General features: G+C 72.3%; 56 protein-coding genes and 1 pseudogene (2 of these 57 cut by a window edge). 34 read left to right on the top strand and 23 right to left on the bottom strand.

Going from position 1 to position 56710, the window contains the following annotated elements; all coding sequences use genetic code 11:
• From ABEA24_RS22635 to ABEA24_RS22610, 6 genes are all read left to right on the top strand, one after another.
• Positions 1–816, top strand: partial view of an ATP-binding protein gene (locus tag ABEA24_RS22635; RefSeq protein WP_345432980.1) — the 3' portion only. It extends 2397 nt beyond the left edge of the window; only the last 816 of its 3213 coding nucleotides appear in the window; its start codon lies off the left edge, out of view; it ends in the stop codon at positions 814–816.
• A 149-nt stretch (positions 817–965) separates the two neighbouring features.
• Positions 966–1436, top strand: coding sequence for a Clp protease N-terminal domain-containing protein (locus tag ABEA24_RS22630; protein WP_345432979.1), 471 nt, complete (start codon positions 966–968; stop codon positions 1434–1436).
• Positions 1433–2257 carry an ABC transporter ATP-binding protein gene (locus ABEA24_RS22625; RefSeq protein ID WP_345432978.1) on the top strand — a complete coding sequence of 275 codons (825 nt, stop codon included), beginning with the start codon at positions 1433–1435 and terminating at the stop codon, positions 2255–2257. Before ABEA24_RS22630 ends, ABEA24_RS22625 begins: the two co-directional genes overlap by 4 nt.
• Complete coding sequence (locus ABEA24_RS22620; protein WP_345432977.1) at positions 2254–2766, top strand: ABC transporter permease; 513 nt, start codon at positions 2254–2256, stop codon at positions 2764–2766. The genes ABEA24_RS22625 and ABEA24_RS22620 overlap by 4 nt, the downstream gene beginning before the upstream one ends.
• Positions 2767–3022: 256 nt before the next feature.
• A complete protein-coding gene (locus ABEA24_RS22615) occupies positions 3023–3931 on the top strand; it encodes a hypothetical protein (RefSeq protein ID WP_345432976.1) in 909 nt (302 codons plus the stop codon).
• 72 nt (positions 3932–4003) lie between these two features.
• Positions 4004–4789 carry a hypothetical protein gene (locus ABEA24_RS22610; RefSeq protein WP_345432975.1) on the top strand — a complete coding sequence of 262 codons (786 nt, stop codon included), beginning with the start codon at positions 4004–4006 and terminating at the stop codon, positions 4787–4789.
• Here ABEA24_RS22610 and ABEA24_RS22605 read toward each other — a convergent pair.
• Positions 4775–5830: a glycoside hydrolase family 113 protein gene (locus tag ABEA24_RS22605; protein WP_345432974.1), complete on the bottom strand. Its 1056-nt coding sequence runs from the start codon at positions 5828–5830 to the stop codon at positions 4775–4777. The genes ABEA24_RS22610 and ABEA24_RS22605 overlap by 15 nt on opposite strands.
• Positions 5831–5924: 94 nt before the next feature.
• Here ABEA24_RS22605 and ABEA24_RS22600 point away from each other — a divergent pair, with 94 nt between their 5' ends.
• Positions 5925–6548 carry a TetR/AcrR family transcriptional regulator gene (locus ABEA24_RS22600; protein ID WP_345432973.1) on the top strand — a complete coding sequence of 208 codons (624 nt, stop codon included), beginning with the start codon at positions 5925–5927 and terminating at the stop codon, positions 6546–6548.
• Between the two features lie 48 nt (positions 6549–6596).
• Here ABEA24_RS22600 and ABEA24_RS22595 read toward each other — a convergent pair whose 3' ends face one another.
• Positions 6597–7298 carry a helix-turn-helix transcriptional regulator gene (locus ABEA24_RS22595; protein ID WP_345432972.1) on the bottom strand — a complete coding sequence of 234 codons (702 nt, stop codon included), beginning with the start codon at positions 7296–7298 and terminating at the stop codon, positions 6597–6599.
• Between the two features lie 160 nt (positions 7299–7458).
• Positions 7459–8370, bottom strand: coding sequence for a glutaminase (locus ABEA24_RS22590; protein WP_345432971.1), 912 nt, complete (start codon positions 8368–8370; stop codon positions 7459–7461).
• A 173-nt stretch (positions 8371–8543) separates the two neighbouring features.
• Here ABEA24_RS22590 and ABEA24_RS22585 point away from each other — a divergent pair, with 173 nt between their 5' ends.
• On the top strand, positions 8544–8936 hold the full coding sequence (locus ABEA24_RS22585) for a hypothetical protein (protein ID WP_345432970.1): 393 nt from the start codon (positions 8544–8546) through the stop codon (positions 8934–8936).
• Here the strand turns inward: ABEA24_RS22585 and ABEA24_RS22580 are convergent.
• From ABEA24_RS22580 to ABEA24_RS22565, 4 genes are all read right to left on the bottom strand, one after another.
• The gene (locus ABEA24_RS22580) at positions 8924–9934 is read right to left on the bottom strand and encodes a cation diffusion facilitator family transporter (protein ID WP_345432969.1); all 1011 of its coding nucleotides are present in this window, start codon (positions 9932–9934) and stop codon (positions 8924–8926) included. The genes ABEA24_RS22585 and ABEA24_RS22580 overlap by 13 nt on opposite strands.
• Before the next feature lie 40 nt (positions 9935–9974).
• On the bottom strand, positions 9975–10598 hold the full coding sequence (locus tag ABEA24_RS22575) for an ACT domain-containing protein (RefSeq protein ID WP_345432968.1): 624 nt from the start codon (positions 10596–10598) through the stop codon (positions 9975–9977).
• A 294-nt stretch (positions 10599–10892) separates the two neighbouring features.
• Positions 10893–12308, bottom strand: coding sequence for a sensor histidine kinase (locus ABEA24_RS22570; RefSeq protein WP_345432967.1), 1416 nt, complete (start codon positions 12306–12308; stop codon positions 10893–10895).
• Complete coding sequence (locus ABEA24_RS22565) at positions 12301–12978, bottom strand: response regulator transcription factor (RefSeq protein WP_345432966.1); 678 nt, start codon at positions 12976–12978, stop codon at positions 12301–12303. The genes ABEA24_RS22570 and ABEA24_RS22565 overlap by 8 nt, the downstream gene beginning before the upstream one ends.
• A 172-nt stretch (positions 12979–13150) precedes the next feature.
• Between ABEA24_RS22565 and ABEA24_RS22560 the strand changes: the two genes are divergently transcribed.
• Genes ABEA24_RS22560 through ABEA24_RS22550 form a run of 3 tightly spaced genes read left to right on the top strand, consistent with a single transcriptional unit; the run spans position 13151 to position 16447 of the window.
• The gene (locus tag ABEA24_RS22560) at positions 13151–14281 is read left to right on the top strand and encodes a LolA family protein (protein ID WP_345432964.1); all 1131 of its coding nucleotides are present in this window, start codon (positions 13151–13153) and stop codon (positions 14279–14281) included.
• Entirely contained in the window at positions 14278–15264 is a 987-nt protein-coding gene (locus tag ABEA24_RS22555; RefSeq protein ID WP_345432963.1) for an ABC transporter ATP-binding protein, read from the top strand. Before ABEA24_RS22560 ends, ABEA24_RS22555 begins: the two co-directional genes overlap by 4 nt.
• Positions 15251–16447 carry an ABC transporter permease gene (locus tag ABEA24_RS22550; protein WP_345432962.1) on the top strand — a complete coding sequence of 399 codons (1197 nt, stop codon included), beginning with the start codon at positions 15251–15253 and terminating at the stop codon, positions 16445–16447. The genes ABEA24_RS22555 and ABEA24_RS22550 overlap by 14 nt, the downstream gene beginning before the upstream one ends.
• Here ABEA24_RS22550 and ABEA24_RS22545 read toward each other — a convergent pair.
• On the bottom strand, positions 16437–17459 hold the full coding sequence (locus ABEA24_RS22545) for a PHP domain-containing protein (protein ID WP_345432961.1): 1023 nt from the start codon (positions 17457–17459) through the stop codon (positions 16437–16439). The genes ABEA24_RS22550 and ABEA24_RS22545 overlap by 11 nt on opposite strands.
• A 100-nt stretch (positions 17460–17559) precedes the next feature.
• Here ABEA24_RS22545 and ABEA24_RS22540 point away from each other — a divergent pair, with 100 nt between their 5' ends.
• From ABEA24_RS22540 to ABEA24_RS22490, 11 genes are all read left to right on the top strand, one after another.
• Positions 17560–18822 carry a sensor histidine kinase gene (locus ABEA24_RS22540; protein WP_345432960.1) on the top strand — a complete coding sequence of 421 codons (1263 nt, stop codon included), beginning with the start codon at positions 17560–17562 and terminating at the stop codon, positions 18820–18822.
• A gap of 39 nt (positions 18823–18861) precedes the next feature.
• Positions 18862–19521 carry a response regulator gene (locus tag ABEA24_RS22535; protein WP_345432959.1) on the top strand — a complete coding sequence of 220 codons (660 nt, stop codon included), beginning with the start codon at positions 18862–18864 and terminating at the stop codon, positions 19519–19521.
• A gap of 330 nt (positions 19522–19851) precedes the next feature.
• Complete coding sequence (locus tag ABEA24_RS22530) at positions 19852–20763, top strand: alpha/beta hydrolase (protein ID WP_345432958.1); 912 nt, start codon at positions 19852–19854, stop codon at positions 20761–20763.
• The gene (locus tag ABEA24_RS22525) at positions 20753–22270 is read left to right on the top strand and encodes an acyltransferase family protein (protein WP_345432957.1); all 1518 of its coding nucleotides are present in this window, start codon (positions 20753–20755) and stop codon (positions 22268–22270) included. The genes ABEA24_RS22530 and ABEA24_RS22525 overlap by 11 nt, the downstream gene beginning before the upstream one ends.
• Before the next feature lie 159 nt (positions 22271–22429).
• A complete protein-coding gene (locus tag ABEA24_RS22520) occupies positions 22430–23551 on the top strand; it encodes a PucR family transcriptional regulator (protein ID WP_345433326.1) in 1122 nt (373 codons plus the stop codon).
• Positions 23552–23654: 103 nt separating this feature from the next.
• Positions 23655–24590 carry an ACP S-malonyltransferase gene (locus ABEA24_RS22515; RefSeq protein WP_345433325.1) on the top strand — a complete coding sequence of 312 codons (936 nt, stop codon included), beginning with the start codon at positions 23655–23657 and terminating at the stop codon, positions 24588–24590.
• On the top strand, positions 24587–25552 hold the full coding sequence (locus tag ABEA24_RS22510) for a beta-ketoacyl-ACP synthase III (RefSeq protein WP_345432956.1): 966 nt from the start codon (positions 24587–24589) through the stop codon (positions 25550–25552). Before ABEA24_RS22515 ends, ABEA24_RS22510 begins: the two co-directional genes overlap by 4 nt.
• Before the next feature lie 67 nt (positions 25553–25619).
• Complete coding sequence (locus ABEA24_RS22505; protein ID WP_345432955.1) at positions 25620–25874, top strand: acyl carrier protein; 255 nt, start codon at positions 25620–25622, stop codon at positions 25872–25874.
• Positions 25875–25903: 29 nt separating this feature from the next.
• A complete protein-coding gene (gene fabF, locus ABEA24_RS22500; RefSeq protein WP_345432954.1) occupies positions 25904–27157 on the top strand; it encodes a beta-ketoacyl-ACP synthase II in 1254 nt (417 codons plus the stop codon).
• Entirely contained in the window at positions 27154–28593 is a 1440-nt protein-coding gene (locus ABEA24_RS22495; RefSeq protein ID WP_425551220.1) for an acyl-CoA carboxylase subunit beta, read from the top strand. Before fabF ends, ABEA24_RS22495 begins: the two co-directional genes overlap by 4 nt.
• Before the next feature lie 280 nt (positions 28594–28873).
• The gene (locus ABEA24_RS22490) at positions 28874–29551 is read left to right on the top strand and encodes a VOC family protein (RefSeq protein WP_345432953.1); all 678 of its coding nucleotides are present in this window, start codon (positions 28874–28876) and stop codon (positions 29549–29551) included.
• Positions 29552–29698: 147 nt separating this feature from the next.
• Here ABEA24_RS22490 and ABEA24_RS22485 read toward each other — a convergent pair.
• Together ABEA24_RS22485 and ABEA24_RS22480 are read right to left on the bottom strand one after the other, a co-directional pair.
• Positions 29699–29788, bottom strand: a pseudogene (locus ABEA24_RS22485) (DUF3145 family protein); the annotation flags it as partial.
• 2 nt (positions 29789–29790) lie between these two features.
• The gene (locus ABEA24_RS22480; protein WP_345432952.1) at positions 29791–30396 is read right to left on the bottom strand and encodes a TetR/AcrR family transcriptional regulator; all 606 of its coding nucleotides are present in this window, start codon (positions 30394–30396) and stop codon (positions 29791–29793) included.
• Between the two features lie 97 nt (positions 30397–30493).
• Between ABEA24_RS22480 and ABEA24_RS22475 the strand changes: the two genes are divergently transcribed.
• Positions 30494–31696 (top strand): MFS transporter, encoded by a 1203-nt coding sequence (locus tag ABEA24_RS22475; protein ID WP_345432951.1) that lies wholly within the window; start codon positions 30494–30496, stop codon positions 31694–31696.
• 112 nt (positions 31697–31808) lie between these two features.
• Here ABEA24_RS22475 and ABEA24_RS22470 read toward each other — a convergent pair whose 3' ends face one another.
• Both ABEA24_RS22470 and ABEA24_RS22465 read right to left on the bottom strand, forming a co-directional pair.
• On the bottom strand, positions 31809–32309 hold the full coding sequence (locus ABEA24_RS22470; protein ID WP_345432950.1) for an LLM class flavin-dependent oxidoreductase: 501 nt from the start codon (positions 32307–32309) through the stop codon (positions 31809–31811).
• Positions 32310–32540: 231 nt separating this feature from the next.
• Positions 32541–33035 (bottom strand): DUF3145 domain-containing protein, encoded by a 495-nt coding sequence (locus tag ABEA24_RS22465; protein ID WP_345432949.1) that lies wholly within the window; start codon positions 33033–33035, stop codon positions 32541–32543.
• A gap of 225 nt (positions 33036–33260) precedes the next feature.
• On the opposite strand from ABEA24_RS22465, the gene ABEA24_RS22460 reads away from it, so the two are divergent.
• On the top strand, positions 33261–33620 hold the full coding sequence (locus ABEA24_RS22460; RefSeq protein WP_345432948.1) for an FxLYD domain-containing protein: 360 nt from the start codon (positions 33261–33263) through the stop codon (positions 33618–33620).
• On the opposite strand, the gene lnt is transcribed toward ABEA24_RS22460, so the two are convergent.
• Positions 33580–35091, bottom strand: a complete 1512-nt coding sequence (lnt, locus tag ABEA24_RS22455) for an apolipoprotein N-acyltransferase (protein WP_345432947.1) — start codon at positions 35089–35091, stop codon at positions 33580–33582. The genes ABEA24_RS22460 and lnt overlap by 41 nt on opposite strands.
• Before the next feature lie 633 nt (positions 35092–35724).
• On the opposite strand from lnt, the gene ABEA24_RS22450 reads away from it, so the two are divergent.
• On the top strand, positions 35725–36888 hold the full coding sequence (locus tag ABEA24_RS22450) for a S8 family peptidase (protein ID WP_345432946.1): 1164 nt from the start codon (positions 35725–35727) through the stop codon (positions 36886–36888).
• Positions 36889–36963: 75 nt separating this feature from the next.
• On the opposite strand, the gene ABEA24_RS22445 is transcribed toward ABEA24_RS22450, so the two are convergent.
• Positions 36964–37665 carry a hypothetical protein gene (locus ABEA24_RS22445; RefSeq protein WP_345432945.1) on the bottom strand — a complete coding sequence of 234 codons (702 nt, stop codon included), beginning with the start codon at positions 37663–37665 and terminating at the stop codon, positions 36964–36966.
• A gap of 241 nt (positions 37666–37906) precedes the next feature.
• Between ABEA24_RS22445 and ABEA24_RS22440 the strand changes: the two genes are divergently transcribed.
• The 4 genes from ABEA24_RS22440 to ABEA24_RS22425 all read left to right on the top strand — a co-directional run bounded on the left by ABEA24_RS22440 (position 37907) and on the right by ABEA24_RS22425 (position 42198).
• Positions 37907–38665, top strand: a complete 759-nt coding sequence (locus ABEA24_RS22440; protein WP_345432944.1) for a GH12 family glycosyl hydrolase domain-containing protein — start codon at positions 37907–37909, stop codon at positions 38663–38665.
• 101 nt (positions 38666–38766) lie between these two features.
• Positions 38767–39297, top strand: a complete 531-nt coding sequence (locus ABEA24_RS22435) for an RNA polymerase sigma factor (RefSeq protein WP_345432943.1) — start codon at positions 38767–38769, stop codon at positions 39295–39297.
• Positions 39294–39710 carry a hypothetical protein gene (locus ABEA24_RS22430; protein WP_345432942.1) on the top strand — a complete coding sequence of 139 codons (417 nt, stop codon included), beginning with the start codon at positions 39294–39296 and terminating at the stop codon, positions 39708–39710. The genes ABEA24_RS22435 and ABEA24_RS22430 overlap by 4 nt, the downstream gene beginning before the upstream one ends.
• A complete protein-coding gene (locus tag ABEA24_RS22425) occupies positions 39703–42198 on the top strand; it encodes a CHAT domain-containing protein (RefSeq protein ID WP_345432941.1) in 2496 nt (831 codons plus the stop codon). The genes ABEA24_RS22430 and ABEA24_RS22425 overlap by 8 nt, the downstream gene beginning before the upstream one ends.
• 557 nt (positions 42199–42755) lie before the next feature.
• Here ABEA24_RS22425 and ABEA24_RS22420 read toward each other — a convergent pair.
• Positions 42756–43301, bottom strand: coding sequence for a hypothetical protein (locus ABEA24_RS22420; RefSeq protein WP_345432940.1), 546 nt, complete (start codon positions 43299–43301; stop codon positions 42756–42758).
• Positions 43302–43396: 95 nt separating this feature from the next.
• Between ABEA24_RS22420 and ABEA24_RS22415 the strand changes: the two genes are divergently transcribed.
• From ABEA24_RS22415 to ABEA24_RS22400, 4 genes are all read left to right on the top strand, one after another.
• Entirely contained in the window at positions 43397–43957 is a 561-nt protein-coding gene (locus tag ABEA24_RS22415; RefSeq protein ID WP_345432939.1) for a TetR/AcrR family transcriptional regulator, read from the top strand.
• 420 nt (positions 43958–44377) lie between these two features.
• The gene (locus ABEA24_RS22410; RefSeq protein ID WP_345432938.1) at positions 44378–45247 is read left to right on the top strand and encodes a trypsin-like serine peptidase; all 870 of its coding nucleotides are present in this window, start codon (positions 44378–44380) and stop codon (positions 45245–45247) included.
• Positions 45248–45385, top strand: a complete 138-nt coding sequence (locus tag ABEA24_RS22405; protein WP_345432937.1) for a hypothetical protein — start codon at positions 45248–45250, stop codon at positions 45383–45385. It abuts the gene before it with no gap.
• Positions 45382–45747 carry a DUF2203 domain-containing protein gene (locus ABEA24_RS22400; RefSeq protein ID WP_345432936.1) on the top strand — a complete coding sequence of 122 codons (366 nt, stop codon included), beginning with the start codon at positions 45382–45384 and terminating at the stop codon, positions 45745–45747. Before ABEA24_RS22405 ends, ABEA24_RS22400 begins: the two co-directional genes overlap by 4 nt.
• A 4-nt stretch (positions 45748–45751) precedes the next feature.
• Here the strand turns inward: ABEA24_RS22400 and ABEA24_RS22395 are convergent, their stop codons facing one another.
• From ABEA24_RS22395 to ABEA24_RS22370, 6 genes are all read right to left on the bottom strand, one after another.
• A complete protein-coding gene (locus ABEA24_RS22395) occupies positions 45752–46075 on the bottom strand; it encodes a hypothetical protein (protein ID WP_345432935.1) in 324 nt (107 codons plus the stop codon).
• 81 nt (positions 46076–46156) lie between these two features.
• The gene (locus ABEA24_RS22390; RefSeq protein ID WP_345432934.1) at positions 46157–46966 is read right to left on the bottom strand and encodes a helix-turn-helix domain-containing protein; all 810 of its coding nucleotides are present in this window, start codon (positions 46964–46966) and stop codon (positions 46157–46159) included.
• Between the two features lie 184 nt (positions 46967–47150).
• Entirely contained in the window at positions 47151–47984 is an 834-nt protein-coding gene (locus tag ABEA24_RS22385; RefSeq protein ID WP_345432933.1) for a sulfurtransferase, read from the bottom strand.
• 50 nt (positions 47985–48034) lie between these two features.
• Positions 48035–49147, bottom strand: coding sequence for an alkaline phosphatase family protein (locus ABEA24_RS22380; protein ID WP_345432932.1), 1113 nt, complete (start codon positions 49145–49147; stop codon positions 48035–48037).
• Positions 49144–49734, bottom strand: a complete 591-nt coding sequence (locus ABEA24_RS22375) for a DUF5998 family protein (protein WP_345432931.1) — start codon at positions 49732–49734, stop codon at positions 49144–49146. Before ABEA24_RS22375 ends, ABEA24_RS22380 begins: the two co-directional genes overlap by 4 nt.
• 538 nt (positions 49735–50272) lie before the next feature.
• Complete coding sequence (locus ABEA24_RS22370) at positions 50273–53071, bottom strand: bifunctional acetate--CoA ligase family protein/GNAT family N-acetyltransferase (RefSeq protein WP_345432930.1); 2799 nt, start codon at positions 53069–53071, stop codon at positions 50273–50275.
• Positions 53072–53213: 142 nt separating this feature from the next.
• Here ABEA24_RS22370 and ABEA24_RS22365 point away from each other — a divergent pair, with 142 nt between their 5' ends.
• The gene (locus ABEA24_RS22365) at positions 53214–54107 is read left to right on the top strand and encodes a carbohydrate kinase family protein (protein WP_345432929.1); all 894 of its coding nucleotides are present in this window, start codon (positions 53214–53216) and stop codon (positions 54105–54107) included.
• Between the two features lie 84 nt (positions 54108–54191).
• Here ABEA24_RS22365 and ABEA24_RS22360 read toward each other — a convergent pair whose 3' ends face one another.
• Together ABEA24_RS22360 and ABEA24_RS22355 are read right to left on the bottom strand one after the other, a co-directional pair.
• Positions 54192–55235: a LysR family transcriptional regulator gene (locus ABEA24_RS22360; RefSeq protein WP_345432928.1), complete on the bottom strand. Its 1044-nt coding sequence runs from the start codon at positions 55233–55235 to the stop codon at positions 54192–54194.
• 673 nt (positions 55236–55908) lie between these two features.
• On the bottom strand, positions 55909–56710 hold the 3' portion of the coding sequence (locus tag ABEA24_RS22355) for a RecQ family ATP-dependent DNA helicase (protein ID WP_345432927.1). It continues 1313 nt past the right edge of the window; only the last 802 of its 2115 coding nucleotides appear in the window; its start codon lies beyond the right edge, outside the window — the gene reads right to left on this strand; its stop codon occupies positions 55909–55911.

Here is a 56710-nt window from a genome sequence, read left to right as displayed (position 1 = left end):
CTCGAGATCCTGGCCGAAGTCCACGGCGACGCCCAGTTCTGCCGGGAGCTCGTGGAGATCGGCACCGAGCACGACCTGCCGGTCTACCGCGTCACCGGGCTGCTCAACCATGCCACCGTCGCCGCCGCCGCCAACGACCCGGTGACCATGCACCAGGTGACCACCGAGGCCCTGGAACTCGCGCGCACCTACCGAATGCGCGAGGCGATCGCCGTCACCGAGATCACGCTGGCGGCCCTGGCGCTCATCGAAGGCCGATTCGCCGACGCCGAACTCCTCTACATCAAGGCCGACGAGGGCATGCGGCGCGCCGGATCGGTGCACACGGGCTTTCTCCAACTCGCCCTGGCGACGATCTGGCTGAACGACGGCACGCTCGGTGCGCACCTGGACGACGTTCGCGCCCTCCACGCCGCGCTCGGCCCCATGACCTCCGACCTGCTCGCGCTCGCCCTCCACGCCAACGGCCTGGACGCCGAAGCCCGCGAGGTCAGCGCGTCACCCAGCCCGATCCGCCCCGACTTCTTCTTCACCTTCCTCACAACGTTGCGCGCGATGGCCATCGTCGCCTTGAACGACCGCGCCGCCGCCGAGGAGATCTACACGACGCTGCTTCCGCACCGCAACGACCCCCCGGCGGGCGCGACGAGCCTGGCGGTGGCGCTGCGCCCGGTCGCCCACACCCTCGGCGAACTGGCCGCCCTCCTCGGCCGCGACCACGAGGCCGCCGCCCACTTCACCCAGGCCGCCACCATCGCCGACCAATGGAACGCACCCCACTGGGCCGCCGAGGCCCGGTTGCGAACGACCACCTAGCCTCTGCCGCGATTGATGGTTGCCGTCGCTGACACGGCGTGCCATCGGTGGTCTGGCGGTGCCGGCGGGCGCGGAATAGACGCCAGTACGCATCGGCGGCACGCCAGACGGCTCATCGCCGCCGGTGTCGACCTGCCCAGGAGACGCTGATGTCGCACGAATTCGGGATGTACATCCACTCGGTCATGGAGCGGGCCGCACACGAAGCCCAAGAGGCCGGATCCGCCACGATCGAGGCCGAGCATCTGCTGCTCGCGATCGCCGCCGAGCACGAGAGCACCACGCAGCGGCTCCTCGACGAGGCCGGACTTGACCACCCGGCGATCAGCGACGCGCTGGAGCAGGAGTTGAAGCACAGCCTGAGCACGGCCGGCGTGACCGTGGGCGACCTTCCGAGGCCGAGCCGCTCGCCCAAGCGCCCCTCGCGGATCGGCGCCACCGGCAAGCTCGTCCTCGACCGCGGCATGGCCACGGTCGCTTCCAAGAAGGACCTGCGGCCCGCGCACCTCCTGCTGGGCGTCCTGCAGCTCAACGTCGGCACCGTGCCGCGCGCGCTCGCCCTCGCCGGTGTCGACCAGGCCGACCTCGCGGAACGCGTACGACAGGTGGTGAGCCGATGAAAGCCGTCACCGTCGATGGGCTCCGCATGCGGTACGGCGCCAACGACGTTCTGAACGACGTGACGTTCCAGGTCGACAGCGGCAAGGTGCTGGCCCTGCTCGGCCCCAACGGTGCGGGCAAGACCACCACGATCGAGATCCTCGAAGGGTTCCGGCGGCGGTCGGCCGGCAGGGTGAGCGTGCTCGGCGTCGACCCGGCGCACGGCGACGAGCGCTGGCGGGCCCGGATCGGCATCGTCCTGCAGTCCTGGCGCGACCACGCCAAATGGCGCGTACGGGAACTCCTCACGCACCAGGGCTCGTACTATGCCGGGCTCGCGTGGGACATCGACGACCTGCTCGCCGCGGTCGGCCTGACCGAGCACGCGGACAAGCAGCTCAGGATGCTCTCCGGCGGGCAGCGGCGCCGGCTGGACGTCGTGATCGGCCTGGTCGGGCGGCCCGAGATGCTGTTCCTCGACGAACCCACCGCCGGGTTCGACCCGGAGGCCCGCCGAGACTTCCACGAGCTGATCCACGGCATCACCGGCGAGACGACGATCATGCTCACCACCCACGACCTGCCCGAGGCGGAGAAACTCGCCGACCGCATCCTGATCCTGAGCGAGGGCCGGATCGTCGCCGACGGCACCGCCGAGGAACTCGCGGGCGAGGACGTCGTGCGCTGGACCCTCGACGGGCGGCGTCACGAGCGATCGACGCAGGACTCGACGCGGTTCGTGTTCGACCTGTTCAAGCGGTACGGCGACGCCGTCTCCGGCCTCGAGGTACGCCCGGCATCGCTCGAGGACACCTATCTCACTCTGGTGGAGAACGCATGACCCCGGCACTCCGTGCGGGCCTCTCCCGCGGCCTGATCGAACTCCGTCAGTCCTTCAGCGGCTCCGATCTGATCGCGCAGGTCTTCTGGCCCGCGGTGACGCTCGTGGCCGTCTTCTTCCTGCGGAACCACGAATTCAACGGCGTCAAGCTCGGCCCGCTCATCCTGCCGAGCGTCCTGGGGATGTTCGTCGCGTTCGGCATGCTCCTGGTGATGCAGTACCTCACCGCGGAGCGCGAGGACGGCACCCTCCTGCGCGCGAAGGCCACGCCGTACGGCATCCGCGCATACTTCACCGGCAAGCTCGTCACCGTCTCCGGGACCGTCCTGGCGTACCTCGCGATCCTCCTCATCCCCGGACTCTTCCTCGTCCACGGGATGAAATTCCCTGACCCGACGCTGGTCGGGGTACTGATCCTGGGGTTCGTGGCGACCCAGTCCATTGGCGCCGCGCTCGGCTCGCTGATCTCCAGTCCCCGCGCGGGCCGGCGCGCGTTCGGCGCCGCCTGACTCACTCCGCTCCCGGAAGCCGGCCACCCGGGTCGGCGATGTCCACGGCATCGGCCATCGCCCGATATCCGGCATGGAGTAGCCGGGCAGGGCGTCGACCGTGCCCGAAGCCGCCGCCTCCCAGGCGCCGACCCAGCCGTAATCCGTCGCGGGGGCCCGGCCGATGCCAGCCCGTGCGTCGGCCGAGCCGGCGGGGATGAGGGCGACCGCCGTCGCCAGTGCCGTCGCGAGGAGCGGGCCTGCTATTACTGGCCGGATGAGTGATCTGGAATGGAAGATCAGACCTTTCTCGGGCATCAGTGGGTTCGGGCTGGACGTCCGCTTCGGCGCGCGGCGCGACGAGGTCGGCGCCGGTTTCGCCGAGCGGTTCGGCGACGAGCTCGGCGAGGTCCGGCTCTTCCGCAAGGCTTCCTGGGACGTCGGGGTCTGCGAGCACTACGTGCAGGGGGACCTCATCGTCTTCTTCGACGATCAGGATCGGCTGCACTACATTGAATCGGGCTCCGTCGCACCTGTCCTTTTCGACGGGATCGCGCTGACCGGCCGCCCGTACGACGACGTCGTGGCGGACCTGACCGCCCGCGGACACCGCGTGGTGGGCACCGACGTGGGGCACGCGGTGCCCGAGGCCGGCTTCGCCCTGACCGAGGGCGGAGAGGACGAGGTCGACTCGGTGGGAGTGTTCCCCGGAGACCCCGTGAGCGAGCCCGGCATGTCCGACGAACCCGAGGTCGAGCCCGTACAGGAGCACCGGCTGGTCTCCGGCCAGGGCACCGAGATGGTACGGCTCGGGCAGTCGCGTCAGGAGCTTCGGGCCCTGCTGGGTCCGGCGCTGCAGAGCGTTCCTCCCTACGGGGGTGCGGCGCAGGACTGGTACTTCGACCACGGCCTGATCCTCACCTTCGACGAGGCCTCCCGGCTCACCACGATCGTGATCAGCTATGTGGGCGTCGAGGGCACCGCCTGGTTCCAGGACGTGCAGCTCCTCGGCCGCGGCTATGCCGAGGTGACCGCCGACCTCGCGGCGCGAGGCGTCCGGGTGGAGCCGGAGGCGCTCGGCGGACGGGTGCCCGAACACGGCTTCTCCCTGTCGTTGGTGGGCCTGCAGAATCCGGCCATGCCGATCGCCGCCGTCGTCTTCAGCGCGGATCGGCCGAGTCGCTGAGAGCGGCCGCCCGGCCTTCGGCGACAGGGGCGCGGCCGTGGCCTGGTTCGGGCGGATGGATGCTGTCACCATGTGACCTGCTCGGCGTGGATACAGATCATCGCGGAGGAGCGGTTGCCCGGTCTGGCGGAGCTGGCGTACAGCACGGTCGGTGGCGTCGCCGGAGCGGCGGCGACGAGCTATCTGACCAGGCATCATGAGCGGCGGCAGCTACGTGCCGGCGTCATGGAAGGGCTGCACACGATCGCGGCGGTGACCGCCGGGGTCCACGACGTCGAGATCGGCTGGGCACCGGTCCATCGGGCGGTGGGCGGGCGCTCGCACCTGACGAGCGGACTCGGCCTGAGAGCGACGCTCGACGGCGGCGTCGACGCCGAGCTCGCGCTCCGCGAGGCGTTCGCCGGGTTCGGCGTGGCGGCGCTGGCCGCCGGTATCCCGCGCCGCGTCATGGACTTCGCCGCCGGTTCCCATGAACGCGCCTTCGAGTGCGAGGTGATCAGGATCATCGACCGCCGTGTCGGCGGCGTGCTGGGAGACTCGGTCGATGAGCTGATGCGTGTCGCCGAGGAGTACCGGCGGGCGGCGACCGGGCTGTTGCTCCACACCCTGTGGCATCCCTGGCGGGCACGGTTGAACACCCGTGCCCGCATCCGCGCCCTCCGTACCGATGTGGCGGCGCTCCACGAACTCCAGGAGACCGCGAGGGCACGCCTGGTCGAAGCGGACCACGTCGCGCTGCTCTTCGCGCGTCTCGACCCGGGCGAGCGGCGCTGGGAGACCTGGAAGATCTCCCCGGATGGAGGGACGGCCGCGCCGCCGGCCCCGTCCACGGAGCCGGATCCATCATCCAGCAGATGACCGGTACCCGTGGCCGGGAGCCGTCCTGGCGCCGTAGTGCTCGGCGAGTGCGGTGAACGCGAGCTTGGGCTCCCACGGCAGGTCGGGGTAGGTCCGGCCGAGACGGTCCTCGAAGACCTGCACGACGCCGTACGAGGCCAGGTCCAGGTCCCGTCGAGGGTCGCTCCGGTGCGGCAGGTGGTACGACGCGAAGGTGCACACCAACGCGGTGTCCACGCCTTCGGCTTCGAAGATCTCCAGCAGATCGCGCAGGCAGGCGGCCTGTTCGGACTCATCGCGGACGTAGTCGCCGTCGAGGCGGACCGGGGTGGCGCCGTCCCATTCGACGATGTCCCCGCCCTGTGCGCCCTTGTCGGCCGCGCCCCGATAGGCGGTGCAGCCGAACTCGGTGATCGCGACCGGCTTTCCCCCTGCGACGAGCGCGCGGACGCCCTCGCGGAACCGGCCCGCGACCTCGAGCGTGCGATAGAGGTCGACCGACACGATGTCGAACGGCGTCCAGTCGACGCGCTCGAACGGGATGGAGGCGTAGGTGACCTTGCCGCCGAACCGTCGGCGGACCACGTCCACCGCCCGGCCGAGGAAGTCGTTGACGCGCTCGGGGAGCGCCGCGAGCATCTCCCGCCGCTTCGCGTCCGGTGCGGTCAGCAGGGCGTCGATCCGGTCGGTGCAGACGTCGCCGGGCAGGAAGCCCTTGGTGAAGAGGCTAAGCTCCGCGCCGGTGACGAACACGATCTCGGCGCCGCGCCGGCGGAGCCGCTCGGCACGTTCGGCGCAGTCGGCGAGGAGGTCGAGCAGCTCGCCGGTGGTCAGGTCGCAGGTGAACGGCGAGAACCAGACCTCCAGCCCGAGATCGGCGGCGTGAGTGGCGGCGATCTCGAGCCGCTCCGGGTCGCCGCCCGTGACGCGGACGGTGTCGCAGTGCAGGTCGTGGCGGATGACGCTCATCTCACGCCACACGACCTCGGGGTCGAAGGATTCGCGGGTGCTCACCCCCAGGTTGATGAACCCGGTGTCGTAGCCGATGCCGTAGCGCCGCATTGGTGCATCCTTCCGTGCGGGGGCTTTTAGGGTACGTACCGTACCTTAATATCCCACGCTAAGGTACGGGTGGTACCGGGACGGAGAGGAACGCATGACCGGCGACCCCACACGCCCAGCGGCATCCGGCCCATCGAGGCGGCGCGGCGCAGTCCTGGAAGAGGCCATCCTGCGCGCGGCGGCCGACGAACTCCTCGAGTCCGGCTATCCCGGACTGACCATGGACCGGGTCGCCAAGCGGGCGGGGACCAACAAGAACGCCATCTACCGCCGCTGGCCGAACCGCGCGGCGCTCGGCGTCGCCGCGTACCGCCGGCTGGTCACGGCCCGGACACAGCCCCCCGACACCGGCGAGTTGCGCGAAGACGCGCTGACACTGCTCCGCCGCATCAACTGCGACCTGTCCTCACCCGAGGGCGAGATCCTCCGCAGCCTGCTGTCGAGCGTCGGCGATGAGCCGGAACTGCTGGCGGAGCTGCAGGAACAGGCCGGAGACGGCGGCTCGGCCGCCTGGCTCACGATTCTCGAGCGCGCCGTGGCGCGCGGTGAGGCGCCCCCCGAGGCCATCCACCCGCGGGTCGCCACCGCGGCCCTCACCCTGCTGCGCAACGAATACGTCACCCGGGGACTCGGTAGCGTTCCCGACAGCGTCCTCGTCGAGATCGTCGACGAGGTCTATCTCCCCCTGATCCGCGGGCGCGGCCCGGCGGAAGGCTGACCTCGGGACACCGGCGCTCGGCGAACACCTCCTCGGCGTGCGTGCCGGTCAGTCGAGTCGGAGGGCGCCTGCCATGAGGTCGGCGATCCGGGGATCCGCGTGGGAGTAGTCGCGGGGCGGCGCGATCTCGTCCAGCAGCGCGGCCTGCCGGATGCGGTCGATCCGGAAGATCCGCGGAGCGTCGCGGAGCCGGCACCAGCCGATCAGATGCCAGTCGCGCGCGCCGGCGACGAACGCGACCGGCTCCACCTCGCGGCGCGTCTCCGTGCCGCCGCGGCCGGCGTAGACCAGCCGTACGACCTTGCGGGTGGCGACCGCCTCCTCGACGACGGCCGCGACGGGCACCGCAGACGTGCCGTCGGCGGGTATCAGGCCGCGGATGCTCGCGGCGAGCCGGCGGTCCTCCGCACCGTCCGCCGCCGACATGGCCGCCACGATCTTCAGCAGGGCGGTACGGCCAGAGTGGGCGAAGGGGGACGCGCCGTCGCGGCCCACGGCCGTCGCGAGCGCGACGGCCTCGGCCGGGGAGAGCACGACCGGCGGCAGCGTCCCGACCGTGTCGAAGAAGTAGCCGTCTCCCGTCGCGTCAGGCTTGATCGGGGCACCGGCCTCGCGCAGCTCCTCGATGTCCCGCTCGATGGTCGGGGCGTCGACGTCGAAGCGCCGGGCGAGTTCGCGGAGGCCGTACGGCCGGGGTGCGCACGCACGGAGCTCGTCGACGAGGGCGAACAAGCGGTCCGTACGGGTCACGAACCGACCGTAGATCACGAGTCCGGCATTTCAAGCTGACGCGCCGGTTGGGTCACGGTATCGCCAAAGTTCCACCTGGATCGGCACCCGTCGCGGCGCGACCGTTCTCCGCGTACGCCTGCCGGCCGCCGGGCGCCGACGGTCTCCGCGCTCCGTACCGTCAGAACACCGACCAGCCGGTCAAGGTCGTGAAACGGTCGAGGGCCGCGACACCGGCCACCGAGTTGCCGTGCGCGTCGAGTCCGGGGCTCCACACGCACACGGCGCAGCGGCCGGGGACGATCGCGAGGATGCCGCCGCCCACGCCACTCTTGCCGGGCAGGCCGACGCGGTAGGCGAAATCGCCGGCCGCGTCGTACGTGCCGCAGGTGAGCATGACCGCGTTGACCCGCTTCGCCTCACTGCCGGTCAGCAGCCGCGAACCGTCGTTGCGCACTCCGCGCCGTGCCAGGAAGCCGCCGGCCAGCGCGAGGTCGCGGCAGCTCATCGCGACGGCGCACTGGCGGAAGTAGTGCTCGAGGACGACCGGGACGGGGTTCTCGAGGTTCCCGTAGCTCGCCATGAAGTGCGCAAGGGCGGCGTTCCGGTCCCCGTGGGCCGCCTCGGAGTCGGCGACGTCCCGGTCGGCGGTGATCGCCGGGTTCCCGCTCTCGGCCCGGAGGAACTCCAGGACGGCCGTGCCGGCGTCGCCGGTCAGGGTCTGCAGGCGGTCCGTGACGACGATGGCGCCGGCGTTGATGAAGGGGTTGCGGGGCACGCCGTTCTCGTATTCGAGCTGGACCAGGGAGTTGAACGGGTTCCCGGACGGCTCCCGGCCGACGCGCCGCCAGAGGTGTTCGCCGTCGCGGGCGAGGGTGAGCGCGAGACTGAACGTCTTCGAGATGGACTGGATGGAGAACGGGACCTCCCAGTCCCCGACGCCGTGGACCTCGCCGTCGACGTCGGCGACGGCGATCCCGAACCGATCCTCTCGCATCGTGGCGAGCGCCGGGATGTACCGGCTGACCTGTCCTTGGCCGACCAGCGGTCGTACCTGCGCGGCGATCTCGTGCAGGAGGGCGTCGTAATCCATGGCCCGATTGTCCTGGTACGTCGCCGTACGACCGTCTCCGAGGTCGGGTTTGTGGACCCCGGGAGCACAGTGCTCACCGGGTTTGGGAGCAGGCCCAAAAGCGGCCCCGGTGGCGGTGCTGCGGAACGTACCGGAATGATCGGAGCGTCCCCCGAGAGAAGAGGTGAAGGACGTTGCTCGCGGTATCGACGGACACGATCCGTGTCTTCCTGCATGTTCTGGCGGCGACGGTCTGGGTCGGCGGCCAGCTGACCCTGGGTGCGCTGGTGCCCGCCCTGCGCGGATACGAGGGTGTGACCAAGGTCGCGGCGCGCCGTTTCAACATGGTCGCCTGGCCGGCGTTCGCGGTCCTCGTCCTCACCGGCGTGTGGAACATCGTGGCCCTCGACCACCCGAGCGACGCCTACCGGATGACGCTCAACGTCAAGATGGTCTTCGTGGTGCTGTCCGGGGTGGCGGCGTTCCTGCACATGCGCGCGACCTCCAAGCGCGGGCTGGCGATCTGGGGCGCGCTGGGCGCGCTCGGTGCCCTCGTCGCGCTGTTCTTCGGCGTTCAGCTCGGCTGACCAGGGCGATCGCCTGCCGTCCAGTAGGACGGCGGGCGGCCGTACCGCGCGATGACCCGCTCGCGAAGGGCGGGATCGTCGCGCGGCACGGGCTCCAGGAAGACCTCGAAGATGTCCGGGTGTGCGGTGTGGAGCTCCTCGCTCAGGCGTACGCACGCGCGCTCGACGTCGGCGGCGCCGAGGTCGTCGCGGAAGTCCAGCCGGGCGCAGACGAGCACCTGACCCGTGCCGACGGTCATGGTCATCAGGTCGACCAGCGCCTCGATCTCGGGCGCGGCCAGGAGGATGCGCCGGACGCCGCGCAGGATCACCGGCTGGGCCTGCCGGCCGATGAGCAGGTCGAGGTTGGTCCGGCCGAGGAGGAAGGCGGCCACGGTCAGCACGACGCCGATGAGCAAAGAGGCCACGCCGTCCCAGACGGCGGAACCGGTGAGCTGGTGCAGGCCGAGACCGGCGGCGGCGAGGACGAGGCCGATCAGGGCCGCCGAGTCCTCGAAGAGCACCGACTTGGTGGTCGGGTCGTCGGTGGTGCGCAGGAACGCCAGGAGCGACTGCGCGTTCTCGCGGGCGTTCTCCCGGGTCTGCCGGAACGCCTGCCGCCAGGAGATGCTCTCGAGCACCGCGGACACGGCGAGGACGAGGTAGCCGACGAGGGCGTCCTTCTCCCCGCCCTCCCCGCCCATCAGCGCCTCCGCGCCCTGCACGAAGGCGAACAGCGCGCCCATGCCGAAGATGCACACGGCGACGAGCAGCGACCAGATGTAGCGCTCGGTACCGTGCCCGAACGGGTGCCGCCGGTCGGCCGGCCGCGCGCTGCGGCGCAGCGCGGTGAGCAGCAGCACCTCGTTCGTCGTGTCGGCGAACGAGTGCCCGGCCTCGGACGCCATCGACGCCGACCCGGTGATCACCGCGGCGACCGTCTTGGCCAGCGCGATGCCGAGATTGGCGGCGAGCGCGAGGACGACGGTCAGCCGACTCTCTTGTTGTTCCTCAGCCACGTGTTCAGGGTGTCACGTTCGTCGCGTAACCGGCGGTTCGTCACACCGCCGTTCCCACGCCCAGGACGGCCTCGGCGGCGGTGGCCAGCTGGATGAGCCGTTCGATCTCGGTCTGGTGGAACGGCGGCGCGGCCACGCGGGCGAGCAGCAGCGTCTGCCCGGAACGCCCGACCGGGATGAACGCGTAGCGGACTCCGTCCTCGCCCGTGAACGCCCGCGCGCCGGACGCGGGGACGGCCGGCAGCGTGAGCGGGTCGGGCGCCTGCCAGCTCGCGTGCACGACCAGCCCGTCCCGGCCCAGCATCGCGGCCCAGTCGCCCCCGAAGATCTTGGGTACGGCCTCGACCAGGGCGACCACCCCGTTCGGCGGGTTGGCGGCTATCTGGCCGACCACCTCGACGTCGGCGAAGACGCCGGGCGCCTCATGGGTCTGCCAGACGCCGTCGACCTCGACGCCGCGCACGGAGGCCAGGGCATCGCAGAGGACGTCCAGCGACGCGCTCTGCGGCCACGAGACGGTGATGTCGTCGACCGCCCGGCCTGCGGAACGTTCCAACACGACGACCTGCACGATGTCGGCGCCCGCGGCGCCCAGAGTCCGGGCGACGGTACCGAGCGATCCCGGCCGGTCGGGCAGCCTGAGTCGTACGCGCAAAAGCGGCATACCGCTCACCTCCTGGACAAACAGGGTGCCATAGCGACATTTCAAATATGTTGCTGGCCCGTGTCGGCCCCGGTACGAGGCCGGACGCCAGCGCGACGAGGGCCCGCCACCAGGCCCTGTCGTACGGGACCTGCGCCAACACGGGCGCGCCGCCGTGCCGGCACCGCCGGGCCCCCGAAGTCCGGCCTTCTCTGAGGGTGGCTCCGCCGACAAGGGCACACCGCCAGGCCGGCGGGTTCAGGCCCTGTCTGACCGCGGCGCCGCCGACAAGAGCACACCGCCGGGCCGGCGGGTTCAGGCCTCGCCGGGCGGCGGCTTGGCCGACGGAAGGCGTACGACGGCGCGAAGACCAGGGGATGCGTCCTCCAGGTGGGCGTCGCCGCCGTGGGCGCGGGCGGTCTCGCGGACGATGGCCAGGCCGAGGCCGGCGCCGCCCTCGTCACGGCTCCGTCCCTCGTCCAGGCGCGTGAACCGGGCGAAGACACGTTCCCTGTCGGTCGGCGGGATTCCGGGGCCGTCGTCGCGCACCGACAGTTCCGCCCATTCGCCGGACCGCGACACGCCGACCCGTACGCCGGCGGCCGCGTGCCGCAGGGCGTTGTCGACGAGGTTGTCGAGCAGGCGTGTGAGGCCCTTGCCGTCGCCCCGCACGATCACGGGCTCACCGGCGTCCACGGTGACGGGGACCCGGGCCGCCGGGTGGCGCTCCCCCACCGCCCGGGCCAGCGCGGACAGGTCGACCGGCTCGCGCGCCACCGTACGGGCCTCGTGCTCGTCGAGCCGGGCGAGGACCAGCAGGTCGTCGGCGAGCCGGGAGAGCCGCAGCGTGTCGGCGAGCACGCCCGCCGCCGTCTCCGGCCAGGGCTGACTGTCCGGATGGTCCAGCGCGACCTCCAACTGGGCCCGGATGCTGGCGAGCGGGCTGCGCAGCTCATGCGCGGTGTCGGAGACCAGCGCCCGCTGGCGGGCCTCGGCCTGTTCGAGCCGGTGCAGCATGTCGTTGAGGGTGACCGCGAGGTCGTGTACCTCGTCCCGCGCCTCGGGCACGGGAAGCCGGCGGGAGCGGGCCGTGCCGCTGATCTCCTCCGCGCCGCGCCGCAACTCGGTGATCGGACGCAGCGCTCCGCCGATCACCAGCCACCCTGCCGCGCCGAGGAGCGCCAAGAGGATCGGCACGCCGACGACCAGCGTACGGGCGACGATCTCCAAGCCGTGGTGGACCTGCTCGAACGACGTCGCGGCGATCACCGTCTGACCGTCGCGGGCGGGAACCGCGACGACACGCAGCACGTCGGGCATCCCGTACCCGCGTCCGTCGAGGAACCGCGCGCGTCCGTCGCGACGCGCGGCCGCCATGCCGCGGGCGTCGAGGAGCGGCACGAGGCGGTCGGCGCCCGGCGAGGCCGCGCGGATCCGGCCGGTGGCGTCGACGACCTGGATCGTCATCGTCCCGCCGGTCGTCAGAATCGGATCGGGTAGCCGGTTCGCGTCGATGAGGGCGACGACGTCCGAGGCGCTGCGCCGGGCAGAGTCGTCCAGTGTCGAGATCATGGAGTGGCCCACCGCGAAGGCGAACAGGCGCGCCAGCCCCACGAGCGTCAGCGCCAGGACGACGGCGGACGTCAGCGCCAGCCGCGCGCGGATCCCGCGCCTGCGCCACCACCCCCGCAGCCCGCCTGCCGGGAGGCCCGGCCCCGCGGGGTCAGCCACCGTCGCCGGCCAGCAGGTAGCCCGCTCCGCGTACGGTCCGCAGAGCGGATCGCCCGAACGGCGCGTCGATCTTGCGGCGGAGGTAGCCCACGTAGACCTCGACGGTGTTCAGGTCGGTGCCGTCGTAGTCCTCCCACACGTGTTCGAGGAGCTCGCCCTTGGAGATCGCCTCGTCGGGGCGCCGGATGAGGTACTCCAGCAGCGCGAACTCCCGAGGCGTCAGGTCGATCTCCGTGTCGCCGCGGAAGACCTGGCGCCGCGCCGGGTCGAGGCGGAGATCCCCGGCGGTGAGGACCGACGGCCGCCGGGTGGGGCCGCGGCGCAGCAGCGCCCGCAGCCGCGCGGCGAGCACGACATAGGAGAACGGCTTGGTGAGGTAGTCGTCCGCGCCGAGATCCAGGCCGTCGGCCTGGTCGTACTCCCCGTCCTTGGCGGACAGGATGAGGATCGGCACCCAGTTCTGCTCCTGACGCAGCCGCTCGCACACGCGGTAGCCGGACAGCCCGGGCAGCATGATGTCGAGCACGACCGCGTCGTAGCCGCCCTCCCGCGCCAGGTGGAGACCGTCGACGCCGTCATGCGCCAGGTCGACGGCGAACCCCTCCGCCTGCAGCCCGCGCCGCAGCGCGTCGGCCATCCGCCGTTCGTCCTCGACCACGAGAACCCGCACCCGCGCCCTCCTTCCGTACCGTCTGCGCCCAGGATGGCGGGGTCCGGCCCACCCGTGCGTCGTACGCGGGGATGAATCGGAAATCCCACCCGAGGCGTACGGAACTCTCAGCGTCTCCACAGGATCGACCCGGCAGTGTTGCGGTTACTGGAACACGAAGCAGGGGGTCAGCATGGCATCGACGTTCAAGAGTTCGCGCGTCGTCCGGTGGGCGGTGCCGGTCGGTGTGATCGCCGTCGTCGGCGCGGCGGCCGGCGCCGGGCCGGTCATCGCGGCGGCGCAGGGCAGCCCGTCGCTGCCGCCGAAGACCGCGGCGCAGCTCATCGCCGCCGTCCAGCAGGCGCACGGGAAGGGGGAGGTCCAGCCGCTGTCCGGCACCGTCGTCGAGAACGCGTCCCTGGGGCTTCCGGCACTGCCGGGCGATGGGTCGAGCACGTCGCCGATGAGCCTGCTGTCCGGGTCGAACACGGCGCGGGTCTGGTACGGCGACGAGACGCACGTACGGCTGGCGCTGCTGGGCACCGGCAGCGAGACCGACTTCATCCGCAACGGGCAGGACACCTGGGAGTGGTCCAGCGACCAGAACACCGCCACGTACCGGAAGGTCACCGAGCAGGCGAAGCGTCCCGAGGCCGCGCCGTCCAGGACGCCGATGACCCCGCAGCAGGCCGCCGACCAGGCGCTGGCCGCGGTCGGTAAGACCACGGAGGTACGGGTCGACCCGACCGGGCACGTCGCCGGCCGTGACGTCTACGAGCTGGTCCTCACCCCGAAGGACGGCCGGTCGCTGATCGGCCGGGTCCGGCTGGCCCTGGACGGCAAGACGTACGTCCCGCTGCGGGTGCAGGTGTTCGCGCGGGGCGCGAACAGCCCGGCGTTCCAGGTCGGCTTCACGTCCGTGACCTTCAGCAAACCCGCCGCGGCGAACTTCGCGTTCACTCCTCCCGCCGGCGCGAAGGTCGTGCGCAAAGACGCCCCCGCGCAGGGCTCGGACGCGAAGGCCTGGGACAAGAAGAAGGCCGAGGCCGGCCACCGCACGGCCGACGGGTCGACCATCGGCACCGGCTGGACCGCCGTGAAGCGGCTCTCGCTGCCGCAGAACGCCCAGCAGAACGCCCAGAAGAAGGACCAGAGCGGGATACTGTCCGCCCTGCAGAAGGCCGCGACCCCGGTCAGCGGCTCCTGGGGCAGCGGAAAGCTGCTGCGCACGAAGCTGGTCTCGGTCCTGCTCACCGACGACGGCCGGGTGTACGTCGGCGCCGTCACCCCGGACCTGCTCGAGCAGGCGGCGGCGCACAAGTGACCGCGACCGCCGAAGCGGGGGCGCCGGTGTCGGCGCCCCCGCCGCCCGCCGAGGACGACGCGATCGCCACCCGGGGGCTGACCAAACGGTTCCGCGGCGGTCAGGTCGCCGTGGCGGACCTGGACCTGACGGTGCCCCGGGGGTCGGTCTTCGGCTTCCTGGGCCCGAACGGCTCCGGGAAGACCACGACGATCCGGATGCTGCTCGGATTGATCTCGCCGACGACCGGCAGCCACACGCTCCTCGGCACGCCCATGCCGGACGGCTGGGCGACCGCGCTGCCGAAGGTCGGTTCACTGATCGAGGGCCCGGCCTTCCACCCGCACCTGTCGGGCGAGGCGAACCTGCGCCGCTGTGACGCCGCCGACCGCACGGCCGACCCTCGCACCTCGCGCCGCCGCATCGGCGACGCCCTCGAACGCGTCGGGCTGACCGCGGCCGCGGGCAAGCGCTACAAGAACTACTCCCTCGGGATGAAGCAGCGGCTGGGGATCGCGGCGGCGCTCCTACGGCACCGGGAGCTGCTGATCCTGGACGAGCCGACGAACGGGCTCGACCCGCAGGGCACCCGCGAGGTCCGCACGCTCATCCGGGAGATCGCCGCCGACGGCACCACGGTGTTCGTCTCCTCTCACCTGCTCGCCGAGATCGAGCAGGTCTGCACGCACGTCGCGGTGATGCGCACCGGACGGCTGGTCACGCAGGGCGCGCTCGACGAACTGCGGGCGGGCACCGGTGCCCGGATCCGGGTGGACACCCCGGACACCGGTACCGCGAATGGCGTGCTGACCGGCCTGGGCCTCACCGACGTACGCGGCTCGCGGGGCGAGATCAGCGCCGAGCTCGGCGAGCTGCCGCCCGAACGGGTGTGCGCCGACCTGGTCGGCGCGGGCGTCGCCGTGCGCGGGCTGGCGGTCGTACGGCCGAGCCTGGAGGACATGTTCGTCGAGCTCACCGGGGAGGGCTTCGATGTCGACGGCTGACATCTCGCAGGGAACGGACCGGGTCGCGATCGCCCGGGAGACAGACGCGCCGACGGTCGAGACCACCGGCCGGGCGGCCACCGCGGCGGACGCTCGTCCGGCCGGGGCCACCCACGCCGAGGGCGCCCGTGCGGCCGAAGCCACCGACCCGGAAAACGCCCTTTCGGCCAGGGCCGCCCGCGCGGTGGCCACGGCGACGGGCACCCATCCCGCTGAGGCCACCGACCCGGCGGGCGCCGATCCGGCGGGGGCCACCCGTCCGGCGACCATCGCGGCGGACACCCATCCGGCCGAGGCCACCCATGCGGAGGGTGCCCATGCGGCCGAGGCCGACCGCCCGGCGGCCACCGCGACGACCGTACGGTCCGCGCTCGGGCTGCGGCTGTTCGGCTCGGAGCTCGGGCTGGTCTTCCGGCGGCGGCGCAACCAGGCGCTGCTGCTCCTGCTCGGCGCGATTCCGATCGTGGTCGGCATCGCGCTGAAGCTGAGCACGCCGCGCGGCGACGACGCCGGCCCGCGTCTGATCGCCCAGGTGGCGGGCAACGGCGTCTTCCTGACGGTCGGGGCGCTGTTCTTCGTGCTGCCGCTGATCCTGCCGTTGGCGATCTCGGTGGTGGCCGGTGACTCGGTCGCCGGCGAGGCCGGCATCGGTACGTTGCGCTACCTGCTGGCGGTGCCGGCGGGCCGTACCCGGCTGTTGCTGGTCAAGTACGCGACGACGGTGACGTTCTGCCTGGCCGCCGTCGCGACGCTCACCGCGACGGCGCTGGCCACGGGGCTGCTGCTGTTCCCCGTCGGCCCGGTGACGCTGCTGTCGGGGTCGACGGTGTCCCTGAGCGAGGGGCTGGTCCGGCTCCTCCTCGTCGCGCTGTACATCGCCGCGGGCGTCGCCACCCTCGCCGCGATCGGCCTGGCGGTCTCCACGGTCACCGACAGCCCGATCGCCGCGATCACCACGACCGCCGTCCTGCCGGTGGTCAGCCAGGTGATCGACGCGGTGCCGCAGCTGAGGTCGGTGCACCCGTACCTGTTCACGCACTGGTGGTACAGCTACGACGACCTCCTACGGGCGCCGATCGTGACCGACCACCTGACTCACGGGCTGCTGGCGTTCCTGGCCTACACGCTGGTGTTCGGCTCGGTGGCCTGGGCGAGGTTCACGAGCAAGGACGTCACCTGCTGACCCAGGCGAGCAGGCCGTCCGCGGTCATCGCGTTGACGATCCGGTCCGGGTCGACTCCGCAGCGGGCGGCCCGTTCGCAGCCGTACGGCTGCCAGTCGAGCTGACCGGGGGCGTGCGCGTCGGAGTCGATCGCGAACCGGCAGCCCAGCTCGACGGCGAGGCGCAGCAGGCGCTTGGGCGGGTCGAGGCGCTCCGGCCGGCTGTTGATCTCCACGGCGACGTCGTGGGCGGCGCACGCGGCGAACACGCGCTCGGCGTCGAACTCCGACTCCGGCCGCTTGTTCCCGCGCCGCCCGCCGCCCTGGACGATCCGCCCGGTGCAGTGGCCGAGGACGTTCACGTGTGGGTTCGCCACGGCGGCGAGCATGCGGCGGGTCATGTCCGGGCCCGGCATGCGGAGCTTGGAATGGACGCTGGCGACGACGACGTCGAGCTCGGCGAGCAGCGCCGGGTCCTGGTCGAGCGACCCGTCGTCGAGGATGTCGACCTCGATGCCGGTGAGGATCCGGAACGGCGCGAGACGCTCGTTGAGCGCGGCCACGACCTTCAGCTGCTCGCGCAGCCGCTCCGGGGACAGGCCGTTCGCGACCTTGAGGCGCGGCGAGTGGTCGGTCAGCGCGATGTAGTCGTGGCCGACCTCGATCGCCGCCTCGGCCATCTCCTCGATCGGCGATCCCCCGTCCGACCAGTCCGAATGCGTGTGCAGGTCGCCGCGCAACGCTGCGCGCAGGGCGGCGGCGGCCTCGTCGATCGGCGTGCCCTCCGTCGCCTCCAGGCGGCGCAGGTACGTCGGTGTCTCCCCGCGAAGCGCCTCCGCGATCACCAGCGCCGTCACCTTGCCGACACCGGACAGCGCCTCCAGGGTGCCGGCCCGCGCCCGCTCGGCCAGCTCGTCCGGGGAGGTCCGTTCCACCGTCTCGGCGGCCCGCCGGAACGCCCGCACCCGGTACGTCGCCTCGTGCGCCCGCTCGAGCAGGAACGCGATCCGCTTCAGCGCCTCGATCGGATCCATGCCCCAGTACTACCCGAGGATGGCCCCATACCTGGGTAGCATCCGCGGATCGGTCCTGAGAGGTACGAGGCGGACATGCGTGAGGGCCTACGCTCAGGGCATGGCCGATGCACCACCCGGGACGCTCGCGCGTGCGCTGCGTCCGGTGTTCGCCGCGGTGGCGCAAGGCCGGACGGACCCGCCGGGGCGACGTCACCGTCGGCTGACGATCCGCGGGGTCTACCTCCCCACCGTCGCCGAGATGCTCCTCACCCTGATCCTGCTCCTCGCCGGCAACGCGACCCTGCGGTCGCACCACGCCGACTCCGCCCTCACCGTGGTGTCGCTCCTGGGTGTCCTGCCCCTGCTGCTGCGCGGCAGCCGTCCGCTGGTCGCCTGGCGGTGGTCCGCGTTGGCGATGGTCCTGTCGTCGCTCGTCTTCCGGGCCCCGGCCGTGACCGGCGTGCCGTACCTGCCCTGGCTGGGCATCGTCTACCTGCTGTGCCTGTACTCGGTGGCGGTGCGCTGCGAGCGAGCGGTGACGGTCGGCGTGATGGTCATCTCCACCGCCGGATGCATCCTCATCGATCCGAACAGCGGCGCGTTCTCGCTGCTGTGCGCCGTTCCGATCCTCCTCGGGTACATCGTCCGGCTGCGCCGCACCACCCGGCGGGCGCTGGCCGAGCAGGAGGCCCGGCACGAGGCGGAGACGGCCGTACTGCAGGAGCGGCAGCGGATCGCGCGTGAGCTGCACGACGTCGTCGCCCACCACATGTCGGTCATCGCGATCCAGGCGGAGGCCGCGCCGTACAAGGTCGCCGACCCGCCACCGGAGCTGGCCGAGAGCTTCGCCGACATCCGTGCCAGCGCGCTGGAGGGACTGACCGAGCTGCGCCGGATCCTCGGCGTCCTGCGGACCGACCCCGCGACCCAGACCGCGCCGCAGCCTGGCCTGGAACGCCTGGAGGAGGTCGTCGCGTCGGCACGCGCCGGCGGCCTCTCCGTCGAGACGTCCGTGACCGGGCAGGCGCCGATCCTGCCGGCCGGCGTCGGGCTCTCGGCCTACCGGATCCTGCAGGAGTCGCTGAGCAACGCGATGCGGCACGCGCCCGGAGCGTCGGTATGGGTGGACATCGCGTACGAGCCGGACGTGCTGCGGCTCCGGGTGCGCAACGGCCCGGGGACCGCCCCGGACCGCGTGGCGCGCGCCGGAGGCGGCCACGGCCTGGTCGGCATGCGCGAACGCGCCGCCATGCTCGGCGGCGACCTCACCGCCGAGCCGACCGCCGACGGCGGATTCGTCGTGACCGCCGTACTCCCCCTGGCCGCCGGCGACCGTACGCACCCGGCCGGGCGCCCGGAGCCCGCGACGCCGGCCGACTGAGCCCGGCCGTAGCCGCCCCCTCGGAAGAAAAAGGGACCCATGAGCATCCGCGTGCTGATCGCCGACGACCAGGGAATGGTCCGGTCGGGCTTCTCCATCCTCCTGAACGCCCAGCCGGACATCGAGGTCGTCGGCGAGGCCGTCAACGGGGAGGAGGCCGTGCGCAAGGCCACCGGCCTGCGGCCCGACGTGGTGCTCATGGACGTGCGGATGCCCGTGCTCGACGGCCTGGCGGCCACCCGCCTCATCACCGAACAGCCGGACCCGCCCGGCATCCTGGTGCTGACCACCTTCGACCTGGACGACTACGTGTACGAGGCGCTGCGCGCCGGGGCCAGCGGATTCCTGCTCAAGGACGCGTCCGCGCAGGAGCTCTCGGACGCGGTACGCGTGGTCGCGGCGGGCGAGGCGCTGCTGGCGCCGACCGTCACCCGCCGGCTGATCTCGGAGTTCGCGCGGATGGGCGCCCCGAAGGGGCCGGACCGCAAACGCCTGGAGGGCCTCACGGACCGGGAGACCGAGGTACTGGGCCTGGTCGCGCGCGGCCTGTCCAACGCGGAGGTCGCCGAACGCCTCATCGTCGCCGAGCAGACGGTCAAGACGCACGTCGGCCGCATCCTCATGAAGCTGGACCTGCGAGACCGCACCCAGGCCGTCGTCTACGCCTACGAGACGGGCCTCGTACGCCCCGGCGAATGACGCCCCGCGCTGGAGGCACCGGCGCACGGCCGAAGCCGCCCGGCACTCCGGAGACAAGCATCAGGCCGAGCCTTCCGGAAACGGAGGCGCCGCCGAACGCTCCAGAAACGAAGACCAGGCCAAACCCTCCGGGAGGGGAGGCGCGACCGAACGTTCCGGAGACAGGGACGGCCCACGGGCGCTCCTGACGGTCCAGGGTCGCGGCGTGCCCTCGCCGGGTCACCCGGCCCCTACCGGAGATGTACGCCGAAGTGCGGTCGCCAGGGGGACGCGGGTGACAACGCCCGGTTCGTAACTTCCTGATCAATTGCTGACCAGGAAGGACGGCCCGTGAACAAGCGCCGGGCGACACTCGCCACGCTCACCGTCGGCAGCATCGTGATCGCGACCGGGGCGGCCGGCGGACGCCCCGGCGTGTCGCCGCCCGAACAGCCGCTGCCCGTGCTGACCGGCCGGGCGCTGGCCGCCCGGTACGCCGCGGACCGGACGGCGATCGAGGCCGCCGCCCGCCGCGACCCCCGGCTGGCGCCGCTGGCCTCGCCCGGCCGTACGTTCCTGGCGTTCGACCCGCGCGGCCGGGCGGTGGAGGTCGTCGGCGACCTGGCCACGGCCCGGCGGGTGGCGATCCTGGTTCCGGGGGCGGACACCACGCTGCGAAGCTTCGACTCCCGGGGCACCGCCTCACCGGGCGGCGGGGCGCGGGCGGTGCTGGCCGAGACCCGGCGACTCGACCCGCACGCCCGGCTCGCGGTGATCGCCTGGCTCGGGTACGCGACCCCGGCCACCGTCAGCCTCGACATCGCCACCACCGGCCGTGCCGATCAGGGGGCTCGCGCCCTGCGGCCCCTGGTGAGCGCCCTGGCCGCCCGCGGCGTCGCGGTGAGCCTGCTGTGCCACAGCTACGGCTCGGTCGTGTGCGGGCGCGCCGCCCGCCACCTGCCCGCCACGGACATCGCCGTGTTCGGCAGTCCCGGCATGGCGGTCTCGTCCGCGGCGGGCCTGCACACCGGGGCACGGCTGTGGGCCGGGCGGGCGTCCGGTGACTGGACCGCGTACGTCCCGAAGGTGCGGGTCCTCGGGTTGGGCTTCGGCGCCGACCCGACCGGCCGTGCCTTCGGTGCCCGGGTGTTCGCGACCGGTGGCGGCGGCCACAGTGACTACCTGCGGCCGGGCGGGATCGCCCTGCGCAACCTCGCCCTCATCGCCCTGGGCCGTGGCGCGGAGGTGTCCCGTGGCCGCTGACCCGACGCTCCACCCGCGTGTCACCCCCCGACCCGACCCGGACCGCGTCGCTCCCCGGCCGAGCAAGCAGCCCGTCGCTCCCCATCTGGAAGCGGGATCCGCCCCACCAGAAGCACGGCCCCTCGCTCACCGGCCGGGTGCAGAGCGCGTCCTGCCTCGGCCGGACGCGGAGACGGTCGCCTCCCTGCCGGTGGCGGGGAGAGGGCACTTCCGGGGCGGAGGTCTGCGCGCGCTCGCCCGGCGCGTCGACGCGGCCACTCCGGAGGACCGTGACCGGGCCTTGGACGCCCTGCGGGCCTTCGCCATCCTCGGAGTCGTCCTCGGCCACTGGCTGGTCACCGCGCTCGTCACCGCCGGGACGGCGGACGGCGTCACGCACTGGAACGTGCGCAGCCCGCTGGCGTCCATGCCGTGGCTCACTCCGGTGTCCTGGGTGCTGCAGACGCTCGCGCTCTTCTTCTTCGTCGGCGGGTACTCCGCGGCCAGGAGCCTCGGCCGGACGAGGAGTCCCGGTGGGTGGGTCCGCAGTCGTCTCGTGCGGCTGGTCCGGCCGGCCGCGGTGCTGGTGGCCGCGTGGATACCGCTCACGCTCGCCCTCATCGCGGCGGGCGTGGATCCGGAGCCGCTCGTTCGGCTGATGCTCAGCCCGCTGTGGTTCCTGTGCGTCTTCACGGGCCTGACCGCGCTGACCCCGTTGCTCGTCCGGTTCGGGCCGTACGCCGCGGCCGTGGCGGCCGGGACGGTGGCCTGCGCCGACCTCGTCCGGTTCGGGCTGCACGGTCCCGCGTGGGTGGGCTGGATCAACGTGCCCGCCGGGTGGGCGGTGCCGTACCTGCTCGGCATCGCCTGGGCGAAGGGCCGGCTCGGCTCCCGGCGTACCGCCGTGGCCCTGCTGGCCGGCGGGGCGGCGGCCGCGGTCGCGCTGGTGACGCTCGCCGGATACCCCGCGAGCATGGTCGGCGTGCCGGGAGCGCCGGTGTCCAACCTCAGCCCGCCGACGTCGGCGGCGGTGGCGTTCGGCCTGGCACAGGTCGGGGCAGCCCTGCTGCTCCGGGACCGGCTGGCGCGCTGGATGCGGCGGCCCCTGGCCTGGCTGCCCGTGGCGCTGGCGAACCTGTCGGCGATGACGGTGTTCTGCTGGCATCAGACCGCGTTCATGCTCACAACGGTGGCGACCCTGCCGTTCGGCACCGTGCGCGGCCTGCACGACCTGCCCGGTGACTGGACGTGGGTCCCGGCGCGGGTGGCGTGGCTGCCGGTGTTCGCCGTCGTGCTCGCGGGGTGCCGGGCGATCTTCTGGAGGTTCGAGGGCTCCGTCCGTCGCCCTCGCGACCTCGCGACGACCGCCCGCGGAGCCAGGCGCGACCTCGCAAAGGCCGCCCCCGAAGTCGGACGCGGCCCCGCGACGACCACTCCCGAAGCCGGACGCGGCCCCGCGACGACTACCCCCGAAGCCGAGCGCGACCTCGCGACGGCCACCGCTGAAGCCAAGCGCGACGTCGCCTGACGGGCGGCTCCCGGCAGAGCGCGCCCGCCGGTCGCCGCGATCACGGCCGGTGACCCGTGCGGAGGCGGTGCCGCCGATGCGGGCGATTGGTGGGAGGCTGTTCGCGTGAAGAAAGACCTCGACATCCGCGAACAGACCACTGAGCGGCTCGAACAGGCGATGGGAACCCTGGGCACCGCCGCGACGGCCAGTATGGAGGAACGACTGCCGTGGTTCCGCGCGATGTCGGCGGAGTACCGTTCCTGGGTCGGTCTGGTGGCCCAGGCCGGCATCGCCGGATTCGTCGAGTGGTTCAAGCACGAGGAGAAGATCCGCCCGGCCATCGCCGGTGAGGTGTTCGGCACGGCGCCGCGCGAGCTGATGCGGGCGGTGCGGCTCCAGCAGACGGTCGAGATCGTCCGGGTCGTCATAGACGTCGTCGAGGCGCAGGTGAACGAGCTCGCGGCGCCCGGCGGCGAGACGCAGCTGCGGGAGGCCATCCTGCGCTACACCCGTGAGGTCGCCTTCGGCGCGGCCCAGGTGTACGCGCGGGCCGCCGAGACCCGTGGCGCGTGGGACGCCCGGCTGGAGGCGCTCATCGTCGACGCGCTGCTGCGCGGTGAGGTCGACGAGTCGCTGCACTCGTGGGCCGCCGCGCTCGGCTGGGCGTCCACGTCGGTCGCGGTGATGGCGGGCAACACCCCCGAGGACGAGCCCGAGGCGATCATCGACGACATCCGCATCGCGTCCCGGCGGGCGCGCGTCGACGTGCTCGCCGGCGTCCAGGGCAGCCGTCTGATCGTCATCGTCGGCGGTGTCGAGGACGACCCGCTCGCGGCCGCCAAGCCGTTCACGTCCAAGTTCGGACCGGGCGCGGTCGTGATCGGGCCGCGCGTCGACGACCTGTACGCCGCCACCATGTCGGCGCGCGCGGCGCTGGCCGGCCTGCGGGCGGTGGCGGGCTGGCCGGACGCGCCACGGCCGGTGCTCGCCAGCGACCTGCTCGCCGAACGCGCCCTCGACGGCGACCCGGACGCGCGGGCGTACCTCGTGGAGGAGGTGTACGAACCGCTGCGCGCCGCCGGGGCTCCGCTGCTGGACACCCTCACCACGTACCTGGAGCAGGGCTCGTCGCTGGAGGCCACGGCGCGCTTGTTGTTCGTGCACCCCAACACGGTGCGGTACCGCCTGCGCCGGGTGACCGAGCTCACCGGTTACGTCCCCGCCGACGGCCGGGCGGCGTTCACTCTTCGCATCGCCCTTGTTCTGGGCCGTTTCGAGGGTCGCTCCAACGGCCTGTGACGCGGCGCCGCGGCTCCTTGTAGGAGTCACACAAGGCTCGCCGCCGGAACTTCGTACCTAACCGCATGCATATGGTGGAGTCCTACAGTGCATGGTTGAGTGCGTGCTCGTCATCGCCGCGCCCGGGCAGGGCGCCCAGACTCCGGGATTCCTCAACCCCTGGCTCGAACTGCCGGGCGTCGCCGACCGTCTCGCGTGGTGGTCCGCCGTCACCGGTCTCGACCTGATCCGCTATGGGACGACCGCCGACGCCGATGAGATTCGCGACACCGCCGTCGCGCAGCCTCTCCTGGTCGCCGCCGCGCTCGCGGCGTACGAGGTCCTGGGCGTGCGGCCGGACGTGACGACCGGGCACAGCGTGGGCGAGCTCGCCGCCGCGTCGATCGCCGGTGTGATCTCCCCCGAGGCCGCCATGGTGCTCGTACGGGAGCGCGGCCGGGCGATGGCCGAGGCCGCCGCCGTCACCGAGACCGGCATGACCGCGGTCCTCGGCGGCGACGAGGAGGAGGTCCTCGCGACCATCGAGAAGCACGGCCTCACCCCGGCCAACACCAACGGCGCCGGCCAGGTGGTCGCGGCCGGCACGATGGAGCAGCTGGCCGCGTTCGCGGACGCGCCGCCGGCCGGCGCGCGGCTGCGGCCGCTTTCGGTGGCCGGAGCGTTCCACACCCATCACATGGCCCCCGCGGTGGACACACTGCGGCGGATCACCCCGGGCATGTCGGTGGCCGACCCGGCCACCCGGCTGCTCTCCAACCGCGACGGTGCGGTCGTGGCAGGCGGCCGCGACTTCGTCGCCCGCCTCGTCGAGCAGGTCAGCGCACCGGTGCGCTGGGACTCCTGCATGGCGACGATGGCGGACCTCGGCGTCACGGCGATCATCGAACTGCCCCCTGCGGGCACCCTGGTCGGCCTGGCCAGGCGCGCTCTTCCCCACGTGGAGCGGGTCGCGCTGAAGACCCCGGCCGACCTCGACAAGGCGCGCGCCCTCATCGAGCAGGAGACGCGCGCCGGCGACGACACATTGGAGAACGCGTGACGTCCTTCCAGCTCCGTACCGGCGCCCCCGGGGCGCGCATCCTCGCGTTCGGTCACTACCAGCCGTCCAACGTCGTCACCAACGACGACATCGCCAAGACCGTCGACACCAACGACGAGTGGATCCAGAGCCGCGTCGGCATCAAGCAGCGCCGCATCGCCGGCCCGGAGGAGTCCGTCGTCGACATGGCCGTCCAGGCGGGCGGCAAGGCCCTGGCGAGCAGCGGCCTGTCCCCGGAGGACATCGACCTGGTCATCGTCGCCACCTGCACCCAGGAGGCGCAGATCCCGAACGCGTCGGCGAGCGTCGCCCACCGGCTCGGCATCACCGCGCCCGGGGCGTACGACGTCAACGCGGCGTGCGCGGGCTTCTGCTACGCGCTGTCCAACGCCGCCGACGCCGTCCGCGCCGGCTCTGCGCGCAACGTCCTGGTGGTCGGCTCGGAGAAGCTGTCGCAGTGGGTCGACTGGACCGACCGCTCCACCTGCATCATCTTCGCCGACGGCGCCGGCGCCGCCGTGGTCAGCGGCTCGGACGACGCCGCGATCGGCCCCGTCGTCTGGGGCAGCGCCGGGGACATGGCCGACCGGATCTACATCAAGGACCGCAACGGCTTCCTGTACCAGGAGGGCCAGGCGGTGTTCCGGTGGACCACGACCTCGCTGGCCCCGATCGCGAAGGAGGCGTGCGAGCGCGCCGGCATCGCGCCGTCCGAGCTCGCCGCGTTCATCCCGCACCAGGCCAACCTGCGCATCGTCGAGGCGATCGCCCGTAAGCTCAAGGCCGAGAACGCCGTCGTCGCCGACGACATCGTGAACGCCGGCAACACCTCCGCCGCCTCGATCCCGCTGGCCCTGTCCCGCATGATCGAGCGTGGCGACGTGCCCTCCGGCGCGCCGGCCCTGCTGATCGGCTTCGGCGCCGGCATGACGTACGCCGCCCAGGTGGTCCGCATCCCGTAGGCCACCGCGCCGCCCCTGAACTCCTTCCAAAGAACAGTTGCACACCCTAGAAATGGAGAAACATCCCATGGCTCTTTCCGAGCAGGAGATCCTCAACGGCCTCGGCGAGATCGTCGAGGAGATCGCGGGCGTCGAGCCGTCCGAGGTGACCCTCGAGAAGTCGTTCGTCGACGACCTGGACATCGACTCCCTGTCGATGGTCGAGATCGCCGTCGCCGCGCAGGACAAGTTCGGCGTGGAGATCCCCGACGACGAGCTGAAGAACCTCAAGACGGTCAAGGACGTCGTCAACTACGTGCAGAGCAAGGGCGTCTCTGCCTGAAGTCGAGCAACAAGGGAGAGCGTGACCATATGAGTACCTCCGTCGTCGTGACCGGACTCGGCGCTACTACGCCTCTCGGCGGCGACGTGGCATCGACCTGGTCCGCTCTGCTGGCGGGCCGGTCCGGCGTGAAGCGGCTCACCGCCGAGTGGGCGGAGAGCCTCCCGGTGAGGATCGCGGCTCCGATCGCGGTCGAGCCCTCGGAGGTCCTGCCGAGGCACCGCCTGCGCCGGCTGGACCGTTGCCAGCAGTTCGCCCTCATCGCCGCGCACGAGGCCTGGCGCGACGCCGGCTTCGCGTTCGGCGACGAGGCGGGCTTCTCCGTCGACCACGACCGGGTGGGCGCCGTCGTCTCGTCGGGGATCGGCGGGATCATCACGACCCTCGACAACTACGACACGCTGAACGAGAAGGGCTGGCAGCGGGTCTCCCCGTTCGCCGTCCCGATGCTGATGCCGAACGGCGGCGCCGGGATCGTCAGCATCGAGTTCGGCGCGAAGGCGGGAGCGCACGCCCTCGCCAGCGCCTGCGCCTCCAGCGCGGAGGCCATCGGCTACGGCATCGACATGATCCGGGCCGGGCGGGCCGACATCGTCATCGCCGGCGGCACCGAGGCCGCGATCCACCGGCTGAACCTCGCGGCCTTCGGCTCGATGCGCGCGATGTCGACGCGCAACGACGACCCCGATCACGCCTCGCGCCCGTACGACAAGGACCGGGACGGCTTCGTGCTCGGCGAGGGTTCCGGGATCGTCATCCTGGAGTCGGAGGAGCACGCGCGAGCGCGCGGCGCCCGCATCTACGCCGTCGCCGCGGGTGTGGGCTACTCCGCCGACGCGGTGGACATCGTGTCCAACGACCCCGAGGGCATGTCGAAGGCCATGCGCCGCGCGCTGGTCGACGCGAACCTCGAGCCGTCGGACATCGTGCACATCAACGCGCACGGCACCTCCACCCCGGTCGGCGACACCGGCGAGATCAAGGCGATCAAGCTGGCGCTCGGCGAGGCCGCCCGCCAGATCGCCATCACCAGCACCAAGTCGATGACCGGGCACCTGCTCGGCGGCACGGGCGCGGTCGAGTCGATCGCCGCGATCCTCGCCCTGCGCGAGGGCCTGGTCCCGCCGACCATCAACATCGAGGAGCTCGACGACGAGGTCGACCTGGACATCGTCCGGGGCGAGCCTCGCAAGCTGCCCGGCGGTCCCGCCGCCGCCCTGAACAACTCGTTCGGATTCGGCGGCCACAACGTGACCGTCGCCCTGAGGAGGCATGAGTCGTGACCGTTGTTGAGAGCAGGTCGGCCGCCCGAATACCCGAGCCGCCCGAACAGATCGGGCCCGACCCGCGCGACCCGCGGGTCCGGCTGGAGGCCCTCTTCGACGAGGGGTCGCTGCGCCTCCTCAGTGAGGAGGACACCAGCGGCGCCCTGGCCGGCGTCGGCCGGGTCGAGGGCATGCCGGTCGTGGCGTTCGCCAGCGACCCGCGCGTCCAGGGCGGCGCGATGGGCGCGGTCGGCTGTGAGGCCATCGTCCACGCCTACGACCACGCGGTACGCGAGCGGCTGCCGATCATCGGCCTGTGGCACTCCGGCGGGGCACGCCTCGCCGAGGGCGTCGAGTCCCTGCACGGTGTCGGCCGCATCTTCGCCGCCATGACCAAGGCGTCCGGCGTCGTCCCGCAGATCTCGGTCGTGCTCGGCGCCGCCGCCGGCGGGGCCGCGTACGGCCCGGCACTGACCGACATCGTCATCCTGTCCGAGGGCGGCCGCATCTTCGTGACCGGCCCGGACGTCGTACGGTCGGTCACCGGCGAGGACGTCGACATGGCGGCGCTGGGCGGCCCCGAGCCGCACAGCAAGCGCAGCGGCGTCGTCCACGTGGTCGCCAAGGACGACACCGAGGCCCTCGTGAAGGCCAGGCGGGTCGCGACCCTCCTCGGCCACCAGGGTCGGCTGCGCGCGGACGAGGTCGAGGAGAAGGACCTCAGCGGCATCCTGCCCGACAACCCGCGGCGCGCGTACGACGTGCACCCGATCATCAACGGGCTGCTCGACGACCCGGCGGAGTCCATCGAGCTGCACCCCAAGTGGGCGCCGAACATCGTCACGACGCTCGGCCGCCTCGGCGGCCGCACCGTCGGCGTCATCGCCAACAACCCGATGCGCCTCGGCGGCTGCCTGGACTCCACCTCGGCGGAGAAGGCCGCGCGGTTCGTGCGGATGTGCGACGCGTTCGGGGTGCCGCTCGTCGTCATCGTCGACGTCCCCGGCTACCTGCCGGGCGTCGGCCAGGAGCACGACGGTGTCGTACGGCGCGGCGCGAAGCTGCTGCACGCGTTCGCCGAGGCGGTCGTGCCGCGCGTCACGCTCGTGACCCGCAAGTCGTACGGCGGCGCGTACATCGCGATGAACTCCCGGGCGCTCGGCGCGACACGCGTCTTCGCGTGGCCGACCGCCCAGATCGCGGTGATGGGCGCGGTCGCGGCCGTGCGCATCCTGCACCGCCGCAAGCTGGCCGCCGTCCCGGAGGAGGAGCGGCACGCGCTGGAGGAGCAGCTCGCCGCCGAGCACGAGAAGATCGCCGGCGGCCTGCAGCGCGCCCAGGACCTCGGCGTCATCGACGAGGTCGTCGAGCCGGCCAAGACCCGGCGCGCGATCGCCCAGGCCATCGCCGAGGCGACCCCCGCCCGGGGCGCCCACGGCAACATCCCCCTGTAACGCCCGAAGACCCGAGCGCCCCGTCCAGGATGACCTGGGCGGGGCGTTCGTCACTGCGCGGCGCGCGACCTCGATCACCGAGCATTCGGTACGCCCACCGGAGTGACTTTCCAGCCCTCGGCAAGCCATATGCCGCGCTACCGCACAGTGGCTGGCTCCAGGGGGATGGGAATCATTCGGCCACTCGGTGGGCATCGGCCGGAGGTCATTGGTCAGGCTCTTCCTGTTCAGCGGCTGCGCGCTTGACTCTCGGGTGGCCCGAGACTCGCAGAATGGTCGCGTGCTGAGCATCGGGAGTTTCTCGCTGGTCACCGGTCTGTCGATCACCGCGTTGCGGCACTACGACGACGTGGGGCTGCTTAGACCCGCCTACGTCGACCCCGACACCGGATACCGCCGCTATCGGCTTGATCAGGTCGGCGAGGCGCGTCTGTACGCGACATTGCGCCGTCTGCAGGTGCCCGTCGACGCGATGCGAGTGGTCCGCGAACGCGGTGTCGAGGTCGTGCTCGCCGAGCATCGTGAACGCCTGCAAGCCAGAGCCGACTCGCTGGCACAGCTCATCGAGACCGTCGAGCACCATCTTGAGAAGGGACTACTCGTGAAGACCCGCCGCATCGCCCAGGTCACGATCGTGGCCGACGATCTGCCCACCTCGATCGCGTTCTACCGCGACGCCTTCGACGCCTCTTACCACGAAGAGATCAGCTCGTTTCAGTTCGGCGCATACCCTGACGACGACTTCTTCCTCCTGACCGTGGCCGATCCCGAGCGGCATCCGTGGCCCGGTGGGCGGGTCAAATTCGGCCTGCTCGTCGACGACATCGACGCCGCGCATACACGGGCGCTCACCACTGGTGCCGTCGAGATCGAATCGCCGGCCGACAAGCCATGGAAGCCTCGGTCATCAACGGTGCAGGACCCAGGTGGCAACCACATCGACCTGTATCAGCGGTAACCGTGAGCCCAGCGATGGGCCCCGAACGGAGAGCTTGAACCTCATCCTGCCGTCGAGCATCTCCGCCGTTCCCCGCGCAGGCGCCAGCTATCAGGCTAAAAGCCCTCGCCGTGTTCCCGACCGGCGAGGACTGCGAGGCAATCCGGGTCAGCCTGCCGCGTGGAGCCAGCGGACGGGCGCGCCGTCGCCGACCCGGCGGAAGGGCTCCAGTTCGTCGTCCCAGGGCTTGCCAAGGAGGGTCAGGAAGGTTGTGCGGAGGTGGACCCCAGGGCCTGGATCACGGCGTCGATCGTGGTGGCCAGACGTGCGGGGTCATGGCCGGCGCGCTCCCGTACCCGCAGCCCGAGAACCGTGGTGAACAGCAGTTCCACGGCACCGTCGAGGTCGAGGTCGAGGGGCAGTTCGCCGTTGTGACGGCCCTCGCGCAGCAGCGATCGCAGTGCCTGCCGGGTGACCTCGAAGGCGGCCTCGGTCCGCCGGCGGACGTGGGCGTCGGTGGTGCCGAGCTCGGTCGCCGTGTTGACCACGAAGCAGCCTCGGCCGGACTCGCCGTCGGACGGGCAGGAGACCAGCCACAGCATCCAGTCCCGTAGTACCTGGCGGACCGGACGGCCGGCGGTGTCCAGGCGCTGCTCGGCCTGAGCGGAATCGGTGGCCCGGTAGTGGTCGAGCGCGCGCAGGAACAGCGTGTGCTTGTCGGTGAACGTCCGGTACAGGCTGCTCGGAGTGAGTTTGAGTTCGGCACCCAGGTCGCGCACCGAGGTGGCGTTGTAACCGCGGCGCCAGAACAGATCGGTCGCCTTGATGACCGCGTCCTGCTCGTCGAACTGTCGGGGGCGTGCCATGCCCGTCACTCTACCGAACTTGTGGAGCGATCGCTCCCATACTAGGGTCCACCGACGTATGGGAGCGAACGTTCCCGAACTAGAGGAGGAGGTATCGGTGGCACACGTAGAACGGACCACCGCCCAGGTGCCCGACCGACAGGCCCCGCAGAGGAGTCACTGGACGGCGGTCACCGCAGTGGCCTTGGGAACATTCCTGCTGGTCACCGCCGAGCAACTGCCGATCGGGCTGCTGACCGCCGTGGGATCGGCCTTGTCGGTCTCCGAAGGGACGGCCGGGCTGATGGTGACGGTGCCCAGCCTGGTCGCCGCGGTCTCGGCCCCGCTGGTTCCGGTGCTCGTCGGCGGAATGAACCGGCGGCTCCTGCTGCTCGCCTTGATGGGGTTGATGACGCTCGCCAACGTGGCCTCGGCCCTGGCCCCGAGTTTCGCCGTTCTGGTGTCCTCCCGGGTGCTGGTCGGCGTGGCGATCGGAGGCTTCTGGGCCGTCGCCGGGAGCCTGGCCGTCCGGCTCGTGGCCACCGCGAGCGTGCCACGGGCCACCGCGATCATCTTCGGCGGTGTCGGAGCCGCGAATGTGTTCGGTGTCCCGATCGGCACGCTGCTCGGCGAGTTCTCCGGCTGGCGCATCGCCTTCGCGACGCTGAGCGCCCTGGCGCTCGTCGCGCTGCTCGCCCTGCTGGCCGTGCTGCCGCCGTTGGCCGCCTCTCAGCCCGTCCGTCCGCGGCTCCTGGCCGAACAGTTCCGCAACCCAGGTGTACGCGTCGGCATCCTTGCGACATTTCTCATCGTGACCGGCCACTTCTCGGCCTACACCTTCGTGAGCCCGGCGCTCCAGAAGCTGTCAGGGATCGATGAACGACTCGTCGGCCCGTTGCTGTTCGGATTCGGCATGGCGGGCATGGTCGGCAACTTCATCGCCGGCGCCGCACTGGCGCGCAATCCGCACCGCACCGTACTGGTCATCGCCGTGGCCCTGGCAGCCGCGATGCCGCTCTACCTGGTGCTGGGCCGCGGACCGATCGGCGGGGCCGCACTATTGATCGCCTGGGGTATGGCCTTCGGCGGCGTGTCGGTCGGCCTGCAAACCTGGATGATCAAGACCGCGCCACAAGCCGTGGAAGCGGCCTCCGCCCTGTGGGTGGCGGTGTTCAACCTGTCGATCGGCCTCGGCGCGCTGGCCGGCGGCGTCATCGTCGACTCGCTCACTCTCCAGGCTGTTCTGTGGCTCGGCGGCGCCTGCGCCTTGGCGGCCGCACTGGCGGTCTGGAGTGCACGCACCAACGAGAACCTGCGATGACCAAGATCCCCGCCCCACACGCCCGAGGCTCGCCTTCAACGTGACCTGACCACTGAGGCCGAACCCGGCCGACGCAACGGCCCACGTCTCCCTCAGCCGGCCGCTCCCTCGATCACGGGTGTGATGAAGGGAGCTCAGAGAGATGGTCGCTCACCGTGGCGCGAAACCGCGCGGTGATGGCCGACAGATGCTCGAGCGCCGCCGACTCGTCTTCGGGCACCCGGACGTTGAGTCGCACGTCGGTGACCCCCCCGGCGGCCAGCAGCGGCGGGACGTCGGCCATCGTACGGGCGATGTCGAGCGTGCCGTCGGCGTGGTGGTGAAGGGCCGGTCGTCCGACGACCTGGAGGTCGGACGGGTCGCGGCCGGCCTCGCGCAGGGCGGCGCGCATCCTCGGGATGGCACGGGCAAGATCGGCGGCGTCCGGCCCCCACGGGATCCAGCCGGTGCCGAAGCGAGCCAGCCGCGTGACGACGCGAGGGTTGATGCTGCCGCCGACCCAGATGGGCACTCCCTCCGGGCGGAGCGGCTTGGGCATCATGTGGAGGTTCTCGAAGCGCAGTTCCGGTGACTCGTACTGCGCCCGGGTCTGCCGCCAGAAGGTCTGGCACACCTCCGGTGTGGTCGAAGCCAGCCTGGTCGAGCAGGCGCGCGGCGCGGAACATGTGATCCCAGCCGCCCGGGTCGGCGGCCGAGAACGAGGTGAGCCCTGCGGACAACTCGGCACGAGGCCTCGATGGCAACTCTTCCGACATTCCGCCATTCCTCCGCACAGGGGCAGGGCATGATGCGAGGAATCCTCGCCGTGTTCCCGACCGGCGAGGACTCCGTCAGTGACGTGCGATCAGCCTGCCGCGTGGAGCCAGCGGACGGGCGCGCCGTCGCCGGCCCGGCGGAAGGGCTCCAGTTCGTCGTCCCAGGGCTTGCCAAGGAGGTGGTCGACCTCGTGCTCGAACGTCACCTTGCCGGCCAGGGCGTTGCCCATTGCGGCGCGGAGGCGGTCCTCGGGCACGTGGATGTCGCCGTTGGCACCGATCACCGCGGTGAACACGCCCAGGGACGGCGTGAAGCTGTAGCGGACGCCGTCGCAGCCGGGACTGGCGTCCTCGGTCGCTTCAAAGCGAAGCAGCCGCCACTCGCGCAGCGCGGAGACGATGCCCGCAGCCGTGCCGGGCTGGCCCTCCCAGCACAGCTCGGCGCGCATGGTGCCCGGCGCCGCGGGCTGATCACTCCACGGCAGCGACACAGGCACGCCAAGTACACCTGCGGCGGCCCACTCGATATGTGGGCACAGCGCAGGCGGCGCTGAGTGGACGTAAAAAACGCCACGTGCGGACACCGGACCTCCTGGGAACGTTGCGAGGTTCGTCTTCCCCTACGTCCTCGGCTGCTCCAGGTAGATGACCGCTTGGTTATTGTGCCTCATCGTCCCCTGTCGCACCAGCCCGGATCCGGGTCGTGGATACGCCTCCAGCGCTCCCTACTCGTTGGTAGGCTCGGCGATCGGCCGCGATCAACAGCCGCCAATCCTTCGTTCGGTGATGACACTCGAGGAGATCCCCGCATGCGCAGAGCCCTGATCCTGGCCGCGACCGCAGGGCTCCTCGCCGGATGCGGCGGCCAGCACGGCGGCTCCCCCGCCGGTGCGGCCGATAAGGACGTCCGGCTCACCGCGTGCGCGCTGAGCCGAAAACTGCACGCCGGAGTCGTCCACGGTGTGATAACGAACACGACCGGCCGTACGGCGGGCTACGTCGTCCAGGTCGACATCGTGGACGGCGGCGGCAACCGCGTCGACACGGCGATGCACGCCGAGACGGACGTGGCGCCGGGCCAGAAGGTGAAGTTCACGGCGAGCGGCGTGCAGACGTACGGCGGGAAGATCACCTGCCGCGTCGCGTCCGTACAGCGCACCACCCGCTGACGAGCACGACGCCGACGGCCAGCCAGGGCACGTAGTCCCCGAACCGGTCATAGGGCGTACGGCCCGCGGCGGGCGCGACCTTCACCAGCACCGACCCGCGCCGCGACGTGTCGAGCCAGGCGAGCCGGCGCCCCTTCGCGTCGAAGGCGGCCGACACTCCAGTCAGCGCGGCCTGCACGACCGGGCGCCCCGTCTCGGCCGCCCGCACCGCGCCGAGCGACGCGTGCTGCGGCGGGGCCCAACTGCCCTGGAACGTCGAGGTCGCCGACTCGTAGACGATCAGGTGCGCGCCCCGGCGTACGACCGCTCGGCTCTGGTCGGGGAAGGCGGACTCGAAGCAGATCAACGGCCCGAACGTCACGGCGCCCGGTCCGGTTCCGGCCCGCATCAGCACGATGCCCGTGCCGGGGACCCGATCCTCCTTGGCCGCCTCGCTGATGTGGGCGACCCACCCGAGCTCCCGGCGAAGCGGGATGTACTCCCCGAACGGCACGAGGAGGTTCTTCACGTACCGGCTCTCGATGCCGTCCGGCCCGATCAGCACCGCGCTCTTCGAGATACGCCCCGACGCGTCACGGGCGTCCTCGTTGACCAGCAAGGGCCCGTGCACACGGGCCAGCGCGGTCAGGCGCGCGACCAGGTCAGGCCGCTCGTCGAGGTCGAATCCGACGCTGCTCTCCCCCCAGACGACCAGATCGACGGCGGGCAGCGCCGCAGTGATCCGCTCGCCGTCGGCGAATCTTCGGTCCGGGCCGTCCACGACGCCCGGCTGCACGAGGGCGATCCGCATCGGCCGGCCGGCGGCCTCCGGCGACGGCGTGTAGACCACCGGGCCGGACAGGCCGATGAGCGCCGCGAGGACCCCGGCGGTCGCCGAGCGGGCGATGAGGACCATGGCCACCGCGGTGTTCACCGCCACGAGAGCGAAGGTCACCAGCCACACGCCGCCCAGCGACGCCAGGCTCAGAACCGTCGGATGCCGCCACTGCGTGGCACCGTACAGCGCCCACGGGCCGCCGAGGGCGTGCCAGGACCGCAGCCACTCGCCCACCGCCCACACGCTTGGCACGACAACGAGCGCAGCCGCGAGCCTCCCCGGCCGCAACAGCGCCCAAGCGGCGTATCCCCAGCCCGCCCACAGGACGCCGGCGCCCGCGGCCACGAGGACCAGCGCCGGGCCGATGTTGGGGATCAGCCAGTAGAGCGCGGCGGTGAGGAACCCCGCGCCGAACCACCAGCCGCGCACGGCGGCCTCCCGGCCGGTCGCGGCGGCTCGTACCACCAGCAGGCCGGGCACGAGCGCGACCCACGCCAGCCAGTCCAGCCCCGCGCGGGGGAACGCCAGCACCGGCAGCGCCCCGGCGACCAGCGCCACGAGCCGGAACCCGCGACGTGCCCGAGGAGAGACGGGCGGCTCCGCCTCGTCCGGCGAGGGACCGCCCGGACCGGTGAACTCCGCCGCCGTTCTCATCACTCCAGAGTGACTCCGGGGTGACCGCACGGCAAGAACCCGCATCGCCCAGGGTGACCCGACGGGAACCGCTCGCCGCACGAGGACGAGCCGATGGAAAGGGAGCCGCCGCCTGCAGGGGCGGGCCGACGGCAAGAAGCCGCCGCGCATAGGCGAGCCGAAGGGAAAGACCCGCCGTCCAGGGGGCGGGCCGAGGGGAAGGATCCGCCACGGGTGGGCGAGCCGATGGAAAGGGCCCGCCGCGCGGAGGGCGGGCCGATGGGAGGAAGCCGCCGCCCGGGGGGCGGGCCGAAGGCAGGGCCCGCAGCGCGAGGGCGAGCCGGCGGGAAGGACCCCGCCGCGCGGAGAAGGCGGGCCGATGGGAAAGGCCCGCCACCCGAGGGGCGAGCTGACGGGAAGGAGCCGCCGCGCCGGGGGGCCGGCCGCGCGAGGACGAGCCGACGGGAAGGAGCCGCCACGCAGAGGACGAGCCGAGCGGAAGGGCCCGCCGCGCGGAGGGGCGGGCCGATGCGAAGGACCCCGCACGGGGGCGAGCCGAGGGCGGGGCCTGCGCGCCTTGGGGCACGGCATGCGAAACGTCCCGCCATCCGGCGACGATGGGTAATCACACGGACACGCCGAGAAGGTTGCGCGATGACCGATCATGACGCCCGGCTCGAACGCCTCCTCGCCCGCCACCGTGACGCGATCGTGGTCGAGCCGTTCCCTGGCCGTCCGGCGCTCCTACGCCGCGACCAGATCCTCGTGGCCGATCACGACCTGCCGGCGGTCGAGGACGCGGTGCGCCGCTGGTACGACGCGCGCCACGACGGGCCGGGAGTCTCCCGCGTCATGCTCCGCGCCGCCGCGAAGGTCGACGTGTGCGAGCTGTCCGCGCAGCTGGCCGGGGGCGCGCCGCACCGGCGCCTGGCCGTCGCGCCGAACCACCTCGTCCACGGCCAGCCGATGTGGTGGAGCGGCCCGGCCGGAGCGCCCAGCCCCGCGCCGGCGTTCGCCCCGCCCGCGGCCGACGGCGCCGCCCGCCGGCCGGTGACGGTCGCCGTCCTGGACACCGGCCTGTCGCCGCACCCCTGGTACTCCTCCGCGGCCTGGTACGCCGAGCAGCGCGACGAGGTCACCGAGGTGCTGGACGCCGACCTGGACTACGCCCTCGACGCGCAGGCCGGGCACGGCACGTTCATCGCGGGGGTCGTGCTGCGCCGTGCGCCGTCCGTGCGGATCCGCGCCAAGCGCGTGATCGGCGGCGACGGCGTGGGTGACGAACTCGGCGTCCTGCACGCCCTGGCCTGGCTGATCGCATGGGGCCGGGCCGACGTGGTGAACCTGTCGTTCGGGTGCCACACCTACGACGATCGCCCTTCTCCCCTCGTGGCCCGCGCCGTCGCCGCCCTCGCCCGCCGTTCGGTCGTCGTGGCGTGCGCGGGCAACCACGCGAGCGACCGGCCGTTCTGGCCGGCCGCCCTGAAGCACGTCATCGCGGTGGCCGCGCTGGACGGCGAGGAGCGGGCGGCGTTCTCCGACTACGGCTGGTGGGTGGACGCCTGCGCGCCCGGCGTCGACGTCCACAGCTGTTTCGTGCGGTTCGACGGGCCCCGCCCGCGCGTCCACGGCATCGACCCCGACGACTTCGAGGGTTACGCGATCTGGAGCGGGACATCCTTCGCGGCCCCGGCCGTCGCGGGCGCGATCGCCGGTCTGGCCGCCGCCGAGGATCTGCCCGCCGCGGTCGCCGCCGACCGGATCCTCGACCCGGTCGGCCGGCGTACGCACCCGGATCTCGGCGTCGAGGTCAACTGACCGCGGGCAGTGAACACGCTCGGGCGGTGCAGCCGATGACGCGAGACCGAGGCGGAGCTGGTCGCATAGTGCGCGTCAGCCGTCGTCCTTTGCCGTACGGACGATCGTGAACGGTGCCCGAACGCCAGTGGAGAAGTGCGCCGCAGCCTCAAGAGCGGCGATGGCGCGTGATTCGAGGGACAGGTCGGCGTTGCCGGTGGCGTGGAGGGCTCCGAGGGCGATCTCCGCACCGCAACCCACAGCCGTGTACCCGTCGATCAGCTCGCCCACCTGGTAGTCGTGGCCGATTTCGAAGAGGCGGCCACGGACGCCGACGAGGAAGGACCCGCCTTCTTCCTGGTCGTTGTTCTTGCTGGCCCATCCGCCGTCTTTCAGTCCTTCGCGGACGCCGTTGATGAAGTTGGTGCACATGAATGCGTGCAGGTCTTCTTCCCGCTCGGGCGGGACCGGGGCTTTGAAGGCGTAGCGGAGGATCTGGCCCATACGGAATGAGCTGGTGTATCCGATCACGTAGGACCCGTTGGTGAAGACTTTGGCGTCTAGACGCGGCTGTGTGACACCTCCACCTACTCCGGCGGAGTCTCCGGCGATGACGACGGTGTTGCCATCGGTGATGCCGACGATCGCGGTCATGTTGGGGACCTTCGGGAGTGGGCCGGCCCCGACCCCGCCCACTTCCCGTGGCGGCCCGGGAGTTCGGTGAACAGTCTGCACGACGCCGACGAACCGCACTAGGGCGTTGGCGACAGGCATCCACAACTGCTCGCCGGCCTCCACCTCACCAGGCTCCGCCTCCACCGTGAAAGCACTTTCACGGGCGTGGGAGACACGCGGATCCATTCGCCCTCGTCGGCCCGGGTGCGCTCGCCGAGTCCTCCCAGGGGCCGGCGGCGGGTTCGTGCGCCGCCGGCGGCGCCGGCGTTAGCATCCCCTGGTTTTGGCGGCGCTCCCATTCCGGCCGGATGCCCGGCATCCGTACGGCACACTCCGACCCGCTCGCGACCCACGGAGGTCCCCCATGAGACGTCGAGCCATCTCGGCCGCGCTGGCGCTGGCCGGCTCGGTCCTCATCCCGCAGGTGACCGGCGCCCCGGCGCACGCCGACACGCAGATCTGCGCGCAGTACGGCTCGGCCAAGATTCAAAGCGGCAGGTACGTCGTCCAGAACAACAACTGGGGCGACAGCACCCAGCAGTGCATCAACGTCACCAACACCGGCTTCTCGGTCACCGTCGCCAGCCACAACAAGCCGCAGAACGGCGCACCCGGCGCGTACCCGTCGGTCTATGCCGGCTGCCACTACGGGAACTGCTCCACCGGCAGCGGCCTGCCCCTGCGCGCCGACGACGGCCGGTTCACCACGGTCCAGACCAGCGTGAGCATGTCCTATCCCGGTTCCGGGGTCTACGACGCGTCCTACGACGTCTGGTTCGACCCGACGGCCCGCACGAACGGCCAGAACACCGGCGCGGAGCTGATGGTGTGGCTCGACCACACCGGCTCGGTGCAGCCCGTCGGGTCCAAGGTCGGCACGGTCTCCCTCGCCGGCGGCACCTGGGACGTCTGGTACGGCAACAGCGGCTGGAACGTGGTCTCGTACGTCCGCACCTCGCCGACGTCCGCGATCTCCTTCCCCGTCCACACCTTCTACGACGACATGGTGAGGCGTGGCTACGCGCAGCGTTCCTGGTACCTGACCAGCGTTCAGGCGGGCTTCGAACCGTGGGTCGGCGGCGTGGGCCTCGCCGTGAACTCCTTCTCGTACGGCATCGGCTGATCGTCCCCGCGCCGCGGCGGCGCCATCGGGCACCGGTGGCGCCGCCCGATCGATGCAACCGATTGTAATCTTGCGACTACTTTCCGCTAATATCCCGGCGCGTGGAGTGGAACGAGACCGGAGACCTGGTGAGGCGGGCTCGCGGGGGTGACCCGGTGGCCTGGCGGACGCTCGTCGACCGCTACTCGCGGCTGCTGTGCGCGATCGCGCGATCGTACGGGCTGAGCGGCGCGGACGTCGACGACGTGGTGCAGACGACGTGGCTGCGGCTCGTCGAGCGGCTGCCCCGGCTGCGGGACCCGGCGCGCGCGGGCGCGTGGCTGGCCGTCACGGCCCGCCGGGAGAGCCTGGCCACGCTGCGGCGGCGAGGCCGTGAGAGCCCGTTGAACGGTCACACCCCGGTGGTCACCGGACCGCACCACGTGGTGTTCGGCCGTGAGCTCGCGGGCTCGGTGGCCGCCGCCCTGGACGCCGTGCCGCCCCGCTGCCGCGCCCTTCTCGAGCTGTCGATCGCCTCGCCCCGGCTCAGCTACGCGGAGATCTCGACGGCGCTCGGCGTACCGCTCGGCAGCGTCGGCCCGACCCGCGCCCGCTGCCTGACCCACCTGCGGCGCCGGCTCGGTGTCGCGTGACCGACGACGAGCTGATCGAGCGCCTGCGTGTCGCGTTCCCGCCGGTGCCGGAGCACCTGATCGCCCTCGGGCGGGCCGCGTTCGACTGGTTCACCCCCGAGGCGACCCTGGCGACGCTCGCGCACGACGCGGCGGAGACGCCGGCCGGGGTGCGCGGCGGCGGGCCGCGGACGCTGACGTTCGCCGGGCGGGACGTCCACGTGGAGATCGAGGTCTCCGGCCGGGAGATCGTCGGGCAGCTGGCCCCCGCGGTGGCCGCGGAGGTGATCCTCCGGTCGCCGGACGGCGAGCGCGGCGCCCGGACCGACGAGTCCGGCGGATTCGTGCTCTCCGAGGTTCCGGCCGGTCTGGTCAGCCTCCTGTTCCGGCTCGCCGACGCGACGTCCGTGGTGACGAGCTGGATCCATGTCTGAGCTGCTGGCGCTGGCGGCCGTCGACCCGCGCGGCGTGTACGCGACCGCCTCGGCGCTGCGGGAGACCGGACGGCCGGAGGAGCGGGTCGTGGCCCTGCGCGCCCTCGGCCTGGCCGGCAAGGAGCTGGGCCGGCTGAGCGAGGGCGTCGTCCACCTGCGCGAGGCGCTCCGGATCGCCGAGTCGGCCGGGCTGCCCTATGCCGCCGCCCAGGTGCGGATGAACCTCGTCGGCCTGCTGGCCACGAGCGGCGACCTCGAGGGGGCACTGGCCGCCGCCGACGCCGCCGCCCCGGTGCTGACCGGAGCGGACGCCGACCGGCTGCTCGCCAACCGGGCGTACGTCCTCGCCCGCAGCGGCCGCGTCCGGGAGGTCGCGCGCATCGCCCGGACCTGTACCGACCCGGAGGTCGTCGTCGGCCTGCGCATCAACACCGGACTCGCGACGGCGTACGCCGGCCGGCTCGGGCGCGGCGAGGCCGACCTGCGCGGGGCGCTCGCGGTCGCCGAGCAGGCGGGCCTGCGGCACCAGGCGGCGATGGTCCGGCACAACCTCGCGTTCGTCGCCATGCGGCGCGGCGACCTGCCACGCGCGCTCGCACTGTACGAGGAGATCGAGCCGGAGCTGGCCGGCGCGGACGAGCGCGTCTGCCAGATGCGCATCGACCGGGCGGAGGCGCTGATCGCCGCGAGGCTGCCCGGCGAGGCCCGCGCCCTGCTCGCGGGCACCATCGAGCGGCTGACCGCCGGCGGGTACCGCTGCGACACCGCCGACGCGCTCCTACTCCTCGCCCACGCCGAGCTGGCCGACGGCGACCCCCGCGCCGCGGCGGCGACCGCGCGGCGGGCGCAGGAGGAGTTCGCGGACCGTACGGGATGCGCGCTGCTCGCCGAACAGGTCGGCCTTCGGGCCCGCTGGGCGGACGGCGACCGGTCCGCGGGCCTGCTCACAGCCTCCGAGCAGGCCGCCGAACGTCTCACGCGGTACGGCTGGGCCTCCGCCGCCGCCGACGCGCGCACCCTGGCGGGCCTGGTGGCGCTCGCGCGCGGCGACCATCGGCACGCCGAACGCCTCCTCGACCGGGTCGGCGGCGACACCGTGAGCGCACGCGTCGCGAGCTTGCACGCCACCGCGCTGCTGCGGCTCGCGTGCGGCGACCGGCCCGGCGAGGCCGCCGCCGTTCGCGCCGGGCTGCGCGCCGTGGACGAGCACGCCGCCGCGCTGGCCGCCGGCGAGCTGCGCGGGCGCGCGGCGGGCTGGGCCGCCGAGCCGGCCGAGCTCGGGCTGCGGCTCGCGACCGGCCCCCGCGCCCTACTCGTGGCCGCCGAGCGGGCGCGGGCGATCGCCGACCGGCCGCCCGCCGTACGGCCGCCCCGCGACCGGCGGCTCGGCGGGCTCCTGGCCGAGCTGCGCCGCGTCACCGCCGAGGTCCCCGACCGCCCGGAGCTCCTGGCCGCCCAGGCCCGGCTGGAGGACGCCGTACGCGCCCGGTGCCGCCGCCTGTCCTCCAGCCGCGACGCGGTCCCGGGATGGGGCTGGCTGATCCCCGCCCTCGCCGAGACGCTGGGCGAGCGGATGTTCGTGGAGTTCATCCGGGTCGGCACGGAGCTCGTCGCGGTGACCCTCGCGAACGGCCGCTGCCGGCACCGCTCCCTGGGCCCGTACGACCAGGTCCGCGACGACGTACGGCTGCTCCGCTTCGCCGTCTCCCGGCTCGCCCGGGACCCCGGCGGCGCACCGGCCCGCTCCTCCCTGGCGGCCACGGCGAAGCGCCTCCAGACGCGGCTGCTCGACCCGCTCCGCGTCGGCGACCGGCCCGTCGTCCTGTCCCCGGTCGGAGCGCTGCACGGCCTGCCGTGGTCCGCGCTGCCGTCTCTGACGGACCGTCCGATGACCGTGGTGCCGTCGGCGGCGGGCTGGCTGCGCGCCATTCGGGTACCGCCGTCCCGCGGGCACACGACGCTGATCGCCGGTCCGGACCTCGCGCACGCCGAGGACGAGATCGCGGCCGTACGCGCGCGGCATCCGGAGGCGAGGATCCTCACCGGCCCGGTCGCGACCGCCGAAGCCGTGCGGCGCGCTTTCGACGGGGCCGCCGTGGCCCACGTCGCGGCCCACGGGGTGTTCCGTTCGGGGAACGCCCTGTTCTCCGGCCTCCGACTCGCCGACGGGCCGCTGTTCACGTACGACCTGGAGCATCTGGAACGCGCACCGCGGCTGCTGGTGCTGTCCGCGTGCGACGCGGGCCGCGCGGAGATCTACGAGGGCGAGGCGGTCATCGGCATGGTCACCGCCGCCCTCGGCTTCGGCACGGCGACCGTCGTCGCCGCCGTCACCCCGGTCGGCGACGCCGCCGCGCGCGACCTGATGACCGGCTTCCACGAGCGTCTCGCGGCAGGCGCCACCCCGGCCGAGGCCCTCGCCTCCGCGCCGAGATCTCCTTCGGCCCTCGGCTTCGTCTGCTTCGGCGCCGGCCACGACCGAGCGTGATCAGTGAGCGTCCCACTCCGCGACCCGTGGCCGCGATCGGTGCGGCCTCCTGGACGGCGCGGTCCTTCCTCGGCGGCCCGGGTGCCCCCGCGGACCTCGTCGTCACGGCCATGACCCGCGCACCGACCTCAGCGTCCTGGACGCGCCCGCACGCGTCATCCACCGGGGCGGATGGTCCGCTGATCCCGGCCGCTCGTCGCCGATCGGCCGGAATCCCGAGCTCGGAGAGGTGCTTGGACGCAGTGGCCCTCTCGGCGCGGCGTCGCCCGATTCGGGGGTCCTGGATGTCGGCGGATCGCGAGCGCCACGGGGCGGGCCTGCCGCGCCGCTCCACGTGCGCGGCATCGCCCTGCCGTCCGAGGAGGCCGTCGAGTTCTGGATCGTGGACGGCACGTTGACACGTGAGCCGGTGCGCGACGCCGTGACCGTCGTGGACGGCCGCTGCCGGGCTCGCGGCCACACACTCACCCGGATGCCGAACGGCCCGGGGACCCGCTCGACGCGGCGCTGCTTCGCCGGTCGGCCGGAGTCCCCGACCGGGGCGATGCGGGGCGTGCTCAGGACGCGGTCGCGCTCTCGGCGCGGCGGGCGATCGCCCTCAGGAGTTCCAGGCGGATGAAGCCGGCGCCTCCGGCGCGGATGAGCAGCCAGTACGGGGCGAAGGCACGGCGGCTGGCCCGGTCGGTGGCGCGGACGCGGGTCTCGGCCGCGAGCAGGGTGCCGTCCGCCGTCGGGCTGAGCTGGAAGCTCATCGCGGCCTTGGCCCAGCCGGGTTCGGAGAAGGCCGCGAACACGGCGGGATCGGCCGTCTCCTCCGGGCCCGTCTCCGGCCGGAACTGCCAGAACTTGGCCACCCTGCCGCTCACGGCCTCGCGTCCCTCCTCGCGCCCCAGGTCGGCCATTGGCAGGGCCTGTGCGATCGGCCCGGAGAGAGGGGCGCGGCCGGCCGACCGGATGCGCATCAGCAGGCGGGTGACCGGGAGTTCGTCGGCCGTGACCTGCTGCAGTGCCTCCCACACCGCCTCGGGAGGCGCTGCGACCCGGCGGCTGTAGCGGGTGCGGAAGTCGTACGTCGGGATCAGCCGGTCCAGGATCTTCTCCATGCGCTCGCTCCTCACGCCGGGAGGCGTTCTGTACGCCGCCGTCTAGAATGATAATGTACGCCACCGTACAGAACGAGATTTCGCGAGGTCCCCGAATGCCGCGTACCGCCCGCCTGACCCGCGACGACTGGGCCGCCGCCGCACTCGACGCCCTCGCCGAAGGGGGACCGAGCGCGGTCGCCGTCGAACCGGTCGCCGCCCGGCTGGGCGCTTCGAAGTCGAGCTTCTACTGGCTCTTCGAGAACCGGCAGGCACTGCTCGACGCCGCTCTCGAGCGCTGGGAGCGGACCCAGACCGAGACGGTCGCGGCCCGGCTGGCCGAGATCCCCGACCCGGCCGAGCGCCTGCGCCGCCTGGTCCACCAGGCGTTCGCCGCCCCGGACTACGGCGACCTCACCCTGAGACTGCTCACCGCCTCCGACGATCCGGCCGTACGGTCCGTCGCCGAACGGGTGACACGCCGGCGCCTCGCGGTCATCGAGACCGCGTTCGCCGAGCTCGGGCATTCCCCCGAGCTCGCACGCCACTACGCGACAATGAGCTACTCGACCTACCTCGGAGCCGCGGCGCTGCGACGCGTCGGCGCGGCCCCGGAAGATCCCCATGCCTACGTCGACGCCGTCCTCGCCCCGTTCGGCATCCCGCCGGGAGCCTGACACGGGTTCGCCCGCACGCCGTTGCCACTTCACCGCGCACACCGCGCCGTCGCGGGGCGTGATCGCCGAGGGTTGTCGTGGTCATGGCCCCGACAGCCCTCGGCAGGTCATGGCGCCGGGCATGGTGCCGCAGTCACGACAGGATCGTAAAAATTCGCAAAGAATGAGTAAAGGCGCTGCAGCATGGCGCCCCAGGCATTGACCAGCAGTTAGCGCAAGGCGCCTTGAACGCAGGTCACAAACTCTGGGCAATCCATGTGACCCGCATCACTTGCGTTTCAAGTCACCTATGTCATCCCAATGCGGTAAAAACGACAGGTGTCGTGAAACCACTTAAGAGATAGTTAGCAAATCAACGTGAACAGAAGAACAACGACCGCACTCACGGCTTCGGCTGCCGTGTGCGTCGCGGCGGCCGGTGTGATCGCGCTGACGGGCCACGGTCATTCACCCGGCTCGGCGATCGCGCAGACCGTGTCGAGCAGCGACTCGGAGGATGCCAAGAACTACTGGACTCCGGCACGGATGAAGGCGGCCACCCCAGAGGATCAGCGCCGGCCGCAGAAACACGCGCTGCTGCGAACCAAGAAGAGCATTCCCCAAGGGACGGCGTTCACCGGGATTCCGAGCGTCGGCCGGCTCTTCACGCATAGCAAGACGGGGGACCACTACTGCACCGCCAGCGTCGTATACAGCACGAAACACAATCTGGCCCTCACGGCGGCCCACTGCATATATAGCTACAACAGCGGCACCAAGACGGGATACTACCGCGACAAGATCGCGTTCGTTCCCCAGTATGACGCCGGGAACGCCCTGTATGGCATCTGGAGCGCGAAGGCCCTTCTCGTTCACAACGGGTGGAAGAAGAACGCGGATCCCGACCTCGATTTCGGCTTCATCGTCCTGACCAGAGACAAGACGAGCGGCAAGAACGTCGCCGATGTAACCGGATCGAACCGCCTCACCCCGAACACGGCGCTCCCGGAAAACGTCCACGTCGTCGGATATCCCGCCTCCGGTACGCCCGGGAATGACCGCGCGATCCAGTGTGACACCACCGCCATCCACCGGTTCAAGTACCAACTGGCCTTCGACTGTGATGGATTCACCGGCGGCACCAGCGGAAGTCCCTGGCTCTGGCGGTACGACCCGGCGAAGAAGCAGGGAAAGGTCGTCGGCGTTCTCGGCGGCTATCACCAGGGAGGCATTACGCCTCAACGGTCCTACTCGTCGCTCCTCGATCACGACATCGCCGACCTGCGCGACCAAGCCGAATCGAAAGGGTAGGTGTCAGATGAGCATCGGGGTCATCCTGGCGGCCCGGTTCCCGGTGTGCTGACCGGCATGCTCGCGGGCGCCCAAGGGCTCGCCCGTGAGGCGGATCCGGACGACGAGGGCGTCGCGCCGGTAGCGTACGACCCGTGACCGACCGCATCTTCACTCTCGGGGAGGCGCGAGCGCTGCTTCCCGAGGTGCGCGCGCACATCGATGCGATCGTCGCCGCCCGCGCCGACCTCGCCGAATTGGCCCTCGACCTGCAGTCGGGGCGGTCGTCGCCGCTGGGCGGCACGCCCGAGCTGAAGGCGTACGAGGCGCGCATCGACGAGGCGCTCGGATGGTTCACGATCCAGGGCATCGAGGTGAAGGGCGTCACGCCGGTGCTCGTCGACTTCCCGGCCTACCTGCGCGGGCAGTCGATCCGCCTGTGCCTGCTGGAGAGCGAGTCGGCGCTCGGCTGGTACCACCGCACGGATCTCGGCTTCGCCGGACGGCGCCGCCTGCCGTAGGACCTCAGACGCGATGAGGATGCGACGCGGTCAGTACCTCGAAGTGCTGGACGGCCGGAACCGAGTCGAGCAACGTCGCACGGGCCTGGGACGTGACCCGCTCGCGTTCGTGGTCGTCGCCCGCGAACCGCCGGATCGTGTCCAGTGACTCGAAGAGGGTGAGCGTCCTTATCTCCGTCCACGCGCCGGCCTCACGCGCGAGCAGGTAAGCGCCGCGGAACCCGGTGAGACCGCGCAGGTCCTCGAGCACCTCCGCTTCGAACACCTCGCGATACCTCGCGGTGGTCCGCGGGCCGCTGGTCCGAGCCTGCCAGACTCTGGCGATCATGTCGGCGTCCCTTCCTCTGCCGGATGCGATGGATGCCACGAGTGTCGCCTCGGCCGCGCGTTCCCGCTTGAAGCTCGGTGCTCAGTTCCGAACCGCGAACAGCGCCCGGAGCTCCGTCGGCGAGTGGCCGCACTCACGGCGGATCGTCCGGGTCAGATGGGCGTGGTCGGCGAACCCGAGGTCGGCCGCCAGTCCGGCCAGATCCTTTTCCCCTGCCTCGATGGCGTTCAGCGCGCTGAAGACACGGATCCGGTTCCGGTACCTGGTCAGCGTCATCCCCGTCTCCTGGTGGAACACGCGGCTCAGATGGTGCGGGGAACAGCCGACGTGCCGGGCGATCTGGCGCAGCCCCAGCGTGCACGGGGCCTGGGTCAACAGCTCCCGTACGGACTCCACCAAGTCCCGCCGCGCCGCCACCGTGGTCAGGCGCCGGGCTGTCATCGTCGGGCCTCGGCCGTCGAGCAGGCCGCCCACCACGCGAGTCGTCATCTCGGTCAGCTCGAAGGGGTCGGCGCGTCCGCGGGCTCGGGCGGCCAGCAGCCGAAGTGCGACGGCCGACTCACCGGGGACCGGAAGGGACGGGTTCCTCGGCGGTTCCGCGGTCATCTCAGCCATGAACCGGGCGGACACCACCATGACCGTGCAGACATCCTCCCGGTCGGTACGGTGGGCGATGCTCTGTTCCTCGTCCGGACCGCCCATGTAGGCGACCGCGGGATCCGCGAGTATCACCCGGCCGCCGACTCGGGCCCGGAAGACGCCGCTGCGCACCAGCACCAGCCGGTAGCCGGTCGGGCTCTCCGGGTCGGACCACGCCCGGGTCTCGGCTCGGATCCTCACATCCTCGACGGAGAAACCGTCCCCGGCTGCAACAGAGGTCACGACGCGCATGTGGCGACGCTACTTCACGGCCATCGGCGAAGCCCTCCGTACGGATCGGGCGCGGGCCGGTGGACCCGCCGAACTCGGCGAGACACCGGTTGCCGCCGAAAAGGCGGCCGCACCGTCGCCTGAGCCTGCACCAGAGGGAACCGGGGCTCGGCGGAGCACGCTCACCGAACCCCGGCCGGGAAGGTCACGCCAGACCCTGGTCGCCCGTCTCGACGGGGCGGGTGCCGTCGGCGACCCAGTTGGACCAGGAGCCGACGTACAGGGCAGCGGGCACCCCCGCGACGGTGAGCGCGAGGATCTCGTGGGCGGCCGTGACGCCGGAGCCGCAGTAGGCGCCGACGTCGACCGCGTCGGTCGCGCCCAGCTCGGCGAACCGCTCGCGGAGCAGGTAGGCGGGCAGGAACCGGCCGTCGACGCCGACGTTGCCGGTCGTGGGGGCGCTGACGGCGCCGGGGATGTGCCCGGCGACCGGGTCGATGGGCTCCACCTCACCGCGGTACCGCTCGGGCGCGCGGGCGTCGAGCAGGACCCCTGCCTTGGCGAGGGCGGCGGCGCCGTCCGGGTCGAGGACGGGCAGGCCGCCCGGATGGGCCGTGAAGTCACCGGGCGTGACCTTCGACGCCTCGGTCGTCACCGGCCGGCCGGCCTCGATCCAGGCGTGGTAGCCGCCGTCGAGGACGCGGACCCGCTGGTGCCCGAAGTAGCGGAGGGTCCACCAGGCGCGGGCCGCGGACGTGGAGTCCGCGTCGTCGTAGACCACGACGAGGCCGTCGTCGCGGACGCCCGCCCGCCGCATCGCGTCCTGGAAGGCCTGCCGCTCCGGAAGGGGATGCCGGCCGTCCGGGCCCGGCGGCCCCGCGAGGTCGCGATCGAGGTCGATGAAGACCGCCCCCGGCAGGTGGCCTCGCCGGTACGCCTCGATGCCGGGCGGACCACCGAGGCGCCAGCGGACGTCGAGCAGGACGACGTCGCCGCGGAGTTCTCGGACGAGTGACTGGACGTCGATGAGAGGATGCACGCCGCCAGTCTGACCGTTAATCCCCGCGTCTGCGAGATGCCGCTCGGCGTTCATCCGGCCGCCTCCCGGGAGAGCAGGGGAACGAGCTGCTCGGCGGCTACGAGCGACCCGTGCATGCCGACGAGAGTGGACTCGATCGGCTCGGCCTCGGTCGCCACGATGGCCACATCGGCGTACGGGACGGCGACGACGTCGCCGATACGCGGGGCCAGGGACGCGGACACGGGGCCGAACAGCCCCTCGGCGATCGCCTCGTCCCGGGTCAGCACCCACGCCTGCCCCGCGAGGCGCTCCCGCCACACGGCGAGCACGTCGGCGGCGGCCCCGGCCTCGGCGTACACGTGCCGGGCCCGGGCCTCTCCGCCCAGCAGGGCCACGCCTTCGCGCAGCGCGGGCTCGGCGTCAACGTCGACCCGGTCGGCGGGATCGGTCATGCCGTGGTCCGCGGTGACGTAGAAGGCGGCGTCCGGCGGCAACACCTCGGCCAGCCGCCGCGCCAGCACATCGACGAAGCCCAGGTGATGGCGCCAGGCCGCCGAGCGGGAGCCGTGGACGTGGCCGGTGGCGTCGAGGTCGCCGTGGTAGACGGTGACGAACGCGCGCTCGCCCTCGCGGACGGCCTGCTCGGCACGGGCGACCAGAGCGCCGAGGGAGTCGGCGGGGAGGTAGCGCGCGCCGCGGTAGACCGAGCGCGTCAGCCCGGAGTGCTCGAACGCCCGCGCCGCGACGTGCCCCGTGGCCACGCCCGCCGCGGCGGCCCGGTCGAAGACGGTGCGCGCGGGCTGCCAGGTCAGCGGGTCGATCCCGTCGCTCCAGCGCAGGCAGTTGTGCAGCCGCCCCTCTCCCGGGACGGCGACCTGGTATCCGAACATGCCGTGCCCGCCCGGCGGACGGCCGGTGCCGAGGGAGGCGAGACTGGTCGCCGTGGTCGACGGGAATCCGGCGGTCAGCGGCCGGCCCGGCAGCGAGGAGAGGTACGGCGCGGCGTCCGGATGCGCCCGCAGCAGCTCCCAGCCGAGACCGTCGACGAGGAGGAGGCAGGCGCGCGGCAGGGCCGGCAGTCCCAGGACGTTCGGCTCGCCCGGGACGCCGAGCGCGGCGAGCACGGACGGGCCCAGGTCCGCCAGCGACTCCCGGCCGTACGCCGGGACGGGAATGCTCATCGACCCTGCTGAGACGTGACCTCCGACAGCGCCTGCGCGAACGTGAGGACCTGCTCGACGGCGTCGGCGCCGTCCGCAGCCTCACTCACCCGCAGCGAGAGATCGTCGGCCGTCATCGTGCCGGTGTAGCCGTGGTCGGCCTCGCAGGACTCGTCACCGCAGGAGGCCGGCTCCAGATCGACGTGGGCGATCACTCCCCAACCGATGGTGAGCATCACCTCGGTCGGTGGCACCCCGGGGACGTACGACGCGGGCTCCGGCACGACGCGCGTCACCGCCACCGACTGCACCCGGCCCAGACGCACCGCCTCCGTCGTCGTGGAGGCGTGCGGGTGCGGAACCGACTCGGTCGGCGGATGCTCGTCCGTGTGGCAGACGAGCAGGCGCGTCGACGACAGCACCAGCACGGTGACGTGGCGCCGGACCTCCATCGCCGGATCGAACGTCGCCTCGTGATGGACGACGTAGGAGATGACGGTCTCGTTGCCCAGCAGCGACTCGACCGCGTCCGCGACGAGCGCCGGGTAGTAGCCGCTCCGCTCGATCGCGGTGCGCAGCCCCTGAGTCATCGCTCGGGTTTCCCTCATGGCTCCCATCCTGCACTGCCCGGGCGTTACACGCACACCCACGGGTAGAGATGTGGACATGACCCGAGCAAACGTCCCCCCGGCCGAGCCGGAACACCCCACCCCCCAGCCGCCAACGCCCCAGCCCACCCCGCAACCGCCCACACCAGAGCCGCCCACCCCGCAGCCACCGGTGCCCCCTCCGGAGCCGCCGGTCCCGCCGCCCGAGCCGCCGCCGGAGCGCCCCTCCCCACGACCGATCCCCGAACCGAGCCCCAGCCCGATCCCGCCGATTCCGGATCCGGTGCCACCACCCCAGCCCACCGACCTTCACACCGGATGAACTCCGGACGCGCCCCGCAGCGGCCGTCCGCACGAGGTCGGCGCGCAGTCTCTCCCGCCAGGACGGCCCCGAGCCGGCCCGCCGGACAGATTGAGCCGGCGCGCCTGCCAGGACGGCCTGAGCCGACCTGCCCGTCAGAACCGCCTGAGCCGGCCCGCGCGTCAAGACGCGTCTGAGCCGACTCGGCTGCCAGGACGGCCCGAGCCGACTCTCCCGTCAGGACGGTCTGAGCCGGCGAACGTGGTCGATACGCGGACCCGGCGGTCTTGCCGGCCACAGCCGCGCGCTCCGTACGACGGCGCCGGAGGCGCGAGCGACCACCTCGAGGTCCAGCCGTGCCACCTCCGGCAGGTCGTCGGACAGCCGGGACGCCCGCAGCAGGAGATGTTCCAGCGCCGCCAGGTCGACGGGCTCGGCTCCCCGGTGGCCCAGCAGCAGTGGCGCCGCCCTGATCGCGCGGACCATCCCGGCCGCCTCAACGTCCGTCAGGGGCGCGAGCCGGTACGCGCGGTCGTCCAGCAGTTCGGCCGTGAGGTCCGCCAGGCCGAAGGACACGATCGCGCCGAAGGACGGGTCCTCCGCCGTGCTGATCCGCGTGACGATCCCTTCGTCGCCCACCTCCGCGGCGTCGCCTGCGGGCTCGATGCCGTAGCAGGCGAGCAGGGCGGCGGTCCGCCCGGCGTCGGCTTCACGCCGGTCTTCCGGCTCGGAAACCGTGCCAGACTCCCGGCCACCGGCCGGTGCGCCGTCCGCTTCCAAGGCCGGCGCGCCGGAAGCCGCCTCAGGGGGAGACGACCCGGACGCGGACGTCCGCGCAGCCGAAGCGCCATCCGCTTCCGAAGCCGACGGGTCAGCGGGAGGCGGCCCGGAGGCGGACGTCCACGCAGCCGAAGCGCCATCCCCTTCCAAGGCCGACGCGCCGGAAGCCGCCTCAGAGGGAGACGACCCGGACGCGGACGCCCGCGCAGCCGAAGCGCCATCCGCTTCCGAAGCCGACGGGTCAGAGGAGGACGGCCCGGACTCGGACGTCGGCGTGACCGGGGCGCGATCCGCTTCCAAGATCTCGTCGACCAGTGCGCGGGCCCGGGGCCGGTCGATGTCGGGCAATTCGGGCACTCGGCCGTGTGCGCGCCGCCGTCGCTCGGCGTACCGGACGGCGTACGCGAGAGCCCGAACGGCGTCCTCGGGCGCGGGATAGGAGGGGACGCTGCCGTGCAGGAGGCCGCGCTCGCCGAGGTAGGTCGCGACGACCGGCTTCGCCGCGCCCTCCGCCTGCCGGACGATCGCGGCGGCCACCTCGGGGTCGATCCCGCCCCGCACCGGCGGCGCGAACACCGTGACCACCGCGTCGGCCGCGTCGCCGTCGAGGGCCTCGGCGAGCGCGGACTCGAAGTCCACCGGCCCGGCCGCCGGGCCCAGATCCACCGGTGCGAGGGGGTCCAGCTCCGCCGCGGTCGCGGCGTCCTGGACCAGCAGCCCGATGGAGTCCGAGTTGCCGACGATCGCGACCCGGCGGCCGGTCGGCAGGGGCTGGTAGGCCAGGATCTGCGCGACGTCGAACAGCTCGCCGAGCGAGTCGACCCGTACAACCCCGGCCTGGGCGAACAGCGCGCTGACGGCGTGGTCGGGAAGGGTCAGCGCCCGCGCGGCGTGGCCGAGCGGCACGCCCTGGGTGGTGCGCCCGCTCTTGACCGCGACGATCGGCTTGGCGCGGCTGATCCGCCGCGCGAGGCGGGTGAACTTGCGCGGGTTCCCGATCGACTCGAGGTACAGGAGGATCACCTCGGTGGCGGGGTCCTCCTCCCAGTACTGCATGAGGTCGTTGCCGGACACGTCGGCGCGGTTGCCCGCCGACACGAACGTCGACAGGCCCAGCCCGCGTTCGGCCGCCCAGCGCAGGATCGCGATGCCCAGCGCGCCGGACTGGGAGAAGAACCCGACCGGTCCGCGCCCCGGCAGCGTCGGGGCGAGCGTGGCGTTCAGCCGTACGCCCGGGTCGGTGTTGGCGATGCCCAGGCAGTTGGGGCCGACGACGCGCATGCCGTTCGCCCGCGCGAGGCGTACGAGCTCGTCCTGGCGGGCGCGCCCCTCGAGACCGGCCTCTCCGAAGCCGGAGGAGACGACGACCAGGCCGTGGACGCCCTTGGCGGCGCACTGGGCCACGACCTCGTTGACGTTGTCGGCGGGCACCGCGACGACGGCCAGGTCGACCGGGTCGGGGATGTCCGACACCGTCGGATGGGCGCGTACGCCGCCGACCGCCGACGCGGTCGGGTGAACGGGGAACACCGGGCCGGTGAAGTCGCCGCCGAGGAGGTTGCGCAGGACGGTCTGGCCGACGCTGCCCGGCACCCGGCTGGCGCCGATCACCGCGACCGACCCGGGGAACAGGAGGCGCTCGATCGACCGCGACTCCGCGCGGTGCTCGCGGGCGGCCATGACCCCCCGGGACGTCTCGGTCGGCTGCAGGTCGAGGGTGAGCCGGATCACACCCTCCTCGAAACGCTGCTGAGCCTCATAGCCCGCCGCCCGGAACACCGTGGTCATCCGGCGGTTCTCCGGCAGGACGTCCGCGATGAACCGCCGGACACCGCGTTCGCGGGCCGCCACCGCGATGTGCTCCAGCAGCACGGTGCCGAGGCCGCGGCCCTGCTGGGCGTCCTCGACGAGGAAGGCCACCTCGGCGGTGTCCGGCGACTCGTCCGGGGAGTGCGGAACGGACGCGTACGGGCTGCCCGCGCCGAGGCGGTCGTAGCGTACGACCGCGACCATCGCGTCGCCGATGGTGGCGATGAGGGCCACGCGGTCGGTGTGGTCGACGGTGGTGAAATGCTCGATCTCCCGGTCGGTCAGCCGAGGACGCGGCGAGAAGAAGCGGTAGTAGATCGTTTCGGGCGAGAGCCTGGCGTAGAACTCGCGCAACAGCTCGGCGTCACCGGGCCTGATCGGCCGCAGGTGCGCCGTCCCTCCGTCGGCGAGGACGACGTCGGCCTCCCAGTGGTCGGGGTACGGCACACGTCGAGACTATGGGAGATCCCGAATTAGCGCCGGTTCGGGACCCACCCGGGTACCGGGAGCTGTTAGGTTTTTCTCCGGGTCACGCAGGCAGGCCGCCTACCGGGGGGTGGCAGCCGCAGGGAACAGGGTGGGTGACGTCATGACGCGCGTGGTCGTGGTCGGCGATCTGATGACCGATGCCGTCGCGCGAGCCGCGTTCCCGCTGGCGAAAGGCGGAGACACGTCGGCCAACGTGACGATGCACGGCGGCGGCTCGGGAGCCAACGTCGCGGCCTGGCTCGCCGTCGAGGGCGTCGAGTCGGCGTTCATCGGGCGGCGCGGGGCGGACATCGCGGGACGCAACCGTGACATGGAGCTCATGGGCTACGGCATCGACGCCCGGCTCGTGATGGACCCGGAACGGGCGACCGGCACGTGCGTGGTCATGGTGACCCACAAGGGCGACCGGACGATGCTGTCGGACCCGGGCGCCAACGCCGCGCTGCTCCCCGAGGACATCCCGCAGGATCTCTTCGGTCCCGGCGCCCATCTCCACGTCTCCGGCTACTCCCTGCTCAACGAGGGGTCCCGGCAGGCCGCCCTGCACGCGATGAAGCTGGCGCAGCGGGCGCAGATGTCGGTCACCGTGGACGGCGGCTCCAACTCCCACCTCAAGCGGGCCGGCGCGGAGCCGTTCCTCGAGTGGACGCAGGGCGTCCGGCTGCTGGTCGTCAACGCCTCCCAGGCCGAGGTGCTGACCGGCCGCGACAACCCGGAGCAGGCGGCGAAGGTGCTGACCGCCTGGTACCCGGAGGTCGTGGTGAAGATGGCGGGCGAGGGCGCGCTGTGGTTCAGCAACGGCCACGCCGACCCGATCCGGGTGCCGGCCGAGCCGGTGGAGGAGATCGCCGACGGCACGGGCGCCGGTGACGCCTTCATCGCCGGGTTCCTGCCGGTCTGGCTCGACGGCAAGCCGCCCGTGGAGGCCCTCGCGAACGGCTGCCGGCTCGCCGCGCGGGCGATCAGCCACCTGGGCGCCCGCCCCATGCTCTGAGGCGCACCGGCCGCCGCACCGCCGGGCAGGCCGTAAGCCGAAACGTCCTTTCCGGTACGGCCGCCGCCGCGCCTGCCCGCCCGATCACCGCTCGGCGGCCTCGGCCCGGGCTGCGGCCTCCTCGCGCATGGCGGCCCAGAGCAGGTTGAGTGGATGCCGGGGCTCGTACCGGACGCGGTCCTCCTTGCTGACGAACGCCCCGGTCATGATCTCCGGGTCGGGCTCGAGGTCGTTGCGCAGCTCGATGACCCGGAGCCCCTCGGCGCGGGACCGGCCGCCGATCGACCGCGTGACGATCATGCAACCGCGGGCCAGGCCGGACTTCAGCAGCGACAGCCCATAGGAGATGTCGTCGATGTCGGCCACGATGTCGAGGCGGTCCCGGAAGTTGGGTCCGTACCAGTGGCCGAGGAAGTCGGCGATCAGCCCGGTCGACGGCACCACGAGCGGGATCTCCGGCAGGCGGCTGCTCGTGACGACGCTGAGCGGCAGCTCCTGCTCGCTGAGGTTGGTGAGAAGGACGGGGCGGCCGCGCGCCAGCTCGATGACGTCGTACGGCCGCAGGCGCGTCTCGTCGCCGGGTACCGCGACGATGGTCCCGCAGACCAGGTCGACGCTCTTGGACTCCAGCCGTGACCACACGTCCTTCGTACGGACGTGGACGACACGGAACTCGACTTCGCGGCGCTGGAATTCCTCGGACAGGCGCGCCCAGGCGCGGGAGACGGTCTTCAGCGTGAACTCGGTCGTGCCGACGGTGAGCGTGCTGCCGAGACGCCGGCGGGAGGAGTGGATCTCGGCCAGCCATTCGCTCAGGGTGGCGCCCGCCAGGCGCGCGACGGCCTCGCCGGTCGGGGTGAACAGGACGTCCTTGCCCCGCCCCTGCTTGACGGTGAGCACCTCCCCGCAGAGGTCCTGGTAGTTGCGGTTGAGCGTGTCCATCTGTTTCTGCACGCTGGACTGCTCGCGGCCGAGCAGCCGCGCGGCGCGCAGCGCCGAGCCTGTTTCGCGGACGACCAGGAGCGTTCTCAGCTGGTCGAGGGTGGTGTCGAGCAGTGGCGGGGCACAGCTCAGCAGCTCGCCGAGCCTGTCGTCCCGCAACGGGTAGATACCGGACGATTCACTCATCAGATGTCCAATTCGGGCGTTGTTTCTGTCCCCGAGAACAGTTCAGCAGGAAGTGATCGCACTTAGCGATGAGATGACCTCTAGATGTTCTCCAGAACAGGTGGACACGACTTTTTGCACTCTAGAACAATTCCCAGGCGTGCGATGGCCGGTCGTCCAGGATCGTGAAGGTCGCGGGGGCCTCGATCCAGGGCGACCGGTCGAGCGCGGCCAGCCCACGGCGACGCAGTCACCCCAGAGCCGCACGGCCGGCCCACGGCGGGCACAGCCAGCCCACGGCAGCGCGGTCACCCCAGGTCCGCGCGGTCATCCCTCGGCGACGCAGCCAACAGCCCATGTCCGCGAGGCCGGCCCACGGCGACGCAACCAGCTCACAGCCGCACGGTCACCCCTCGGCGACGCAGCCGACGGCCCACGGCCACGAGACCGGCCCACGGCGGCGCAGCCGGCCCACGGCGGCGCAGTCACCCCACAACCGCACGGCCGGCCCACGGCAGTGCAGCCGACCCATGGCAGCGCCTTCAGCTCACTGCGGCGCAGCGAGCCCACGGCAGCGCGGTCAGCTCACTGCGGCGCAACCAGCCCACGGCAGCGCGGTCAGCTCACTGCGGCGCAACCAGCCCACGGCAGCGCGGTCAGCTCACTGCGGCGCAGCCGGCTCACGGCGGCGCGGTCAGCTCACGGCGGCGAGGGCAAGCGGGAGGACGGCGGGGGCGCCGGCCTCCCGTAGGAGCCGCGCCACGACGGTGACGGTCCAGCCGGTGTCGACCAGATCGTCGACCAGCAGCACCGGGCCCTCCACGGAACGCATCGCGTCAGGAACGACGAAGGCGTTCCAGAGCGCGCGGACCCGCTGCGCGCTGTTGTGGCGGCGCGGCCCCGGCCCGCCGTCCGCGTACGCGACCTCACCGAGGTAGGGCAGCCGGCCGATCCCGGCGATACGCCGAGCCAGGTCGGCGATCATCCCCGGCCGGGTCGCCGAGCCCATGGCGACCACGCCGGCGGGCCGGTGCTCCCAGTCCCACGCCGCGAGGACCTTCACCATCGCGCCGAAGACCTCGTCGGGCACCGGGGCATCGGGCGCGCCGTCGGCGAGCAGGCCGCGCAGCCGGTTGCCCCAGCCGATGTCGGTCAGCCGACCGAGCGCCCGGCCGGGCTCGGCCTGCAGATCGGCGGGGATGCGCCCAGAGATGCCCTCCGCCTTCATGCCCGTCGGCCACATCCGGCGCGGCGTCACCTCGACTCCCGGGCGGCTCAGCCGCTCCCGGGCCCGTACGGTCTCCTCCTCGGGCACCTCCGCCGACAGGTGCCGACCGGAACAGTTGTCGCAACGCCCGCACGACACGGCCTCCGGGTCGTCGAGTTGCCGTCGGAGGAACTCCATCCGGCAGGAACCCGTCGTTTGATACTCGAGCATGGCCTGCTGTTCGCGGGAGCGCTCAGCCGCGACCCGCTCGTAGCGCTCCCGGTCGTAC

Origin of the sequence: Actinoallomurus vinaceus (genome assembly GCF_039542055.1) — a bacterium.
Taxonomy (GTDB): domain Bacteria; phylum Actinomycetota; class Actinomycetes; order Streptosporangiales; family Streptosporangiaceae; genus Actinoallomurus; species Actinoallomurus vinaceus.
This window is presented reverse-complemented; position numbering and strand designations above follow the sequence as displayed.

Bases quoted from the DNA above. Each gene is read 5' to 3' on its own strand.
- ABEA24_RS22540 (WP_345432960.1), top strand. From the start codon at position 17,560: ATGGCCGATGCACCACCCGGGACGCTCGCGCGTGCGCTGCGTCCGGTG.
- ABEA24_RS22420 (WP_345432940.1), bottom strand. From the start codon at position 43,301: ATGGAGAAGATCCTGGACCGGCTGATCCCGACGTACGACTTCCGCACC.
- ABEA24_RS22390 (WP_345432934.1), bottom strand. From the start codon at position 46,966: ATGCGCGTCGTGACCTCTGTTGCAGCCGGGGACGGTTTCTCCGTCGAG.
- ABEA24_RS22620 (WP_345432977.1), top strand. From the start codon at position 2,254: ATGACCCCGGCACTCCGTGCGGGCCTCTCCCGCGGCCTGATCGAACTC.
- ABEA24_RS22460 (WP_345432948.1), top strand. From the start codon at position 33,261: ATGCGCAGAGCCCTGATCCTGGCCGCGACCGCAGGGCTCCTCGCCGGA.
- ABEA24_RS22550 (WP_345432962.1), top strand. From the start codon at position 15,251: ATGTCGACGGCTGACATCTCGCAGGGAACGGACCGGGTCGCGATCGCC.
- ABEA24_RS22615 (WP_345432976.1), top strand. From the start codon at position 3,023: ATGAGTGATCTGGAATGGAAGATCAGACCTTTCTCGGGCATCAGTGGG.
- ABEA24_RS22605 (WP_345432974.1), bottom strand. From the start codon at position 5,830: ATGCGGCGCTACGGCATCGGCTACGACACCGGGTTCATCAACCTGGGG.
- ABEA24_RS22575 (WP_345432968.1), bottom strand. From the start codon at position 10,598: ATGCCGCTTTTGCGCGTACGACTCAGGCTGCCCGACCGGCCGGGATCG.
- ABEA24_RS22590 (WP_345432971.1), bottom strand. From the start codon at position 8,370: ATGGATTACGACGCCCTCCTGCACGAGATCGCCGCGCAGGTACGACCG.
- ABEA24_RS22380 (WP_345432932.1), bottom strand. From the start codon at position 49,147: ATGAGCATTCCCGTCCCGGCGTACGGCCGGGAGTCGCTGGCGGACCTG.
- ABEA24_RS22505 (WP_345432955.1), top strand. From the start codon at position 25,620: ATGGCTCTTTCCGAGCAGGAGATCCTCAACGGCCTCGGCGAGATCGTC.
- ABEA24_RS22560 (WP_345432964.1), top strand. From the start codon at position 13,151: ATGGCATCGACGTTCAAGAGTTCGCGCGTCGTCCGGTGGGCGGTGCCG.
- ABEA24_RS22365 (WP_345432929.1), top strand. From the start codon at position 53,214: ATGACGCGCGTGGTCGTGGTCGGCGATCTGATGACCGATGCCGTCGCG.
- ABEA24_RS22425 (WP_345432941.1), top strand. From the start codon at position 39,703: ATGTCTGAGCTGCTGGCGCTGGCGGCCGTCGACCCGCGCGGCGTGTAC.
- ABEA24_RS22630 (WP_345432979.1), top strand. From the start codon at position 966: ATGTCGCACGAATTCGGGATGTACATCCACTCGGTCATGGAGCGGGCC.
- fabF (WP_345432954.1), top strand. From the start codon at position 25,904: ATGAGTACCTCCGTCGTCGTGACCGGACTCGGCGCTACTACGCCTCTC.
- ABEA24_RS22440 (WP_345432944.1), top strand. From the start codon at position 37,907: ATGAGACGTCGAGCCATCTCGGCCGCGCTGGCGCTGGCCGGCTCGGTC.
- ABEA24_RS22480 (WP_345432952.1), bottom strand. From the start codon at position 30,396: ATGGCACGCCCCCGACAGTTCGACGAGCAGGACGCGGTCATCAAGGCG.
- ABEA24_RS22360 (WP_345432928.1), bottom strand. From the start codon at position 55,235: ATGAGTGAATCGTCCGGTATCTACCCGTTGCGGGACGACAGGCTCGGC.
- ABEA24_RS22520 (WP_345433326.1), top strand. From the start codon at position 22,430: ATGGGAACCCTGGGCACCGCCGCGACGGCCAGTATGGAGGAACGACTG.
- lnt (WP_345432947.1), bottom strand. From the start codon at position 35,091: ATGAGAACGGCGGCGGAGTTCACCGGTCCGGGCGGTCCCTCGCCGGAC.
- ABEA24_RS22625 (WP_345432978.1), top strand. From the start codon at position 1,433: ATGAAAGCCGTCACCGTCGATGGGCTCCGCATGCGGTACGGCGCCAAC.
- ABEA24_RS22545 (WP_345432961.1), bottom strand. From the start codon at position 17,459: ATGGATCCGATCGAGGCGCTGAAGCGGATCGCGTTCCTGCTCGAGCGG.
- ABEA24_RS22600 (WP_345432973.1), top strand. From the start codon at position 5,925: ATGACCGGCGACCCCACACGCCCAGCGGCATCCGGCCCATCGAGGCGG.
- ABEA24_RS22415 (WP_345432939.1), top strand. From the start codon at position 43,397: ATGCCGCGTACCGCCCGCCTGACCCGCGACGACTGGGCCGCCGCCGCA.
- ABEA24_RS22375 (WP_345432931.1), bottom strand. From the start codon at position 49,734: ATGAGGGAAACCCGAGCGATGACTCAGGGGCTGCGCACCGCGATCGAG.
- ABEA24_RS22450 (WP_345432946.1), top strand. From the start codon at position 35,725: ATGACCGATCATGACGCCCGGCTCGAACGCCTCCTCGCCCGCCACCGT.
- ABEA24_RS22395 (WP_345432935.1), bottom strand. From the start codon at position 46,075: ATGATCGCCAGAGTCTGGCAGGCTCGGACCAGCGGCCCGCGGACCACC.
- ABEA24_RS22535 (WP_345432959.1), top strand. From the start codon at position 18,862: ATGAGCATCCGCGTGCTGATCGCCGACGACCAGGGAATGGTCCGGTCG.